At 67.6% G+C, this 57,079-nt stretch carries 50 protein-coding genes and 6 pseudogenes; 25 read left to right on the top strand and 31 right to left on the bottom strand.

The window, feature by feature from the left end:
* Positions 1–114: 114 nt before the first annotated feature.
* From OG972_RS44630 to OG972_RS49735, 3 genes are all read left to right on the top strand, one after another.
* Positions 115–513 carry a transposase gene (locus OG972_RS44630; protein WP_266992280.1) on the top strand — a complete coding sequence of 133 codons (399 nt, stop codon included), beginning with the start codon at positions 115–117 and terminating at the stop codon, positions 511–513.
* Entirely contained in the window at positions 432–1,592 is a 1,161-nt protein-coding gene (locus OG972_RS44635; RefSeq protein WP_266991287.1) for an IS30 family transposase, read from the top strand. Before OG972_RS44630 ends, OG972_RS44635 begins: the two co-directional genes overlap by 82 nt.
* A 123-nt stretch (positions 1,593–1,715) precedes the next feature.
* Entirely contained in the window at positions 1,716–2,198 is a 483-nt protein-coding gene (locus tag OG972_RS49735; RefSeq protein WP_353961663.1) for an IS3 family transposase, read from the top strand.
* Here the strand turns inward: OG972_RS49735 and OG972_RS44645 are convergent.
* Positions 2,131–2,433 carry a group II intron maturase-specific domain-containing protein gene (locus tag OG972_RS44645; protein WP_266992284.1) on the bottom strand — a complete coding sequence of 101 codons (303 nt, stop codon included), beginning with the start codon at positions 2,431–2,433 and terminating at the stop codon, positions 2,131–2,133. The two genes, OG972_RS49735 and OG972_RS44645, sit on opposite strands and share 68 nt — an antisense overlap.
* Positions 2,434–2,662: 229 nt before the next feature.
* A complete protein-coding gene (locus OG972_RS44650; RefSeq protein WP_266992286.1) occupies positions 2,663–3,481 on the bottom strand; it encodes a group II intron maturase-specific domain-containing protein in 819 nt (272 codons plus the stop codon).
* On the opposite strand from OG972_RS44650, the gene OG972_RS44655 reads away from it, so the two are divergent.
* Positions 3,480–4,721 carry an IS4 family transposase gene (locus tag OG972_RS44655; protein WP_266992288.1) on the top strand — a complete coding sequence of 414 codons (1,242 nt, stop codon included), beginning with the start codon at positions 3,480–3,482 and terminating at the stop codon, positions 4,719–4,721. The genes OG972_RS44650 and OG972_RS44655 overlap by 2 nt on opposite strands.
* Before the next feature lie 190 nt (positions 4,722–4,911).
* Here OG972_RS44655 and OG972_RS44660 read toward each other — a convergent pair whose 3' ends face one another.
* Entirely contained in the window at positions 4,912–5,517 is a 606-nt protein-coding gene (locus OG972_RS44660; RefSeq protein WP_266992290.1) for a reverse transcriptase domain-containing protein, read from the bottom strand.
* A 546-nt stretch (positions 5,518–6,063) separates the two neighbouring features.
* Positions 6,064–6,918, bottom strand: coding sequence for a group II intron reverse transcriptase/maturase (gene ltrA, locus OG972_RS44665; protein WP_266992292.1), 855 nt, complete (start codon positions 6,916–6,918; stop codon positions 6,064–6,066).
* 591 nt (positions 6,919–7,509) lie between these two features.
* Here ltrA and OG972_RS44670 point away from each other — a divergent pair.
* Positions 7,510–7,647: pseudogene (locus OG972_RS44670) on the top strand (DDE-type integrase/transposase/recombinase); the annotation flags it as partial.
* 250 nt (positions 7,648–7,897) lie between these two features.
* Here OG972_RS44670 and OG972_RS44675 read toward each other — a convergent pair.
* The 4 genes from OG972_RS44675 to OG972_RS44690 form a co-directional block, all read right to left on the bottom strand.
* Positions 7,898–8,665 (bottom strand): hypothetical protein, encoded by a 768-nt coding sequence (locus OG972_RS44675; protein ID WP_266992294.1) that lies wholly within the window; start codon positions 8,663–8,665, stop codon positions 7,898–7,900.
* Between the two features lie 215 nt (positions 8,666–8,880).
* The gene (locus OG972_RS44680) at positions 8,881–9,264 is read right to left on the bottom strand and encodes a hypothetical protein (RefSeq protein WP_266977659.1); all 384 of its coding nucleotides are present in this window, start codon (positions 9,262–9,264) and stop codon (positions 8,881–8,883) included.
* Between the two features lie 67 nt (positions 9,265–9,331).
* Entirely contained in the window at positions 9,332–9,721 is a 390-nt protein-coding gene (locus OG972_RS44685) for a hypothetical protein (protein WP_266977660.1), read from the bottom strand.
* Positions 9,718–10,095 carry a hypothetical protein gene (locus tag OG972_RS44690; RefSeq protein WP_266992296.1) on the bottom strand — a complete coding sequence of 126 codons (378 nt, stop codon included), beginning with the start codon at positions 10,093–10,095 and terminating at the stop codon, positions 9,718–9,720. Before OG972_RS44690 ends, OG972_RS44685 begins: the two co-directional genes overlap by 4 nt.
* A gap of 288 nt (positions 10,096–10,383) precedes the next feature.
* On the opposite strand from OG972_RS44690, the gene OG972_RS44695 reads away from it, so the two are divergent.
* A complete protein-coding gene (locus OG972_RS44695) occupies positions 10,384–10,833 on the top strand; it encodes a hypothetical protein (protein WP_266992298.1) in 450 nt (149 codons plus the stop codon).
* A gap of 189 nt (positions 10,834–11,022) precedes the next feature.
* On the opposite strand, the gene OG972_RS44700 is transcribed toward OG972_RS44695, so the two are convergent.
* From OG972_RS44700 to OG972_RS44715, 4 genes are all read right to left on the bottom strand, one after another.
* Positions 11,023–11,367 (bottom strand): MazG nucleotide pyrophosphohydrolase domain-containing protein, encoded by a 345-nt coding sequence (locus OG972_RS44700; RefSeq protein ID WP_266992300.1) that lies wholly within the window; start codon positions 11,365–11,367, stop codon positions 11,023–11,025.
* Positions 11,368–11,819: 452 nt separating this feature from the next.
* The gene (locus OG972_RS44705) at positions 11,820–13,727 is read right to left on the bottom strand and encodes an SMI1/KNR4 family protein (protein ID WP_266992302.1); all 1,908 of its coding nucleotides are present in this window, start codon (positions 13,725–13,727) and stop codon (positions 11,820–11,822) included.
* 741 nt (positions 13,728–14,468) lie between these two features.
* The gene (locus tag OG972_RS44710) at positions 14,469–14,963 is read right to left on the bottom strand and encodes a hypothetical protein (protein ID WP_266992304.1); all 495 of its coding nucleotides are present in this window, start codon (positions 14,961–14,963) and stop codon (positions 14,469–14,471) included.
* Between the two features lie 720 nt (positions 14,964–15,683).
* Positions 15,684–16,124 carry a MarR family winged helix-turn-helix transcriptional regulator gene (locus OG972_RS44715; protein ID WP_266992306.1) on the bottom strand — a complete coding sequence of 147 codons (441 nt, stop codon included), beginning with the start codon at positions 16,122–16,124 and terminating at the stop codon, positions 15,684–15,686.
* A gap of 148 nt (positions 16,125–16,272) precedes the next feature.
* On the opposite strand from OG972_RS44715, the gene OG972_RS44720 reads away from it, so the two are divergent.
* The 4 genes from OG972_RS44720 (at position 16,273) to OG972_RS44735 (ending at position 22,806) form a co-directional block, all read left to right on the top strand.
* Complete coding sequence (locus OG972_RS44720) at positions 16,273–17,763, top strand: cellulase family glycosylhydrolase (RefSeq protein ID WP_266992308.1); 1,491 nt, start codon at positions 16,273–16,275, stop codon at positions 17,761–17,763.
* Between the two features lie 167 nt (positions 17,764–17,930).
* The gene (locus OG972_RS44725; RefSeq protein WP_266992310.1) at positions 17,931–19,244 is read left to right on the top strand and encodes a lipopolysaccharide biosynthesis protein; all 1,314 of its coding nucleotides are present in this window, start codon (positions 17,931–17,933) and stop codon (positions 19,242–19,244) included.
* On the top strand, positions 19,241–20,401 hold the full coding sequence (locus OG972_RS44730; protein WP_266992312.1) for a glycosyltransferase family 4 protein: 1,161 nt from the start codon (positions 19,241–19,243) through the stop codon (positions 20,399–20,401). Before OG972_RS44725 ends, OG972_RS44730 begins: the two co-directional genes overlap by 4 nt.
* The gene (locus OG972_RS44735) at positions 20,398–22,806 is read left to right on the top strand and encodes a glycosyltransferase (RefSeq protein ID WP_266992314.1); all 2,409 of its coding nucleotides are present in this window, start codon (positions 20,398–20,400) and stop codon (positions 22,804–22,806) included. The genes OG972_RS44730 and OG972_RS44735 overlap by 4 nt, the downstream gene beginning before the upstream one ends.
* A 52-nt stretch (positions 22,807–22,858) precedes the next feature.
* On the opposite strand, the gene OG972_RS44740 is transcribed toward OG972_RS44735, so the two are convergent.
* Genes OG972_RS44740 through OG972_RS44760 form a run of 5 tightly spaced genes read right to left on the bottom strand, consistent with a single transcriptional unit; the run spans position 22,859 to position 28,991 of the window.
* Positions 22,859–24,004 carry a glycosyltransferase family 4 protein gene (locus OG972_RS44740; protein WP_266992315.1) on the bottom strand — a complete coding sequence of 382 codons (1,146 nt, stop codon included), beginning with the start codon at positions 24,002–24,004 and terminating at the stop codon, positions 22,859–22,861.
* Positions 24,001–26,457, bottom strand: a complete 2,457-nt coding sequence (locus tag OG972_RS44745; protein ID WP_266992317.1) for a DUF2206 domain-containing protein — start codon at positions 26,455–26,457, stop codon at positions 24,001–24,003. Before OG972_RS44745 ends, OG972_RS44740 begins: the two co-directional genes overlap by 4 nt.
* Positions 26,454–27,575: a glycosyltransferase family 4 protein gene (locus OG972_RS44750; RefSeq protein WP_266992319.1), complete on the bottom strand. Its 1,122-nt coding sequence runs from the start codon at positions 27,573–27,575 to the stop codon at positions 26,454–26,456. The genes OG972_RS44745 and OG972_RS44750 overlap by 4 nt, the downstream gene beginning before the upstream one ends.
* Positions 27,572–28,102, bottom strand: a complete 531-nt coding sequence (locus OG972_RS44755) for a hypothetical protein (protein ID WP_266992321.1) — start codon at positions 28,100–28,102, stop codon at positions 27,572–27,574. Before OG972_RS44755 ends, OG972_RS44750 begins: the two co-directional genes overlap by 4 nt.
* Positions 28,103–28,127: 25 nt before the next feature.
* The gene (locus OG972_RS44760) at positions 28,128–28,991 is read right to left on the bottom strand and encodes a glycosyltransferase family 2 protein (RefSeq protein WP_323135988.1); all 864 of its coding nucleotides are present in this window, start codon (positions 28,989–28,991) and stop codon (positions 28,128–28,130) included.
* A gap of 123 nt (positions 28,992–29,114) precedes the next feature.
* Between OG972_RS44760 and OG972_RS49450 the strand changes: the two are divergent.
* Positions 29,115–29,552, top strand: a pseudogene (locus OG972_RS49450) (glycosyl hydrolase family 28-related protein); the annotation flags it as partial.
* A gap of 381 nt (positions 29,553–29,933) precedes the next feature.
* On the opposite strand, the gene OG972_RS44770 reads toward OG972_RS49450, so the two are convergent.
* Positions 29,934–30,428 carry a hypothetical protein gene (locus tag OG972_RS44770; RefSeq protein ID WP_266993068.1) on the bottom strand — a complete coding sequence of 165 codons (495 nt, stop codon included), beginning with the start codon at positions 30,426–30,428 and terminating at the stop codon, positions 29,934–29,936.
* 1,094 nt (positions 30,429–31,522) lie between these two features.
* On the opposite strand from OG972_RS44770, the gene OG972_RS44775 reads away from it, so the two are divergent.
* The 3 genes from OG972_RS44775 to OG972_RS44785 all read left to right on the top strand — a co-directional run bounded on the left by OG972_RS44775 (position 31,523) and on the right by OG972_RS44785 (position 33,510).
* Positions 31,523–31,669, top strand: coding sequence for a hypothetical protein (locus tag OG972_RS44775; RefSeq protein ID WP_266992325.1), 147 nt, complete (start codon positions 31,523–31,525; stop codon positions 31,667–31,669).
* Between the two features lie 515 nt (positions 31,670–32,184).
* Positions 32,185–32,424 (top strand): hypothetical protein, encoded by a 240-nt coding sequence (locus OG972_RS44780; protein WP_266992327.1) that lies wholly within the window; start codon positions 32,185–32,187, stop codon positions 32,422–32,424.
* 294 nt (positions 32,425–32,718) lie between these two features.
* On the top strand, positions 32,719–33,510 hold the full coding sequence (locus OG972_RS44785; protein WP_266992329.1) for a hypothetical protein: 792 nt from the start codon (positions 32,719–32,721) through the stop codon (positions 33,508–33,510).
* Positions 33,511–33,528: 18 nt separating this feature from the next.
* Here the strand turns inward: OG972_RS44785 and OG972_RS44790 are convergent, their stop codons facing one another.
* Entirely contained in the window at positions 33,529–34,935 is a 1,407-nt protein-coding gene (locus OG972_RS44790) for an IS4 family transposase (protein WP_266977849.1), read from the bottom strand.
* A gap of 499 nt (positions 34,936–35,434) precedes the next feature.
* Between OG972_RS44790 and OG972_RS44795 the strand changes: the two genes are divergently transcribed.
* Positions 35,435–35,899 (top strand): hypothetical protein, encoded by a 465-nt coding sequence (locus OG972_RS44795; RefSeq protein ID WP_266992331.1) that lies wholly within the window; start codon positions 35,435–35,437, stop codon positions 35,897–35,899.
* A 133-nt stretch (positions 35,900–36,032) separates the two neighbouring features.
* Here the strand turns inward: OG972_RS44795 and OG972_RS44800 are convergent, their stop codons facing one another.
* A complete protein-coding gene (locus OG972_RS44800; RefSeq protein ID WP_266992333.1) occupies positions 36,033–36,659 on the bottom strand; it encodes a hypothetical protein in 627 nt (208 codons plus the stop codon).
* Positions 36,660–37,174: 515 nt separating this feature from the next.
* Between OG972_RS44800 and OG972_RS44805 the strand changes: the two genes are divergently transcribed.
* On the top strand, positions 37,175–38,386 hold the full coding sequence (locus OG972_RS44805) for an IS4 family transposase (protein WP_266992335.1): 1,212 nt from the start codon (positions 37,175–37,177) through the stop codon (positions 38,384–38,386).
* Positions 38,387–38,569: 183 nt separating this feature from the next.
* Here the strand turns inward: OG972_RS44805 and OG972_RS44810 are convergent, their stop codons facing one another.
* Positions 38,570–39,016 (bottom strand): hypothetical protein, encoded by a 447-nt coding sequence (locus OG972_RS44810; protein ID WP_266992337.1) that lies wholly within the window; start codon positions 39,014–39,016, stop codon positions 38,570–38,572.
* 152 nt (positions 39,017–39,168) lie between these two features.
* Positions 39,169–39,328 (bottom strand): annotated as a pseudogene (locus tag OG972_RS44815) (DUF2252 domain-containing protein); the annotation flags it as partial.
* Positions 39,329–40,158: 830 nt separating this feature from the next.
* Here OG972_RS44815 and OG972_RS44820 point away from each other — a divergent pair.
* Positions 40,159–40,788, top strand: a pseudogene (locus OG972_RS44820) (DNA polymerase III subunit alpha); the annotation flags it as partial.
* Between the two features lie 186 nt (positions 40,789–40,974).
* Here the strand turns inward: OG972_RS44820 and OG972_RS44825 are convergent.
* The 5 genes and pseudogenes from OG972_RS44825 to OG972_RS44845 all read right to left on the bottom strand — a co-directional run.
* Positions 40,975–41,985 carry a recombinase family protein gene (locus tag OG972_RS44825; protein ID WP_266992339.1) on the bottom strand — a complete coding sequence of 337 codons (1,011 nt, stop codon included), beginning with the start codon at positions 41,983–41,985 and terminating at the stop codon, positions 40,975–40,977.
* Positions 41,986–42,245: 260 nt separating this feature from the next.
* Positions 42,246–43,097 carry a hypothetical protein gene (locus OG972_RS44830; protein WP_266992341.1) on the bottom strand — a complete coding sequence of 284 codons (852 nt, stop codon included), beginning with the start codon at positions 43,095–43,097 and terminating at the stop codon, positions 42,246–42,248.
* 154 nt (positions 43,098–43,251) lie between these two features.
* Positions 43,252–44,601: an IS630 family transposase gene (locus OG972_RS44835; RefSeq protein WP_266992343.1), complete on the bottom strand. Its 1,350-nt coding sequence runs from the start codon at positions 44,599–44,601 to the stop codon at positions 43,252–43,254.
* Between the two features lie 302 nt (positions 44,602–44,903).
* The gene (locus OG972_RS44840; protein ID WP_266992345.1) at positions 44,904–45,326 is read right to left on the bottom strand and encodes a hypothetical protein; all 423 of its coding nucleotides are present in this window, start codon (positions 45,324–45,326) and stop codon (positions 44,904–44,906) included.
* 78 nt (positions 45,327–45,404) lie between these two features.
* Positions 45,405–45,707: pseudogene (locus OG972_RS44845) on the bottom strand (ATP-binding protein); the annotation flags it as partial.
* Positions 45,708–45,756: 49 nt separating this feature from the next.
* Here OG972_RS44845 and OG972_RS44850 point away from each other — a divergent pair.
* Positions 45,757–45,921: pseudogene (locus OG972_RS44850) on the top strand (transposase); the annotation flags it as partial.
* A 73-nt stretch (positions 45,922–45,994) separates the two neighbouring features.
* On the opposite strand, the gene OG972_RS44855 reads toward OG972_RS44850, so the two are convergent.
* Positions 45,995–46,291 carry a DUF6225 family protein gene (locus OG972_RS44855; RefSeq protein ID WP_266992055.1) on the bottom strand — a complete coding sequence of 99 codons (297 nt, stop codon included), beginning with the start codon at positions 46,289–46,291 and terminating at the stop codon, positions 45,995–45,997.
* 158 nt (positions 46,292–46,449) lie between these two features.
* Between OG972_RS44855 and OG972_RS44860 the strand changes: the two genes are divergently transcribed.
* From OG972_RS44860 to OG972_RS44890, 7 genes are all read left to right on the top strand, one after another.
* Positions 46,450–47,364 (top strand): IS982 family transposase, encoded by a 915-nt coding sequence (locus tag OG972_RS44860; protein ID WP_266991712.1) that lies wholly within the window; start codon positions 46,450–46,452, stop codon positions 47,362–47,364.
* 88 nt (positions 47,365–47,452) lie between these two features.
* Positions 47,453–49,045: an IS1182 family transposase gene (locus OG972_RS44865; RefSeq protein WP_266982217.1), complete on the top strand. Its 1,593-nt coding sequence runs from the start codon at positions 47,453–47,455 to the stop codon at positions 49,043–49,045.
* 221 nt (positions 49,046–49,266) lie between these two features.
* The gene (locus tag OG972_RS44870; protein WP_266992347.1) at positions 49,267–50,058 is read left to right on the top strand and encodes a hypothetical protein; all 792 of its coding nucleotides are present in this window, start codon (positions 49,267–49,269) and stop codon (positions 50,056–50,058) included.
* 332 nt (positions 50,059–50,390) lie between these two features.
* Complete coding sequence (locus OG972_RS44875; protein WP_266992349.1) at positions 50,391–51,233, top strand: hypothetical protein; 843 nt, start codon at positions 50,391–50,393, stop codon at positions 51,231–51,233.
* On the top strand, positions 51,230–52,318 hold the full coding sequence (locus OG972_RS44880; RefSeq protein WP_266992351.1) for a tyrosine-type recombinase/integrase: 1,089 nt from the start codon (positions 51,230–51,232) through the stop codon (positions 52,316–52,318). The genes OG972_RS44875 and OG972_RS44880 overlap by 4 nt, the downstream gene beginning before the upstream one ends.
* Positions 52,319–52,447: 129 nt before the next feature.
* Positions 52,448–52,756, top strand: coding sequence for a hypothetical protein (locus OG972_RS44885; protein ID WP_266992353.1), 309 nt, complete (start codon positions 52,448–52,450; stop codon positions 52,754–52,756).
* Positions 52,753–53,808, top strand: coding sequence for a zeta toxin family protein (locus OG972_RS44890; protein WP_266992355.1), 1,056 nt, complete (start codon positions 52,753–52,755; stop codon positions 53,806–53,808). The genes OG972_RS44885 and OG972_RS44890 overlap by 4 nt, the downstream gene beginning before the upstream one ends.
* Positions 53,809–54,495: 687 nt before the next feature.
* Here the strand turns inward: OG972_RS44890 and OG972_RS44895 are convergent.
* From OG972_RS44895 to OG972_RS44905, 3 genes are all read right to left on the bottom strand, one after another.
* Entirely contained in the window at positions 54,496–54,708 is a 213-nt protein-coding gene (locus OG972_RS44895; protein ID WP_266992357.1) for a hypothetical protein, read from the bottom strand.
* An 806-nt stretch (positions 54,709–55,514) separates the two neighbouring features.
* Positions 55,515–56,585, bottom strand: coding sequence for a pentapeptide repeat-containing protein (locus OG972_RS44900; RefSeq protein WP_266993008.1), 1,071 nt, complete (start codon positions 56,583–56,585; stop codon positions 55,515–55,517).
* A 304-nt stretch (positions 56,586–56,889) separates the two neighbouring features.
* Positions 56,890–57,060, bottom strand: a complete 171-nt coding sequence (locus OG972_RS44905) for a hypothetical protein (protein WP_266992359.1) — start codon at positions 57,058–57,060, stop codon at positions 56,890–56,892.
* Between the last annotated feature and the right edge of the window lie 19 nt (positions 57,061–57,079).

Here is a 57,079-nt window from a genome sequence, read left to right on the forward strand (position 1 = left end):
CAGCTCACCCCCCTTTCGGTCAGTCCGGTGAAGTTCCCCCGCTGAAGTGGACAGCCTGATACTGGGACGGATCGGTCCCGGAGAAAGCAGTCCAGGTTGAGTGGCAAGAGCAACATGAGCAAGCGGTACACGCCGGAGTTCAAGCGGGACGCGGTGGCACTGGTCCGGTCGTCGGGCCGGAATGTCACCGAGGTCGCCCGGGAACTCGGTGTGAGTCCGGAGGGGCTTCGCGGCTGGGTGAAGCAGGCGAAGACTGACCGCGGCGAGGGGGCACCCGGCGCGCTGACCACGGCGGAGAAGGACGAGCTCCAGCGGTTGCGCAGGGAGAACCGGGAACAGCAGCAGACGATCGAGATCTTGAAAAAAGCAGCGGTGAGGTCAATGGGTCGGTGCAACATCCCAGGTAGAACGGTTACTGGAGGTGTTGCTGGGTGGCGAGGATCGGGCGTCCGGGGTTGTCGGACGAGCAGAAGCGTGAAGTGTGGCGGCGATGGCGGGACGGGCAGTCGCTGAGCGAGATCGGGCGTGCGCTGGGCAAGGTGCCCGGGTCAATCCACGGGGTGGTCGCGGCGAACGGCGGTTTTGTCCCGGCGGCCAGGACCCGATCGGCCGGGGTGCTGTCGCTGGCGGAGCGGGAGGAGATCTCCCGGGGCCTGGCCGCCGCTGACTCCTTCCGGGCGATCGCGGGCCAGCTGGGGCGGGCGCCGTCCACGGTCAGCCGTGAGGTGGGGCGTCACGGCGGGCGTGAGAAGTACCGGGCCGCTCGCGCGGACGAGGGCGCCTGGGGCAATGCCCGGCGCCCGAAGTCCTGTCTGCTGCAACAGAGTCCGGCCTTGCGGGACACGGTCGCGGGCAAGCTGAAGGAGGACTGGTCGCCGCGTCAGATCGCAGGCTGGCTCGCCCGCACCTTCGCGCCCGAGGACGGTATGTACGTGTCTCACGAGACGATCTACAAGAGCCTGTTCATCCAGGCCCGAGGCGTACTCAAGAAGGAGCTTGTCTCCCATCTGCGCCGCCGACGCACGATGCGCCGCTCGAAGAACGCCTCCACCGCAGGTCAGCAGCGCGGCTGCATCCGCGACGCGGTCTCCATCCGCGAGCGTCCGGCCGAGGCCGAGGACCGGGCTGTTCCCGGCCACTGGGAAGGCGACCTGATCACCGGTGCGAAGAACAGCCACATTGCCACACTGGTCGAACGGCACTCCCGCTACGTCATGCTCGTCCGGGTCGCAGGCAAGGACACCACCAGTGTGATCTCCGCGCTGAGTCATCAAGTCCGTTACCTGCCGGACGGGTTGATGACTTCACTGACCTGGGACCGGGGTACTGAGCTGGCCGACCACAAGCGGTTCACGATGGCCACCGACGTCAAGGTCTACTTCGCCGATCCGAAAAGCCCCTGGCAGCGGGGATCGAATGAGAACACCAACGGACTCCTCCGCCAGTACTTTCCCAAGGGAACCGACCTGTCCGGATATACCCAGGCCGACCTGGATGCCGTCGCGCTCAAGCTGAACACCCGCCCCCGGCAGACCCTCGGGTTCGAAACTCCCGCTGATAGGCTCGCGGCAGCTGTTGCATCAACCGGTTGACTCTGCCGCGGCCTTCTTCGCAAAGGAGACGATGAAGTAGGCACGCTGTGCCGTTTCATCGACGCGGAGAAGGCCGCCGAGACCAACCCCGGCGGCTACAGCGTGGCCCTGCTGTGCCGCGTCATGGGGATCAACCGCTCCAGCTACTACGCGTGGCTGGTGGCCCGGCCGGCAGCGGCCGAACGACAGTGCGTCGAGGACGAGTTGACCGAGGAGATCCGTGAGATCCACGCCTCCTCGCGGGGTGCCTACGGTGCCCCGCGCGTGCACGCCGCGCTGCGGCGTAAGGGCCATGCGGTCAACCGAAAGAAAGTCGAGCGGATCATGCGCGAGCGCGACATCCGCGGCGTCACCCGCCGCAGGCACCGCCACCTGACGCAGCAGGACACCAAGGCCGCACCGGCTCCGGACCTGGTCGGCCGCGACTTCACCGCCACCCGGCCCGGCACGAAGCTCGTCGGGTCGGGTAGCCGGAGGGAACTTCCCCCTCCGGCTCCCACAGAACCGTGCGTAACAGTCTCCCGTTACACGGCTCTTGTCACCCTGAGCACCAGAAATGGCGGGCAAACCGCCAGTGGAAGAACATCCCTGGGTATCGCTGTGTGATCCCCTGGAAGCACTCCTTGGCCTTCTTGAAGCCCGCGAGCCGCTTGTACTTTCGGCGGATCCAGCGCACCAGATAGGCGTTGATGCGCCGCAGGAGGGGCTCCAGCGCGGAGCGGTAGAACGCCCCGTAGTACTGAATCCAGCCCCGCACGATCGGGTTGATGAACCGTGCGAGCTGGGCAAAGGTATGGCGAGTGCGCCGATGAATGCGCCAGCTGCGCACCTCGGCACCCATTCTCTTCAAGGCGTCCTTGCTGACTGCAGGCAGGAAGCACGGAAAGGTCACTCCGTGCCTGCTGCGGGCCGCGCGGGCTCGGAACGTGAACCCCAGGAACGTGAACGACGTCTGCGCGTACGCACTCCGCCGGTTCGCGTCCTGTCGGGTGGCCCGGGGGAATCTCACCCCCGGGCTCCCACAGATCCCGGCGTGAACTTCTCAGTTCACCGGGCTCTTACTGTCCTGGTCACCACACGCGCGGTACCGAAGGAACCCATTGCCAATGCACAAGCAGGCGAGGGTATCGCTTGACGATCCCTTGCCAACTTTCCTGGGCTTTCTTCCTTGACCGCAGCCGTTTGTATTTCTGACGAATCCAACGCACCAAGTAGGCATTGATGCGCGTCAGGAGGGGATACAGCGCCGATCTGTAGAAAGCGCCATAGTAGTTAATCCAACCTCGCACGATCGGGTTGATCTCCCGCACGAGGTCCATGAAGGTGTGACCAGTGCGTGAGTGCAGCCTCCAGGACCGCACTTCTGCACTGATTCTGTTCAAGGCATCCTTACTGATCGCAGGCAGGAACGAGGTGAACATCTTCCCCTCCCTGTCCCGCGCTCCACGAGCCCGGAACGTATATCCCAGGAAGGTGAACGATGTGTACTCATGCGAGCCACGCCGCGTCCCGTCCCGGCAATAGACAATCCTGGTCTTCTCCGGATGCAGCGCCAGCCCGACCTCATCCATCCGCTCCATAAGCGCCTTGAGCACAAAACGTGCCTGGCGTTCGCTGAAACAGTGCAACACTGCATCATCCACATAGCGTTCGAACCTGATGGCCGGGAACTTCCTGGCCATCCATGTGTCGAAGGCGTAGTGGAGGAACAGGTTGGCGAGTACGGGTGAAACCGCTGAACCCTGAGGAGCAATGCCACTTAGATAAGCGGTCTGGTAATCGGTCGTCCACATATGCACAGGGACACGCCCGGGGTGTTTGTGGATGGTCAACTGATCCGGTTGCCGCACTTCCTTCCTGCCGGTGAACCGGTTATGTTCCTCGCTCATGGGCGGGGTGCGGGATAACGTGGTGCCGGTTTCTGGTGTGCGCTTGACCGACCGGGTGGGTGTCGGGGTTCTGACACGTCTGGTTCATCGGGACCTGGTCGATGAGGTACTCGCGGAGACGGGCCGTACAGAGAAACGGTCACGTTTGCTGCCGGCGCGTGTCGTCGTCTATTACGTGATGGCTCTGTGTCTGTTCTTCGGCGAGTCGTACGAGGAAGTGATGCGTCTTCTCGTCAACGGCCTACGTTTTCTGGGGACATGGCGGAAGGACTGGACGATTCCCACGACGGGTGCGATTTCCCAGGCGCGCCGGCGTCTGGGTTCGGAGCCGCTGCGGGTGCTGTTCGAGCGGGTGGCATTGCCCTGCGCGCAGCGGGGCACGCAGGGAGCGTGGATGGGTCGGTGGCGTCTGATGGCCATTGACGGGTTCGTCCTGGATATTCCTGACACCCCAGCAAATGATGGGGAGTTCGGCCGGTCCGGGGGCACACGAAATCCCGCGCCTTTCCCCCAGGTGAAGATCGTGGGGCTGGGTGAATGCGGGACTCATGCTGTGGTGGCGGCCCGGCTGGGTCCCTGGCGCGTGGACGAAGGCGTTCTCGCCGGGGAACTCGTCGCCGATTTCGAACCAGGCATGCTGGTTACCGCCGACCGGGGATTTTACGCATATCGTCTGTGGGAAGCGGCCGCGGCAACCGGTGCTGATTTGCTGTGGCGCATGCCCGACGGCCCTCATCTGCCGGTAGTCCGGCCGCTGAAGGACGGATCCTATGAGTCGTTCCTGCTTGACCCGAAGGTCCGTCGGCGGCGCGCAGTCCAGCGTCACCGCGGGTCGGACAACATAGAGGAGCCGTCCGGGATTCCGGTCCGTGTTGTCGAATACGAAGTGACGAACCGCGAAGGTAGAGGAGAGATCTTCTGCCTGATCACCACCGTTATGGACCCGGACGAGGCTGGTGCCGCTGAACTCGCCGCTGCCTATGCCGAACGGTGGGAGTTCGAGTCCAGCCTTGACGAGATCAAGACCCACCAACGCGGCCGCGGCGGTGTATTGCGCTCGAAAACACCGGACATGGTCGAGCAGGAGATCTGGGCACTGCTCCTGACCCATTACGCGGTCCGGCACCTGATGTGTGAGGCAGCCGAACAGGCCGACATCGACCCGGACCGCCTATCGTTCATGCGGTCACTTCGTATCATCCGCCGCCAGATCACAGGCCAGGCGGGTTTTTCCCCCTGACCGCCTCGCGAAGGCCCTTGAAGTCGCCCGCACGGAAATAATAGAAAGGCCCAATCCCCGTCGGAGACACCGCACCAGCCCACGAGCCGTAAAGCGTGTCCACGTCCACGCCTACAGAAAGAAGCAGCCCACCGAAACCATCATCCACCACCCCGACCCACCCCACATCAAAATCCTCGCCGTTTCCTAACTAAGTGGCATTGCCCTGAGGAGTCCCGCGGTCGCGCTGCTGCAAGGTCCCGTCGGGCAGTTGCAGCGGGGCATTGAGCCACCGTCGCACGTACAGCACCACCCACGGGGGGTCAGTGTTCGCCTCTACCGCTTTGACGATCAGGTCCCACGGGACACTGTCGAAGAACTTCCGGATGTCGAGATCGATCACCCAGTCGGCTTTCCAACAACGTCGCCGGCAGACCTCGACTGCATCCAGCGCCGAGCGCCTCGGCCGGTAGCCATAGGAGTCAGGATGAAAGATCGGCTCGACCTTCTGCTCCAATACCTGGGCCACTACCGTTTGCGCAATCCGGTCGCCCACAGTCGGCACCCCGAGAATCCTGGTGCCACCACCATGCGCCTTGGCGATCTCCACCGCCTGCACCGGGGGCGGGAAGTACGAACCGGAGGACATCCTGTTCCAGATCTTGTACAGGTTTCCCTTGAGATCCTTCTCGAACTCCTCGATCGATACCCCGTCGACCCCCGGCGCCCCTTTGTTGGCCTTGACCTTCTTGTACGCCTCCCAGACAGCCCGTTTCGAAATTTCAAACGGCTTGCCTGACGATTTCAACTCGTCCACGCGACTCCTCCCAGGCACTCAGCCCGGTTGATCGAACGAACAACAGCCACGAACAGCCCGGCCCCTTGGCTCCACTCCCATTACAGGAGCTTCATCACTACTACGAACCGGTCCGCCAGCGGACCCCGACTCGGTACTCAGCCCCTTGTGGTTTCTGCCACTTGGGGCGCTCCCTTTCGCCCACCCGAGGGTTGACGGCATCGGGGCACGCCTTCTCCCGTTCCGTACGGAAGCGGCAGATCAGGATCACGTCGTCTACATGCCGGACACCACCTGGCCAATGAGCGGGTTCCCGCCAGACTTGTCCCGGGATAACTGCAACATCCCGGTTTTGATGTCAGCTGTTCGTGTTACGACACGTCAGCAACGATTCGCTTGCGCTCGTCTTCCTGATCCCTACCTGACGTCTCTTACGACGCCTTTTCCTCATCGCTCACCACGACGGTCTTCAATCCAACGCAGCATGAGGCGGTTTGAAGCCTCCCCCCGCAGGGCGACTTCGAAGGGCCTTCCTTCATCTTCCGCACAGCACCGCATCAAGTCGCTCTACCTACATAAAGCTTCCCTTCGCGTTCGGGACACACTGCAGTAGACGATCCGGGTCTTGGCCGGGTGCAGACGCAGCCCGACCTCCTCCATCCGGTTCCCGATCGCCTCCACCAGTTGCCTGGCCTGGCGCTCGCTGACGCAGTGCACGACCGCGTCATCCACATACCGCTCGAACGGGGCAGCGGGGAACTCCCGGGCCATCCACATGTCGAACGCGTAGTGCAGGAACAGGTTTGCCAGCACGGGCGATACCGCTGACCCCTGTGGGGTTCCCCGGTCTCGCTGCCGCAAGGTGCCGTCGGGCAGTTGGAGCGGCGCTCGGAGCCACCGCTCCACATACAACTTCACCCAAACGGCGTCGGTGTGAGCCTCCACCGCCTTGACGATGAGGTTCCAGGGGACGCTGTCGAAGAACTTCTGGATGTCCAGATCGACAACCCAGTCTCTCTTCCACGCCCGCTCTCGGCATTTCTCCACCGCGTCCAGCGCGGACCGTCCAGGCCGATACCCGAAGGAATCGGAGTGGAAGACTGGTTCCACCTCCCGCTCCAGCCGGGCGGCGACGACGGTTTGCGCGATCCTGTCCGCGATCGTGGGAACGCCTAGAATCCTGACCCCTCCACCATGCGATTTCGGAATCTCCACCGCTCGCACCGGAGGTGGAAAGTAGCTGCCCGAGGACATCCGATTCCAGATCCTGTAGAGATTCCCCTTCAGGTTCTTCTCGAATTCATCGATTGTGCAGCCGTCCACTCCCGGCGCGCCCTTGTTCGCCCTAACCTTCTCCCACGCCTCCCATACTTCCCACTTCGAGATTACGAACGACTTCTCCGACACTTTCAGCGCATCCACGCGACTCCTCCCAGGGAACTCCTGGTTGATCGAACGAATACAGCCACGGATGACCCGGCCCCTTCGCTCCACCTCCATTACAGAGGCTTCGGCACTACTACGGGCCGGTCCGCCAGCGAGCCCCGCATCGGTACTCAGTCCCTCACGGTTTCCGCCGTTTCGGGACGCTCCCTGATTCAGCCCACACGGGAAGAACCACAGTGCTCGCCTTCCCACGTTCCACGCGAAAGCAGCAGACCAGGCTCGCGTCGCCTCCATGCCGGGCACCATCTGGCCAGTAGACGGGTGTCCGCCAGACTTGTCCTGGAGCCATATCTACACCCCCAGTTTCGATGCCGTCTGAATATGTTTTCGACACGTCGTCAGCGATTCGCTTGCGCTCGCCTTCCTGATCCCCACCTGACGCCTCACGGACGCCTTTTCCACATCGCTCACCACGACGGTCTTCAGCCAACGCGGCATGTGGTGGTTTGAAGCCTCCCCCCGCAGGGCGGCTCCGAAGGGCCTACCTTCATCTTTCACGCAGCACCACACTCTGAGAGGCACCTATCTCCGCATTTCCACGCCTCTTTCCTGTGTTCGTGGCACACGGACATCACGTATCTGCCGACGATCGAGGGCTGGTGGTATCTGGCCACGGTCATCGACCTGGCGACCCGCGAAGTCATCGGGTACGCGATGGCCGGTCACCACCGTGCCGAGCTGGTCACCGACGCGTTGCGGATGGCCGCCGGCCGTTGAACTGCTCGTGCTCATCCATGCGTTCAACGGTGGAGCGAGCGGGCCACTACGCACAACGGGTTTGATCGCCTCCTGTCCTTTGACAGTGAAGTTAGTCGTCTTGGTGCGCTGGCATGGTGCTCGCCCGGTGGGCGCGCCGCTTGGACGTCCCGTACGAACACACCGAGACCGAGGGGGCATATCCCTTGGGCCGTTGGCTGTCCGACCACTGGCCGGCACGCTGCCGCGCTGACTCCGGTTACCGCCCTTCGGCACGGGCCTTCAGGCGAGCAAGGATGCCATTTGTGCCGGCCATGTCGTCAACGGCGACGCTCTGCTGCACCTCTTCGCGGCGGGTGTGTTCGCAGGCCGGGCACAGCCCGCCCTCCGTGGGGCGGTACCCGGCCGGGCCCACGGTGCCCAGTTCGACATCGGTCTGGCAGGACGGACACTCCCAGGTGGCTTCCCACTGGGCCGGTTCCTCGCGCCGCCGCTGGTCCTCCATGGCACGGGCCGCTTCCTGCTCCTGGCGGCGCCGGTCCTCGCGGGCGCTGTATTCCTCTTCGGTCCCGGTGTTGGTGAGAGCCTCGGTGATCGGCTGCCAGTCGCTGTGGCCGAACCGCCACCAGACGGGTCCGTAGGGGCCATGGGTGCGGAGCTGGTCAAGGTGGGTGGCGATGACCGGGACAGTGCCGGTGAACTCCCACCAGCCGTCTTCCTCCGAGGCGTTGGGTGACCAGCCGTGCGGGTTCTGCCAGCGGGGCTGCCAGCACGTGCGGGACAGGTCGCGGATGGTCTTGATGCGGTTCATCCGCGCCTGCGCGCCAACGTCTTTCGTGAACACCAGGGCGACGGGCGGCAAGCCGCCCCGACTGAAGTCGTCCCACAGCGTCGACCACAACGGGACGTCATGGCCCCGGTCATTCTTCACCTGGCGGAGGAAGAACCGCCGGTACCGGTCGATCTTCGCGGCGACGACCGCGGCCGGTTCGGTGTGGTTGTCGACCTCCACGAACAAAACCGGCACCTGGTCCTCGGGCGCGGTTATCCGGACTCCAGAGCGGACGGCCCGCGCAGAAGCCGCAATCCGCTACATGACGGCTGGTCGTTTCCAGGATGTCCGCCCCGAATCCTGTCGAAGCGTCACGCCGTAATACCTCCTAAAACCGGCGCTCCGGGAAGCTGTCCTATTTCCGTCCCCGTCGTGGTCTGGCCGTGCCCGTGAGGCAGGCACAGGTGTAGTCAGCCCCAGTCGCCGTTGATCCACGCGAGCAGGCGGGCGCGCTTCTTGTAGGAGCAAGGAGCGTAGACAGCGCCGGACGTGACGTACGTTTCGGACCCGCCCCGCAGGTCGTACCCGTAGTCGCTGGGGCCGTATTCGCCGTCGCGGTAGCCGTCCATGTCGTCGGCCCAGTCGAGGAGACCGAAGTCGAGGTTGAGGTTCTCGAGGTACCGGGCGGGGTCGGCCGGTTCTACCGGTGCGGGACGACCGTCCGCCCCGGCGGTGAGCCGGTCTTCGAGGCAGCCGTCGGAGCGCACCGGCTGGCCCAGCCACCACCCGGCCAGGAACACGGCGTACAAAGTGGTGGCGGCGCCGAGGCGGCGCAGGGTTATCCAGGCAGGCATCCGGGGAGTGTCGCACGACACTAGGCCGGCGCCCGCGTCGGCGGACACCCCGGGCCACACCGCCTCTCTACCGCCAGTGGCCCTCGAACCACGCTCGCATGCGGGGGCGTTCGCTCGTGTCGTTGGTGCAGGCGACGGCGTAGGAGACGACCGTCTGGGACAGCCTGTCGTCGGCGCCCCCACGCGGGTTGTAGGGGGTTTTGTAGGCCGGGTCCGGCGTCGGGTCGAGCGGGAGGGGGGACTTCGAGTCGTACCGTGACGGGTACGCCGTCGGCGTCGGAGTGGGTGTGGGGGATGGTTCGGTTTCGTACTCCTCGGCGATCCGGTCGAGGGCGGCCTGGTCGACGTGGCATTCGGGGGTGACGGGCTGACCCAGGTACCAGCCCGCAACGAACACGCCGTAGATCGCGGCGGCGGCGCCGAGGCGGCGCGGGGTGACCCAGCGGGGGGTGTTCACCGGCGGCCCCGTTCCAGAACACAGACGGCGCCCCGTAGCGCCTGGACAGCCGCTTCGGCGTCCTTGGCCCGGCTGTCACGGATGAACCGGCAGGCGGTCGAGAGCGACTCCTCCCGCATGGCGGCCTCATTCCCCATGGTCGCGGAACAGCCGGTGCACACGCCGGGCAACGGGTCCCCGGTCATGGACTGGTTCCCGGTGCCGTGGCGGGGGCCGACCAAGTGCTCGACGACGATGTTGTCCGGGTCCGCGCTGCCGCTCTGGTCGGCGGCGAGGGTGAACCCGGCGCCGAACGCGGCGGCGGTGAAGACCGCCCCGATTCCGAGGGTGGCGCGGAGGCTAACCCGGCGCATGTCGGGCGGTGTTGTGCTCATGCCGAAGGACCCTACCCGCAGGTGTAGACCTATCTGCCGGTATGTGTGCCCCTCGACATGCGGCCGGCGCGGGTGTCGCGGGGAACAGGCCGCGCGAGGCTGAACGGCAGGCGTTCGCGCTGAGCACGATTACGGAGGCGATGGCAGGCGCGGGCCGAGTCGAGGAAGCCGTAGCTCTACTGGATCGGACCGTGGAGCTGACCCGCACCATCACCAACCCTGCGGATCAGGCGTTCGTACTCAGCACGGGCGTCGTAACTTCCGTACTGCCGGTGCGTTGGGCCCCTCATGCGACGGATCATCCGTCTGGCCGCCGGGGCGGCCGCTCTGCTCGTATCCACTCCCCCGCCGGTGCTCGCGGCGCAGCCCGCCGCTGCGGCCCGGATGGTGGAAACCCACCGCTGCACACCGCGGGGCGACTACTGCATCGTGCTGCGGTACGACACCTCCTCCCGACGAGTGCCGCTGATCATCGCCCACAAGGTCTCCGGACGGGTAGGACATACTTACTGGACCTACTGGGCCCGGTGGTCGTACAAGAGACCGGGACACGGCGCGAAGGCCAACAGGTGGAAGCGGTCCTCGTGGACGGGCGACAACGGGCGGGCGCCCGGCGTCGCGGTGGAAACCCTGTGGAGGCACCGCGGCCGGTCCGGCGGACCGAAGATGCCCAAAGAGACCATGATGTGCATTCAGTTCAAGGGATCGAATCACAAAGCCTGCTACCGCCTCGGCTGACTGGTCTGGACTCCGCGTTCCGCCTTGGCGTCAGCAGCAGCCGCGTCGTGCCGGATCGGCCGGAGTATTCAGCCGGGCGGCAGCAGAGCTGGGCTTGTACGTTCGGCGTTGAGTGCTCTGACAGGACTGCACTCGCCCCTGGCCCCGCGGCTCATCACCCAGACGCGGGATCAGGGGCCCGGCTGGGGCTCACCCTGGGCGTAGAGCATGGGTCGTCCCTCGCGCGGTGATCGAATGGTCGAGTCCGTCCATCGTGCGCAGGAACGCGGCGTTCAGATCGACGTTGTACCGGTGCGCGAGGATCAGCACGGACCACAGGCAGTCCGCGAGTTCGTGCTCCAGAGCGGGACGGCCGCCCGGCATGTCACGGGCGCCTTCCTGTGCCATGACGATCTTTGCCAGATCGCCGACGTCCCCGACGAAGCCGAGCATGAACTCCTCGCGCGTCCACACCCGGCCACGTTCCCTCAGGTTCAGCTCGTCGTAGAGATCATGAACCTGCAGGGCGCGGCGCTGAAGTTCGTTGAGGTCCATGTCTCAGCCTTTCCGTAGGCGCCCCACGTAACCTCTGGGCTGCGATCGTGCTGTCACGTAGCAGGCAGGGTCGATGGAGTGCGGGTCGGGAGCCATCCGTGATTGCGCAGGGTCGGGACGCGCACGTGGTCTCCCAGCCCCGCAGATGCCCCCCCCGTGGCCGGACCGGCAGCACCCGCTGAGGGGCGGGGCGTGTGGTGCCGCGGAGGACAAAGACCGGCAGAGCTCCGGTGCTGCTGAGATCCCGGACTCCTGTCCTGCGACGGTGAACTCTTCGTTCTGCAGCTCTACCTTTCGTCTGAGCTTGCGCAGTGCAGTTCGATCTTTCATCTGGCCTGGTGCCGTTGGGCCGAGAAATGTCAGTGGGGTTGGACATCGGTTGTCACTGGGCTGGTCACCGGGGATGTCAGTGGGGCAGTGGCGGCGCGGAAGGGGTACGGGTGCTTTGTCCGTCAGCGTGCGGCATCCCAGTTCATGCTGATCACGGCGTAGGTCTCCCCGTTTCCCGGCGGCCGCGTCCATGAGCGGGTGGTGAACGTGTGCAGCCGTCCGTTCGTGATCGCGTGGCGCGGCAGGTGGACACCGAACTCGCCGGTCACGGCCTCCAGCAGCGACCGTTCCGCCTCGGTGTCCTCCTCCCGGGAGCCGAAGAACCGGTCCGGGTCCAGTGCCGGTGGTATCTGTCCGGTTCGGTGTGTCTCTCCGTCCGCGTACGTGAAGGCGTACTGCTCGGTACCGTCCTGCGCTACGGAAAGGTGGAAGAACGGTTCCCCGCGCCAGGTCCTCAGACCGCTCCACACGACCACTGCGCGGGTGCCCGCGCTGGCGGCCGCGGCCGGGGAGACTAACCGCTGCGGGTCGAAATGCGCAGGGTCGCTGTCGAAGGCGAAGCTCCAACGGGTGCCGGCCTGTCCGACCGCCATGAGGGCTTTGTCGTCGTAGGACGAGAACTCCCTCTGTCCGCGGAGCAATCGGTGGCGCGCTTCGTGGGAAGTCATGGGATCGTCCAGCGCTGCTTCGTTCCCGTCCGCGAGGCGTCCGGGCAGGTCCTCCGGCTCTACACCTTCGACCAGGACGAACCGGTAGGACGTGAGGTTGTCGAGGGCGTCCGGGGCCGCGAGCCACGCCAGGTTGTCCGGGTCGAGGCCAGCCGGCTGGCTCGGTGCCTCACCCGCCTGTCCGCCCCTGGGGGTGGACAGCAGCTCGCGGCCCCGTTCCGGGGTCAGCAGGGGGCCGAGCAGGGGGTCTGCCACCCACCCCAGCGGCGCCAGGTGGTCGGGGCCCAGCGGCTGCCATACCGGCAGAGCGTCCATCAGCGTCCGCCATGCCCCGTCGGTGTCGCCCCACCGCGCCAGCTCCCGTGCCCGTTCGACCGCTTCCCCGAACGGTCCGGCCGCCGTGTACCGATACGTGCCGTTGCGCACCTGCTCCAGCGTCGCGTAGGCCAGCGACACCACGTCGTCACCGGCTCCCCGCAGGTGGAACATCAGCGTGGAGTCGTCCCTGTACGAGTGCGCCGCGTGCTCGGCGACCAGCGCTGGCAGCAGCTCGGGCGCATACCGCGGGTCGGTCACCACGTCCTCGAAGTACACCATGTAGGTCTGTCCGACCAGACGGCGTATCTGGTCACCCAGCCCGACGGCCCGCGGCCTGCCGTACTCCTTCGCCTCGTCCAGCGCGTGCCCAGCCCGTTCCCAGCCGCCGCGCAGCGCCTCCAGTCGGGCCTGCTCCACCAGGGCGTCCAGCTCTCGCGTCGTGTCGTTGGCGAACTCCGACTCCCCGTCGGCCCGGCGTGCCCGCAGGCTGTGGAACTCCCGGAACATGTCCCGCATGAACTCACGAAAGTTTGCGTACCGCGCGGGCGGTGCGGCCCGCCAGCTCGCCCACGTGTAGACGGCCCACTCGCCCTCCTCGTCCGCGTCCTCGGGATCCATGAGCACGCGGGTGGCGTCGGACTCCACTTCGAGCTGCAGCCCGCGCCGCCAGATGTCCGCATCCCGCCGCTCGTCGGGTCCGGCGTCCTCGTCCAAGTACTCCTCGAACATGTCCGCGAGCCCCGACTCGTTGTTGTGCCAGCGCGCGTCCGTGGCCCCAGCCAACAGCCAGACGAACCCGCCGGCGTGCTGCCACCCGTCGCTGACCTTGAGAAACTCCCGGTACGACGGGGGCATCCGTCGGCCGAGGCGCTCCTCCATGGCTGCGATCCGCTCCTCGGACGCGGGCGGGAACCCCAACCACCGAACCCGCCGGGCGGCTTCATCCTCCTCACTTCGCGTCTCATCATCGGGTAGGGAATCCGACCACTCCCCGCTCCATCTGAGCAGGAACGGCCGCCAGTCGAACGCTGTCGTATTCGTCATGCGTCCGCATGCTGCCATCCGCCGCTGACACTGCCCTGTAATGCCTGGCGGCATGGGGCGGCTACCGACACTGCTCATGGCCAACCCGATGACGTTCTCGCGTCCCACGACACCTGGACGGTCGAGCCGAAGGCCACAAGCGGTGCGGCCCCTGGTGAGGAAAACGAAAGGAAGGTCTGCACAACCTCGCCGTACGGCGTGAAGATTCACAGTTCGTCCCGCTGGTCACCCGCGCCCAGCGGCGCGGCCTTCAACTGCACGGGACAACCGACCAGACACCAGCAGACGAGCCGGCTGCGGGCCAACCAGGTGACGAACACCCCGCCCGCTCGCGGGTCACGGCCCGGGCACCCCACCCGGCACGGAGAGTGAGTCAGCGGCGCCCAGGCCGACCCTGAAGGGCGCCAGCGTCCTGAAGCTTCCGGGATGGCGCCGTGTCACCGCCCTCCCGGAAGCCACGGCACCCACGACCGGCAGGCGGGCGACCTTCGCCAGCCGCACCGCCGACCGGCTGTGGTGAGTCCCCGAGAAACCCAACACAGCTCGGGTCTACACCCCGTGTCGGCGTTCGCGTGAAAGTACCCAGCTGGGTACACGGAAACGTCACCAGCAGGCTGGACGCCGGAGCGTCCGGCCCATCCGATGGCCAGCCGCCCCCGGGACAGCGGCTGCTGTCCCGCGGCCTGAAGATGCGGGTAGCCTCAGCGCCTCGCCGGCGCAGATCCGTGGTGGAGCGCACGGTCAGCGTGGGATCAGCGAGCCCTCTTCCGTGACCATCAGGCGTGCCTGATGGCCGGCCGGCGAGCAGTTGCGGCCGTTGGGATAGGTGGGCTGCGGGGTGGTGCTGATCTGTCGGTTGAGCACGGTGGCGCCGCGCTGGTTCTTGAGTACCAGCGTGACGTGTATGGGCTTTCCTGGCAGGTCACTTATGATCGCGAAGCCAGGCCAGATGGAGGGCTCGGGGGTTTGGGGGGTCCTGGCTGCCGGGCTTTCTGCGGCGGTAGCGGATTCCGTGGTCATCACGGGGTTCCCTGGGGTTGCCGGTTCGTCCGGCGAGGTCTTACGCAGCTGCAGCGTGCGCTTGTGGCAGGCGTCGTCCCAGCACACGGTGAGGGCCGCGTCGGCCACCCTGTTCGCCAGTTCCGGGTGAACCTCGACCCGGATCCCGGCGGGCGCGTCTATCAGGGTGCAGAGATGGGTGTCTCCCGCGAAAACCCCGCACCCGGTCAGCAGCATCAGAGCCGCCAGGGGTACTGCTAATCCGACTTTGTGTCGCACGCTGGCTCCCCAGCAACCGTCTGCATTTTGATCAATGGCCACTCATGCTCGCACGGCAACTGCACCGTACCGCTCGGCTCGGACGGTCGCGTTCCATCCCCAGCCTGTTGCAGAGCCAGGGCCGCGTGAGCGTGGCCCTTTGGCGTGGCCGGAGCGAAGTGGAAGCCATAGCCCCGCGTGGCCGGGACGTGAGCCCGGCTCGGCCGCAGCCCGCGCGTCACCCGCCGAGGCTGGGTACGTAACCGTGTACCTGCCTGGGCACGTTCAAGTTCCACTCATCACGCCCATCCGGAGATGACCGGCGGGGAGGGCCTGGCGGTGGCATCGGCTTCGAGGGGACAACACCGCCAGGCACCAACCACCATCGCAGACCACACCCACTTTCTAGGATCGCGCTGAATCCTTGACTGCCTTTGTCGAGCTGCTGCGAAGTCACTTCTCGACGGGTTCCGCGGAGTCTGCTCTGCGTCGACCACGGCGTCGACGAGTAAGGGAGGCGGTCCCCACCGAGGACCGGCGGGCGTGCGGGTGTCCTGTCCCAGGAAAACGGGTGGGCACCATACTCAGGCAGAGTCGCGGAGTGCTCCTGGGGCAATGACATGCGCACCTCCACGTGCGGTCGGAGCCGCACGTCATCGGCCCCGCACGCTCGGCATGGGGGCTGGTTCGAATCAAGGGTCAGAGGCGTTGGGCCAGGCGTTCCAGCAGCGGAGCCGCAGCCGCCAGAGTGGCGACCTCGTCGTCGGTGAACGACTCGCCGAGCGCGACGGCCATGCGATCGGAGATCGCGTCGCGGCCGGAGTGGAGGACATCGCTGCCCGCGCCGCTCACCGTCAGCAGCGCCCGCCGCCGGTCGTTGGGATCCGAGGACCGTGTCACCAGCCCCTGCTTCTCCAGTGATGCGACGGTGGAGCCCATCGCCTGCGGGGTGATCTGCTGCAGGCGGGCGAGATCGGCGACGCTGCTCGGACCGCTGCGATCGATCTGCGCCAGCACGGACAGCTCCGGGGTCGTCAGCTGCCCGTCCGCCATGGCCTCGCGGGTGCGTCGCTTGAGCATCCCCAGCGCCACCCGGATCGCGGTGGCGGTGGACCGGTTCAGAGCATCGCGAGCGTTCATGATTAGAAGGTTAGACTTCGAAATTCCACATTGCAAGTCCAGCCTTCCTAATGCGGCGTACGGCGAGCCCGACGCATGACTCACTGACCAGCATGTCCCGGCAACACACGAGGAACCCGCCACTGTCACACCATTCACTGATCGCACCTTGAGCCAACCTGCGCAGCTGTCCGAACGCAAGCTCCGGGACAATCGTTTCCGCACCGCGCCCGCGCGGATGGTCCCCGCTGCCGAGGCGGCCCGGGCCAACGCCGCGGCCGAGCGGGCCGCGCAGGCCGCCGAACAGGCCGCGGCCCTCGTCGAGGCACTCGCCGCCCGCGCCACCCTGCCCGCCGCCGACCCCTGGAATGGGGATGTCTTGTCGTCCGTTAGGGTGCACCGCATGTCGACAGAATTCGAACAAGGTGAAGGGCCTGGCAAAATCGGGCATTTCACCTCTCGTCGCAGGGTGCTGAGGGCGCTGTGGGCCGCCCCAGCCCTCGTCGCGATGGGCAGCGGATGCTCGGCGGGTACCAACACCGCCTCGCCCGAGGCCACGGACTCGTCCGAGTCGCCGTACGAACTGCCCTCGGCGGTCGCGCGGGCCGAGGCGACGCGTACGAAGCCCCTGGACTTCGGGCTCGCCTACAGCGACACCCTGCCGTGGATGACCGACGCGGATCTCGCCCAGGCGCTCGACGACGCCGTCGACCTGGGTGTCACCTGGATCCGCGCCGACCTGGCCTGGACGAACATCCAGCCCGACGGTGAGGCGCAGTACCTGTGGGAGCGTTTCGACCGGGTGGCCCGCGCCGCGCAGCAGCGGGACCTGAAGGTGCTCGCCACCGTCGGCTACACCCCTCAATGGGCCCGCGACCTCGCGTGCGCGTACAAGAACCAGACCTGTCCGCCCGCGAGCAACGCCCGCTTCGCCCAGTTCGTCACCGAGGCGGTGACGCGCTACGCGGCGATGGGCGTGCACACCTGGCAGATCTGGAACGAGCCCAACATCAGCAGCTTCTGGCCGGGTGGCGCCGACCCCGAGCGCTACACGGAGATGGTGAAGGAGACCTCCAAGGCCATCCGCGCCGCCGACCCCGACTCCTTCGTCCTGCTGGGCGGACTCGCCAATGCCGCCACCAGCAACGGGAAACGCCAGTCCGCCGCCGATTTCCTGGACAACGTGCTGGAGCTCGGCGCCGGCGACCATGTGGACGGGATCAGCTTCCACGCGTTCTCTCATGGCGTGCTTCTCAGCACGAAGACCGGTGACAGCCCCTACGAGCAGGTCACCGGCGTCCGCCGGAGCCTGACCGCGGTCCTCGCCCGGCACGAGCGGACCGATCTGGAGATCTGGCTGACGGAGACGGGCGCCCCCACCCATGGCAGGGGCGCGATCGCCGACAGTGAGCAGTCCGGCGTCGAGACCAGCCACGTCACCCCCGCCTACCAGGCGCGGATCGCCACCGACATGGTCAAGGCGGCGGACGAACTCACTGCGGTCACCAAGGTGTTCTGGTACGCCCACCGCGACATCAAAACTCCCGAGGCGAACGCGGAAACCTGGGCCTACTACGGGCTCATCGACTACACCGGCGCGCGTAAGCCGGCGTTCAACGCCTATCGTGACGCCATCGCGGCACATCGGGCCGCGGACTGACGGCCGATGATCCGGGCGGGGGGAAACCACCCGGGCGGGCGTTCACACCATCGCCGCCGCCGGTACCACCCGGCGGCTTCGGCGCTACCACCACGTGGGGGGAAACGTGAGCTTCGTGCTCCGCCATCGGCGGGACAGCCGTGCCGAGACATAGCCGTCCCAGAAAAGTGCACACGGTCTACCGCAACTCGCTCTTCGTGCTGGCCACCACGGCCACCACAGCCGCGCTCGGCTTCCTGTTCTGGGTCGTCGTAGCGCGCTTCTACACCCCGGCCCAGGTCGGCATCGCCACCTCGCTCATCTCCGCGATCAGCCTGATCTCGTATCTGAGCCAGTTCGGCCTCAACAGCACCCTCATACGCTTCCCCGCCGCCTCGCACGCCCGCAACGCCCAGCTGACGCTGGCGCTGTGCGCGGTCGCCGCGGCCGGCGGGCTGCTGGCGCTCGGCTATCTGGCGGGCCTGCCCTGGTACGGCGAGAAACTGCTCTTCGTCCGCGAGAACCCGTTCGCCGTCACGACGTTCGCCGTGCTGTGCTCCTTCGCCGCGCTGAACCAACTGGCGAAGTCGGTGTTCACCGGGGCGCGCGCCCCCGAGCTCAACGTCCTGTCGGACGGGCTGACCCAGGGGGTGGCCAAACTCGCTCTGCCGGCCTTCCTCACCGGACTCGGCATGTACGGGATCGTCGGATCGACCGGGGCCGGATTCGCCGCGGCCGTGCTGTGCGCGCTGTTCCTCATGCGGCGCCGTCTCGGTTTCCGCTTCGACCTGCGCGTCGGCGGCACTCGGCTGCGCGAGCAGTTCACCTACTCCCTGGCCAGCTACCTCTCCGGGTTGCTGAACCTGCTGCCGCAGCTGATCCTGCCGCTGATCGTGCTGCACCACCTGGGTGCCGAGGCGACCGGTTACTTCTACGTGGCCTTCCAGATCGCGGCCCTGCTCAACGCGATCGCCTTCTCCGTCGGCGAGGCGCTGTTCGCCGAAGGGTCGCACGATCCGACCCAGCTGCCCATGCTGCTGCGCCGCACCGCCGTGATCATCGCCGCCGCCCAGACCCCGGCCGCCGCCGTGATCGCGGGAGGCAGCGGGCTCATCCTGTGGGTGTTCGGGCCGGGTTACTCGGACGCGGCCGGGCCACTGCTGGTCGCCTTCGCCGTCGGCTCGCTGGCGGTCGCGCTCTCCGCCTGGGCGAACTTCGCCCTGAAGATCACCCGTCAGCTCCGCCAGCTCATCGTCAACAACGCAGTGTTCGCCCTGGTGACTGTCTCGCTGGCGCTGCTGTGGGCGCCCCGTGGCCTGGTCTGGATCGGCTGGGCCTGGGGCCTGGGCAACCTCGCCTCCGGTCTGGTCGCTCTGACTGCTCTGCGGCGCGGCCGGAAGACGCCGGGCAGCACTCCACCGCCCGCGCCCGTGCTCGTGCCCGAGCATCCGCAGACTCCCGCTGACCGGCCGTACGGCCCCGGCACCCGGACACCGTCATGAAACTGCTGCACGTCATCAACATCGGCCACGAGGCGGGCGGCGCGGAACGCAGCGTGCGCCTCATCCAACAGGGCATGACCGCCCGCGGCCACCAGATGCGCACCGTCGCCACCACACTCGACTCCGAGGGGCATGAACTCTTCGCGGACGACCTCGTCCCCGCCATCCAGGGCAGCGCACCCCAGCGCTTCCTCGGCTACTTCTGGCACCGGGACGCCCACCGCCGTCTGACCCGGATCATGGACGAGTTCCAGCCGGACGTCGTCCATCTGCACACCATCGGCGAGTTCAGTCCCGCGGCCCTCGCGGCGACGGACCGCTGCCCGCAGATCCTCACCCTGCACGGACCCGAGGACTGGACGCTGGAACTGCTGCGCTGGAACCTGCACTCCGCCACCCGCGGTGAGCGTCTCTCCCTGCCGGACCAGGCCCGCTACCTCTACCTGCGGTTCCTCCAGCGCCCGGCCTACCTCCCGCGGCTGCGCAGGCTCGACCGGGTCCTCGCGCCCAGCGCCTACTTCGCCGAGGTCGTCCGGCGGGACGTGGGCCGGGTCCCCGTCCACGTCCTGCCCAACGGAGTGCCCCGTACGGCACCGCCCCAGCCGGTGAAGGAGACCGGCAGTCTGCTGTACGTGGGGCGGCTGGAACGGGTGAAGGGCGTGCACATTCTCCTGGACGCCTTCCGGCTTCTGCTCGACGAGCACCCTGGGGCCACCCTCGACATCGTGGGCGACGGCGCCGACCGGACCGCGCTGGAGACCTCCGCGGCCGACCTCACGGCCGCCGGACGGGTGCGCTTCCGGGGTTGGGTCTCGCCCGACGCCGTGAGCGAGGCGCTCGCCGCCTCCTCGGTGGTGGTCGTCCCGTCGGTGTGGCCCGAGAACTTCCCCACCGTCGCCCTGGAGGCACTGCAGATCGGCCGGGCGCTGGTGGCGTCCCGGGTGGGCGGGCTGCCGGAGCTCGTCGGCGAGGACAACGGGATGCTCGTCCCCGCGGGCGACGTCCCGGCACTGGCCGAGGCCCTGCGCCCGCTCGTGGGCGACCTGGAACGGCTGCGCCGCCTCGGTGACGGCTCCGCCGCCCGCGCCGCCCGCTACGACGTCGAGCGCTTCCTCGACGCGTTGGAGAACCATTACAGAAAGGCCATCAGCCGGTGAACGTCGTCATCGTCAACGCTTTCGAGCGCGGCAACCGCGGCGACGCGGCGCTGCTCAGCGTCGCCATCGACCAGGTGCGGGCCGCCTACCCCGGCGCCCGGGTCCGGATCGCCGGCTTCGAGGAGCCCGAGGAGCACGCGGAGTTCGACGGCGCCGAGAACCTGGGCTCCATCCGGCGCTACGTCGGCAAGGAGGACACCGCCCGTATCGCCCGCATCACCGGCAAGCTGCTCGCCACCCTGCTCGGTCTGCTCGCTGTGTTGCCGGGCAGCGCCCCGCTCATCAAGGCGCTCGCCCGTCTGATGCCGACGGAGATCAACCGCGAGGTCCGTGCCCTCGCCGAGGCCGACCTGGTGCTGTCGCTGGGCGGCGGTTACCTCCGCGGCACCAAGGACTTCCCCTCCGACCTGAGCGTGGCGTTCCTGCTGCTGCCGCTGTGGCTGGCGGCGCGGTTCGGCACCCCGGTCGTCCTGGGCCCGCAGTCCTACGGCCCGTTCCCCACCCGCCTCCAGCGTATGTTGATGCGCCGGGTCCTGCGCCACGCCCGGCTGATCTCCGTGCGCGAGGACATCAGTGTGCGCAGGCTGTCGGAGATCGGGGTGCCCGGGCGGAACACGGAGCGCGGAATCGACAGCGCCTTCGCCTTCCGGGGACAGTCCCACAGGCCCTGGCGCGAGGAACTCGGCATCCCCGCCAGTTCCCGGCTGGTCCTGGTCACCGCCCGACAGCACCTCCCCGAGGCCCAGCAGACGGCGTACGAGTCCGCGATGGCCGCGACCATCAGCCATCTGCTGGTCGGCGCCGACTGCGATGTGGTGCTCGTCCCCCAGGTGACCTGTGCCTTCCAGGCGGACGACGACCGCATCGTCAACCGCCGCATCGCGGCCCAGGTGGACAGTGCGCGGCTGCACCTCGTCGACGACGCTTCCCTTTCCCACCATGACGTCTTCGCCCTGTACGGACAGGCCGACCTGATCCTCGGCACCCGCTTCCACTCGGTGATCTTCGGGCTGCTCTCCGAGGTGCCGTGCGCGGCCATCGAGTACGACCACAAGACCCGCGGCATCATGGAGGACCTCGGCCTGGGCGAGTGGGTGCTCAGGATGGACGAGGTGCGCGCCGACAACCTGATCCCGATGGTGGACCTCCTCATCGAGGAGTCGGCCGGCTACCGCGCCCACCTGTGCTCCGTCCTGCCGCAGTACCGGGCCCGCGCCGAGGAGTTCACCGAGCGCCTGCGCTCCGTCGTGCCCGCGCCTCAAGGGGCCCGGACACCGGGTGAGCGCACCGTGGCCGTGGTCTCCTCGTACTACCCGCCGAAGATCGGCGGGGTGGAGAACTACGCGGCACGGATCGCCGAGGCCGTCGCCGCCGCGCCGGGGATGCGGGCGGTCGTGCTGACGACCAACACCGAGGGCCGACGCACCCGGGTGAGCGTCGAGAACGGCGTGACGGTGGTGCGGCTGGGCACGTGGCTGAAGCTGTCGAACAGCCCGATCAGCCCGCTCTGGCCGCTCCAGGTCCGCCGCCGGCTGCGCAGGGAGCGCGTCGACGTGGTCAACGCGCACGCCCCGGTGCCCGGCCTCGCGGACATCTCGGTGTTCGCGGCGAAGCGCCGGCCCACCGTGCTGACGTACCACGCGGGCACCATGCACAAGCAGGACGCCGAAGGAGGCCTGGCGAACCGGATCATCGCCGTCTACGAGCGTTCCGTCCTGCCCCGGCTGATGGCCCGGGCCACCGTTCCCGTCGCCGTGGCCCCCGGGTCGATGGCGTACGGCCGTCCCCGCGCGCAGGAGATTCCGCCCGGCGTCGACACCGAGCGCTGGATCCCTGGCCCGCCGCCCTCCGAGCGGCCGCCGGTCGTCGTCTATGTGGGCCGGATGGACAGCACGTCCCGCTGGAAGGGTGTCGACCAGCTGATCCGCGCCTTCGCGCTGCTGACCGACCTGCCCGAGGCGCAGCTGAAGCTGATCGGCGGCGGCGACGATGTGGAGAACCTGCTGAAGCTCGCCGCCGAACTGGGCGTCGCCGACCGCGTGATCGCGGCGGGTGAGCTGCGCGGCGAGGAACTCGTGGATGCCGTGCGCCACGCCCGGGCCGGGGTGCTGTCCTCGGTGAGCGACGCCGAGTGCTTCGGAACCGCTCTTGCCGAGGCACAGGCGTGCGGTACCCCGGCGGTCGGGACGGCCGTCGGCGGGCTGCCCTTCACGGTGGCCGACGGCGAGACCGGTCTCGTCGTACCGCCGCGCGACCCCGAGGCGCTCGCGGCGGCGCTGCGCACCCTGCTCACCGACGGCGAACTGGCCGACCGCATGGGGCGGGCCGGACGCCGTCGGGTGGTCGAGAAGTACGACTGGCAGCTGCTGACAGAGCGGTACAACGAGCTGTTCCGCTCGCTGTGACAACTTGGGGGGCGGGACCTGAGTCCCGCCCCCCAAGTTGCCGTAGAACCCCTTAGCTGCAGGCCTCTTCGTAGGCCGCGACGAGCGCCTCCGCGTGGGCGTCCCAGGAGAAGGCGGTCCGCGCGTACCGCACCGAGTACTTGGCCATCTCGGTGCGCAGCGAGGCGTCCGCGGCCAGCCGCGACAGCTCCGCGGCGACCGCCTGGGGATTCCGCTCGGCGAACACGAACCGGTCCGTGTCGAGTCCGTACGGGGCATAGCCGGGGTCGGGCGTGGTCACCACCGGCAGACCCGCCGCCATCGCCTCCTGCACCGACAGGGGGAAACCCTCTGCCACCGAGGGCAGCACGAACATGTCACAGGCCCGGTAGAGGCGGGCCAGCCGGTCGGGCGGCAGCGCACCGACGTAGTGCACGCCCTGTCCGCCGTCCAGTGCCGAGGCATCGCCACCGCCGGCGAGGACGAGGTCGAAGCCGGTGCCACGCTCCCGCGCCGCGAGTGCGATGTCGTACCCCTTCTTCGGGACGAGCCGTCCCGCGAACAGGGCCAGCGGCCGGTCGAGCGGGAGCCCGAACTCGGCCCGGATCTCGCGTTGTTCGATGACGTCCTGGCACGGCCGGTACAGCGTGGTGTCCACCCCGTTGGGCAGATGCCGCATCCGCTCCGCGGCCCCGCCGTGGCCGCGGACGAAGTTGGCGACGCGGGCGTTGAGGGTGAACACGGTGCGCGCGCCCCGCCAGATCCGTGCCCCCGCCAGCCGGTACACGGCCCGCTGCACCGTTGTGACCAGCGTCGAGGGATGGTCGACCAGTTCCACGTGCTGGGTGACGAGCCAAGGGCGGCGCGCGCGCCGGGCCGCGCCGGCCGCCGCCCAGGAGGTCAGATAGAAGGTGTCGTGGATGTGCACGACGTCCGCCCACCGTGCCCAGCGCCGCACCTGCCGCGGCAGCCCGGGCCCGAACAACGGGAAGGGCACCCCGAAACGGGACTCCAGCCCGTTCCAGGCCCGCACACGCACGACCCGGACCCCGTCGTCCTCGACCGTCTCGGCCGTCCGCTCGCCCGAGGTCACCACCGTGACCTCCAGTCCGAGAGCGGCCAGGCGGCGCGCCTCGGCCTGGACGACCCGCTCGATCCCGCCCATGTGCGGCGGGTAGAAGTGGCAGACGAGCAACACCCGCCGCACGGAACCGGTCACCTCAGCACCACCGAACCACCGTTGTTGTACACCAGGTCCTTCTTCTTCTCCACGAGCTCCCGCGGGAACTCGTACGTGATCCGGTCACCCCGATAGAAGATCGACACCCGTCCGGTCTTGGCGGGCGTTGTGCCCAGCAGCAGGTACGCGTCCTTGTCCAGCCACACCGGGGTGCTCACGCCGGCAGCGTCGGATGCCATGTACGGCTTCAGCCGGGTGTACGAGAAGCTGTCCATCTGGATGGGCGTCGCGTCCTCGCGCGCCCGCTTCCAGGCGTCGAGCCACAGCGCGGCCTTTACCTCCTGCGACTGGGTGTAGTAGATGTCGTAGTAGTCACCGCTGTTGGACAGCTGGATCTGCGCCGGGTAGCCGCCGAGCACCTTCGGCATGACTCCCACGAGATTCAGCAGCAGGCAGAACGTCAGCACCGCGCCGAGCACTTCCTTGCGGTGCCCCGCCCAGCGCAGCACCCACAGGGTTCCGGCGGCCAGGAACGGGGCGAAGAAGAACAGCCCCTGCTGGAACGCCCGCAGCACGCCGTAGTCCACGGACAGCTGCGGTACGACGGTGAACAGCGCGACAGTGCTCAGGGCGGCCAGGGCCATGGTCGTCTGGTCCCGGACGGCACGGAATGCCGAGCGGCGGGCCCTGAGCACCACCCATACGCCGAGCACGGTCATCAGCTGGAAGAAGTAGGCGACCGCGGCACGCACGGCGCCGTTGAGCGACTGGACCGGTACTCCGATCAGGTCCAGGATCCGGCCGAGCGGCGTGAGCGGCATGTCCGCGGTGGACACGGCCGTCCAGTCGATGGTGTCGAGCTCCTTCTGCGTCAGCAGCAGATGCGCGCGTTCCTTCGCGGAGTCGGCCTCCGACTCCTTCACGTACTGCTCCAGGCGCTGCTGCGGCGACAGTTGGTCCCCGCCGAGCAGGCTGTAGCCGGTGTCGGAGGAACCGGCCTGGTCCTTGGGCGACACCAGGTCCGAGATCGTCTGGGCCACCGTCACGTGCAACTGGCCGCCGGTGTGGGTGACCGGACCAGCCCAGACCACCGCCGCCACTGCCGGAATGAGCACCATCCACCACTGGATGAAGGTCAGCATCCGGTCCTCGCGCCGTTTGCGGCGCAACCGCTCCCGGCTCCGGCGGGACACCAGCCGCCACACCTTGTCGTAACCGAGCGCGAGCGTCAGCGTCGCGATCACCACGTACGCGGTCGAGTAGTGCGAGAGGACCACGCCGACCAGCAGCACCACGAACAGCACCCGCCGGGCCGTCCGCGGGCCCCGGCTGTCGGTGAGCACCACGATCGCGCTGCCCAGCAGGACGAAGGCGATGGCCTGCCGGCCGAGGAACACCATGTCCGTCAGGAAGGTTGGGAAGGCGACGAAGAAGACTGCCGCGAGCAGCGCCACGGAACGCGGGGCCACGTTCCGCACGGAGCGGAACAGCATGACCGGGGTGAGAGCGAACAGCGCCGGGATGATCGCCTTGAAGATGTAGATGTCGTTGATGCCGGTCAGCTGACGGATGCTCACCGGAAGCAGGGTGATGCTCAGACAGGCGTTGTAGGCGTGCCGGTAGGTGGACACGTCCCAGTACTCGCCGCCCAGCGCCATCCGGTAGAAGAGGTACTCGGTCTGGACGTCGTGCCCGGTGATGAACCAGCCGCGCAGCGAGGCCAGGAGCAGCAGAGCGAGCGCCGCCGCGTACAGTCCCGTCTCCAGAGCGGTCAGGTGGTACTTGCGTCGCCTGACGGACAGCAGCAACAGCAGCAGGCCGCCCAGCACACTCGCGACGATGCTCACCGCCCCGCCGTATCCGTTGTTCAGGCGGATCGTTCCGGCTACCGCGCACAGCACGGTGACGGCCCCCGCGGCGGTCGCCATGCCAAGCCCGGGGGTGGCGCGGGCGAGAGCCCACAGCCGCACCGGCCCGGTGTCGGCGGACGGCGCGTATCGCCGGCGGAACCACCACAGGACGCCGATGCCTAGCGCGGTGGCCGAGGTCAGGCACCCGCGGGTCAGCGGCCGGTCCACGCCCACCCAGGGCAGCACCGTGTTGACCACGAGTGCCAGCAGCATGTCCCCGATGATGACCAGGCCGACCGAGACCAGCGTGCGGCCGCTGCCCGTCGGCACGATCCGCCCGGCGAGCGGACGCCACAGCTGCAGCGGGGCGCCGAAGAGCAGATACAGCCCGGCCGCGAGACGTACTAGAGGTGGCGTGACGGGCACGAGCACCGCGAGGGTGCACAACGCCGAGGCGATCAGCACCGCGCTGTCGGGCACCGCGAACCGCTTCTTCCGCCGGCGGCGGGCGGTCCGCGTGCCGGTCCGCGTGTTGGTCCGCGTGTTGGTCCCCGTGCCGGTTCCCGCGTCGGTCTCCGTCCGTTGCCCTCGGCCGTGCGCCACGGTGGTCAACGCAAGAGTTTCGTCCGTCTCGAGTGTCATGACAACGCCTCGGTGTAGACCTGCTCGACGCGCTCGGCCACCCGGGACCACGACAGTCCCGCCGCGGCGTGAGCGCTGCGCTCGGCCAGACTCCGCCACAGCTCCGCGTCAGCGGCCAGTTGGTCGATCCGCTGCGCCAGCGCGGCCGGGTCGGGCGCCGCGAGCAGTCCGGTGCCGTCGACCAGTTCACGGTTGCCGGGCACATCGGTGGCGATGACGGGAAGACCCGAGGCCATCGCCTCCAGCAGCACGAGCGGCATCCCCTCCTTGTCGGACGGCAGGACGAACGCGTCGCTGTCCGCGTACGCCTTCACCAGGTCGTCCGCGTACAGCGCCCCCGCGAACTCGACATTCCGCAGCCCGAGCCGGGCCGCCTGCGCTGTGAGCTGCTCGCGCAGTTCGCCGTCGCCGACGATCCGCAGCCGTACGTCCTCCTGGACCTGGGCTATCGTGTCCAGCAGCCGGGCCACGTTCTTCTGGATCTGCAGGCGCCCGACGAAGAGCAGGCGCAGGGGCCGGGCCGGCGCGGTCCGGGGCGGCAGGTAGTACGCGTCCGACACGCCGTTCGGCACGATGTGCAGCCGCTGCCGGGACACCCCGTACCGCTCGACCAGGAAGTCCGCCATCTCCTCGGTGAGCGCGACCACCGCGGCGGCCCGGCGCAGCACTCGGCCCAGGAAGTGCTGCTTGTACCAGGGCAGCAGCCGCCCCAGCGGGCCGCTGGCGTCCACGTCGAGATGGAAGTGGGCGACATACGGAACCTGCCGCAGCGCGGCGACCGCGGAGACGAGTTCGGGGACGAGGGCGTGTGCGATGTGCAGATGTACGACGTCCCCGGGCCGTGCCTTGGCGAGTTGAACGGGCAGCAGCGCGGAGATGGCGGTGTTGGCCACCTCGACCGCCGGAAGCCGGTGCACGTGTACGCCGTCCTCGACGCTGTGCCGCGGCAGGCCTGACGTCCGCAGCCCCGTGGTCACCACATGTACTTCGTGCCGGTGTGCCAGCTCCTGGGACAGATGCGCCACCACACGCTCGAGCCCGCCGAGGGCCGGCGGGTAGTAGGGGGTGACCTGAATGACTCTGCGCCCCATGAGGCCCGCCTCTTTCTCCGCGCTCATCCGGCGGTCTCCAGATGTCCGACTACGTACTCGGACCGGCCCGCCACCGAGACGCGCAGCGCGTCGGCGTCCTCGCCCTTCGGCAGGGCCACGTCCACGTTCACGACTTTCGCCTGCCCGTCGACGGCACGCACGGTGGCCCACCCGGTGCCCAGGAGCTCACCGTCCCGGTCCGCTTCGGCCTTCAGCACGAAGGTGTCCGACGCGGGCCGGGGCGCGCCCTCGGCCCGCTCCTTCGCCGACGGCCCCGCGGACCGTACGCCGCCGTGCGGAGTGAAGGCGACCTTGGCCTCGACCTGGTCGCCCACATAGGACGGCAACTCGATGAAGTACAGCTCCAGATAAGGGCGGTCCTGGCGGGTGAAGGACTTCGCCAGTTCCTCGCGGACCGCCGGGGTGGACCAGGCGGCGACCACCGCGGCGATCACCGCGATGGCCACCAGGGCACGCCGGATCACCGGGCCGCGCCCGCCGGCCGTCCCGTCGGCCCTTCCGCGCTGCCCGTCGCGCGCTGTCTCAGTCCGCATCGTGCCCTTTCAGAAGCCCTGCTCGTCACACGCCATGGTGCCCGGTCCTCACCTTCTCCTGCGCCGCGTGGTCCGCGGTGGCGGACGCCGCACCCCGCTGCACCGGCATCAGCGGTGCCGGGACGGGCCGGGTGGAACGGTCGCGCCACTGGGACCGGGTGTCGGTGCGCAGCGCGTTGTCCTTGAGCCTGTGGCGGAACAGCTGGGCCAGATTGGACACGCCGTCTGAGACGGCGTTGAGCTTCACCTCACCGCCGCGGGGCCGGTACTCGATGGGTACCTCCAGGCAGCGGAAGCCTTCCCGGACGGCGGCGTTCTTGATCTCCTGGGAGAAGCCCATGCCGTCGGAAGTGACCTTGAGGGTCTCCCAGATGTAGCGACGGAACACCCACATCCCGCTCTGGGAGTCGCGCATCTCGCTCTTGAAGAGCTTGCGGCTGATCAGACTGAGGGCGTGATTGGCCACGGTGTGCGAGGGCTTCATGGCCTCGCGGTTCTCCCGGCCGAGTCTGTTGGTGTTGAGAAACTCGACCCGCTTCTCGTCGACGATGCGCAGCAGTCTGGGCAGGTCGTCGAAGGGATATGTGCAGTCGGCGTCGCCGGTGGCGATCACCTCGCCGCGCGCGGCGGCGATTCCGGCCTTGTAGGCGTTGCCGTAGCCGCGCAACGGCTGGTGGACCACCCGCGCCCCGTAAGAGGCGGCGATCTCGGCGGTCCCGTCCGTGGAGCCGTTGTCAGTAATGATCACCTCGACTCCCCAGCCTTCCTCGGTGAGTTCGTCGAGCGGGATTGTCGCGAAGACGTGAGGCAGGTTTTCGGCTTCGTTCAACGCAGGTATGACGATGGACAAAGTGGACACAGTGGGCTCCCCCCTACTGGTTATGCACACAAGCGCTCGGGAATCAAGACCGGCGCCCGTGTTCCCACAGCCCCCACCGAACCCCCCCGATAGCGGCTCTTACTTTAAGCTCACAAAACTTTTAATTACGCTTTCGCCGCAGAATCGTGACCTGTGAAGTCTCGTCCCGCGAGGCAGTTCGGGTGTACGAAACCTCTCCGTGCTCAGGCGTTAACTTTCCTCTCGCCTGCTCATGGTCAGCATCAGGGGTTCACGTGGTCGCGGACGGCGAGGAGGCGAGGAGGCGAGGAGGACCGTGACCACTACAAGACGCTCCGTGCTTCGATCCGCAGCCGGGGTCGGAGGCGTAGCCCTGGCCGCCACAGCCACAGCCGCGGGCACGGGCACGCCGCGGCGCCCACGACCGGAGTTTCGTGGCTGAACGTCCGCGATTACGGGGCCGTCGGCGACGGCGGCACCGATGACTTCGGTGCCATCCAGACCGCGATCAATGCCGCCAGTGATGCGGGCGGAGGCACGGTCTACCTGCCTCTGGGGAATTACGCCTGCTCCAACTCGCTGACGCGCCGGTCGAATGTCACGCTCTCCGGGGACGCCGGCATCACTCTCCACCACACGGCCGACAGCACCATCGTCTACGGGTCCGCCGTCGCCTTCACCGACTTCGCCATCGAAGGCATCACCTTCCTTGGCCCCGTCGACGAGTCTCCCGCCATGCCGAAGCGAGGACGTAGCGGCCTTCGGCGCTGGCCCGCAGACCGCCGTCTTCCTCTCCGGCGACCTCGACACCACGGGCAGCGGTCAGGCGCGGCTCGCGAACTTCGCCATGCGCGACTGCACCGTACGGAACATGACCGCGCTGCCCATCCGAACCGGTGGGGTCCGGGGCAGGGTCTCGGTGACCGGCTGCGAGTTCACCAACAACCAGGACGCCGGGTTCCTCTTCTGCGAGGAAGTGATCTTCCAGGGCAATCACGTCCGCCAGTCCGCAGACAACGCGTCAAGATCAGCTGTGTCGGCAACACGTTCGAGAACTGCGCCTTCAACGGCATCTGGGTCGCCGGATTCCTCACCGACAAAGGCCCGGCCAACTTCACGGTCACGGGCAACGTCGTCCGCGATGTCGGCCACAACGGCATCCCCGTCGACTACGCCTCCAAGTACGGCGCGATCACGGGCAACGAGATCCAGCACCTTGAGGGTGGAGCCGGTGCCCTGATCGTGGTGCCCGGCAGCGCTCCACCGCCCCTGGAGGGCGGTGATGCCCACCAGGTCCCGGGGAGAGGCCGGGTCGTGGTACGCGTCGATGGCGCGCCACTCAGCCGCCGGACGGCTGTCCCAGTTGCCCTGGGCCTTCGCCTTGCGCTGGGAGGCCTCCCGCTCCTGGTCCTCATCGAAGATCGTCTTCAAGTAGAACTGCTGGCGGGGGTTCAGCTCGTTCCAGATCGCGGCGTAGTCGACAGCCATGGAACTTCCTCTCTGTCGTCTGGCTTCAGGCTCGGCCCCGGGAAACAACGGAACAGCGGTTGGTGAGAAATGATGGATGCCCCACCTTGGTTCGGTTGAACTGGCTCTGTCCACGAGTTGCGGGTCGTCGTGGGAAGTCTTCGCGCTCCAGGACCAGCAGAAGATCAGCCGGGCCCGCGTGCTGCGCTTCGCGTCCGTGTACCGGGCGTTCGACACACTTGAAGACTTCGAGGCCGCCCACCGCTGCCCGGAATCGCTGAATTCGCCGAAGAAATCCTCGGACGGACCTTGTGAGGCTCGTTGTCAGTGGCGGCCCGTAGAGTGGGCGCCGCCGACAGGCTCCGCTTCGTGAACGACGAAGGGAGACCCATTGCAAGGCCCATGCTTTGGACGGCTGGCCTTGCCTGGATCTCCCTCTCGTTTCACGTCGTGGGCTGCCCATCCACTGCGAGGAGAACGGAACCCTGTGACGCCCTCTGACGGTACCCCAAGCCTCGGACACCGACACCGCCGCATCGCCTGGCTGCCCTGGACCATCGTGCTCGCGGCCCTCGGAACCGCAACCACCCTGACTCTGACCGGTCAGGCGCCGGCCGCCGTCCCAATCTTCGCGGCGCTCGCAGCACCAGCAGCGAGCTACCTCTTTGCTCGCAAGAGCAGTCCAGCCTGCAGCACGAACTTGCGCAGCTAAGGGGCGATGCATGTAGCGGCAACCCATTCAAGGGCTGCCGCTCACGCGCGGGAAGTTTTTTTGTGTCCTCGGCGTCACATCGGCCCCTCTCCACCCCATAACTAGGGCGCGGGGAAGCCCTTGCGCTCCAGGGCCATCAGCAACTTGCGTCGCTAGCCCGGTGCCGCTGTCTATTGAATGCGGCCCCCGCATCTGATGGTCTGGCACCAGACAACGCCCCGCCCATCAGCGGGGCGTTTGCGTTTCCTCACCACACCGGACCTCTGGTTCCGTGCGCTCAAAACCGAAACGACCAACGACGTGCCGTCGTAGGGGCCATGCCGCATCAGGCGGGGGTTGCGGAGCTAACCCCCGCCGCCCCCACCGTCCGGGTAGGACCACTTTTTCTAACCAGGAGACCTCTATGCCCACCGACCGCAGCAACATCGCTCTCGCCCTCATGGGCGCCGCGTTCCTGACCTACGTCGCCATCTCCAGCCCGGCCCTGATTCCCGCGATCGGGGTGGGGCTCAGCGCCTTCCTGGCGGCGCTGGCGTTCCTCAAGATGTGACGGCCGACAACCCCCAGCAGAACCAGGACCAGGACAACGACGCCGTCAAAGTGGGTACCTCCCTGGAGCGGCATCCTATTCATCCCCTAATGTGGCTTTCTTCTCCAAGGCTTGTTGGGGAAGGGACTTGATGGACTCCATGGAGCGCACCGTCGTCCGCTGTGCCGAAGGGCACGTTTTCGCTACCACTTCGTTCCCGCTGCAGCAGCTCGGAGCCGGTCGGATCGGTCCCGGGAGGCTTATCCGCTGTCCGCGTTGTACCCGGTTGCGGCATGCCGTTCCTGTGGTGTTCGAGCAGCGGTAGAGGCGTCGGCAGACGGTTGCGCCAGAACGCGCGGGGCGGTCCGGTTGGGGCGGGCCCGCGCGTTCTGCGTACTCTCAATGGGCGGACCCCAGTACGACTTTGGGGAGTCCTCGTGCTGCACCGATGCTTTGCGGGCCAGGTGCTGAGGACTCCCCGGGTGGTCGTGGTTGGTCCTGTGTCCTTGCCGAACACTGAACTCACGGGAGCACGAATGACTACCGCGACCAATCACGACGGTACAGCAGGTGCAGAACCGCAGCAGAGCAGGCTGTCGGCGGCCGTCAAAGCCGTCGGCGCGCTAACGGCGATGCTGTCCGCTGGCGGAGCCTTGGTGCTCGCCGTCACTGGCCACACGGAGGCCATTCCTGCTGTGGCGGCGCTCGGGGCGGCTGGCTTTGTAGGAGGAGCCGCCCCCATCACGATCAACATCATTAAGAGCACCAGGCACTGAAGGATCCGCCGCCGGGTACGCGTGCGGATCGATCGCGGATCGATCATGCCCTCGCGGCCGGTCCCTGGTAGGGGTTCCGGTAGCGGCGGCCGTGCTCAGGGCGAACCGCGTTTCACGAGTCGTTGCAAACGCCCGGACGGTTTGAAACCACCCACGAAACAGCGGCCGTGGCACGTTCCGCTCGTATTCCGGTCCCACCCCATCAACACCCGCGCGACCCAATCATCACGTGACGATTGGGTCGCGCGCCGGTACGGTGACAGCATCAATCATCACGTGACGATTGGAGGCCTCATGGCGACGTGCCCGGTCTGCCACCAGGACCTGCCCGCCCAGCGTGGCCCCCGTGCCCGCCGGTACTGCTCCCGCGCCTGCCAGGCCAAGGCATACCGGGCCCGGCAACAACAGCACTCCGGGCATCGGACCGCCGCGGCCGACGAACCCGAGCTGCTGCGGGAGTACGACAGCACGCCCTCACTCCAGCTTGCCGACCAACTGGCGCTCGCTGCCCGCAGGCTCGCCGGCGCCCTGACCGCCGGGCAGCCTGCCGACGACTTCGACATGGGCGTGGTGGCCCGCATCCCGGTCGTACTGGCCGCCCGCGCCCGACAGGCCGCCCCTGCCGCCCAGGCGGTGCACGGTCGCCCGGACAGCACTCCCGCCCCGAGCGTGACCGTCGTCAACCTGGACGAGCAGCCGGTCAGCACCAGTACGACCGCAGACGCCCCCTCACCCGCTCAACCCTCACGTGACGAACCGAAGAAGGCGAAGCCCGCGCGCGCCCCGGCCCGACCACCGAAACTCTCCGAGAAAGCCGCCATGGCCGTCGTCGACGCGGCCCAGCTCAAACAGGACAAGGGAAGCGGACGCTGGGTCCTCCGCAGCAGTGACACCGTCCTCGGCTACGTGGAGCCGTCCTACGGCGGCACCTCCCGCTCCGGGCACAACGGATGGGTCGGCATGCTCTCAGACTCCCTCAGCCCCGGCCAACGCTGCCCCACCCGCGAAGCCGCAGCCGTCGACCTCGCCGGGAGCTGGGTCCGCGTCGTCACCGCCACGCCCCGACGCACCCTCACCGGCGACTAGGACCTCAACACCGTTGCGTTAGCGCCGTGAGCGGCTATTGAGGCCGTGGTCGAAGAACGCGACGGTGGTGCGGACGGTGTAGTTCTGGCTGGTCGTGGGGTGTTGTCCGGCGTTCGGTCCGTACTTGCTGGTGGGGTTCTTGCGGGTGCGGGCCTTCACTCGTTGCCGTCGGTGGGCGGGCAGGAGGGCGTCCAGGGCCGCGTGGCCGATCGTGCCGACCAGGTCGACGAGGGTGTTGGGGAAGATTCCATGGCCGGCGGTGACGGTGTCGGTTGCGGCGGCCAGCAGGACGGTGAAACTGATCCGTTCCATGGGTACTTCCGGCCGACCGGTCAGGGCGTCGTCGCCGGCGCGGATCAGAGCCTGGTAGGCGGTGAGCAGGGCGTAGACCTCCTGGTCGAGACCATCGATGCTGCGGGAGCGCAGGACGCGGCCGTCGAGCATCGTGGCCTTGATCGAAAAATACGTAGTTTCCGCCTGCCACCTGCGGTGATAGAGATCAACGAGCTCGGCGGCCGGATAGCGGACGGGGTCCAGCAGGTTGGTGATCAGCCGCCACTGCTCGGTGCGGACGGTGCCATCGGTCAAGGTGACGGTGAGGGTTGCCTCGATCACGCGTACCGGCAGCAGTACCCGCAGGACGCCGTAGCCGATGCGGGCGATGTAGGAGCCGTCGCCCAGGTGCTCGGCGGGGGTGGGGACACGGCGGGCCCCGGAGCGCACCAGGAACCGCGCCCCGCTCTGATGGACGGCATCAAGGAACTCGTTGCCGTCGAAGGCCGCGTCGGCCAGCAGGAGCATCGTCTTGTCCAGGGCGGCCAGAAGCCGCTTGGCATAGGGGAGTTCACCCTCGGACTCCGGTCCGAAGGCGGCGGCTATGAGCGCGCGGGTGCCGCACTCGACCAGGGTCAGCAGCCGTAGGAGCGGATAGCCGAACTCCAGACCCTCCCCGGCCCGTTTGGGGTAGCGCCAGGTGAGCGTCTCGTCGTCGGGGGTGTGCAGCAGGGTCCCGTCGACGGCCACCGTGCGCAGGCCCCGGTAGAAGGACCCGTCCTGACCGGGGCGGGCGACGGGCCCGGCCAGTGTCTCGAACAGGCGCCGCAGAGGTGCGGCCCCCACCCTGCGCCTGGCCCGCGTCAGCGAGGAGACCGCGGGACGCACCAGGGCCAGCGGGGTCAGGGCGGCGGTCAGTTTGGACCACACCGTGCGGTACGAGCGGTGCTCGAACAGTGCGAGAGCGAGCACGAAGTACACCACCACCCGCGAAGGCAGCAGTCGCAGGCGCTTCTCGCGCCGGCCGGTCTCCTCCAGCACCGCGTCCACCAGCGCAAAGTCCACGACCTGGGTCAACTCCCCCAGATGACCCGGCGCGAACACACCCCGGGCTGTCTCGATCGTGGACGTGATGACAGACTTCTCCTGCAACGGGATCCCTGACCTTGATCGACTTTCTTCGCCGATCGTTGATCTATCAGGTGGTCCCGTTGCGCTGTTCAGCAGGGCTTGACGTACAGCTCAGAGGTCAAACGCAACGGTGTTGACTAGGACCTGTCCGGCCGATCTTGAAACTCCAGAAGAGCGGACGCCGACCCCGCCGCCACAGCAGCCCGGTAGCTCTCATCCACCAGGCGAACGAACTTCGCGAGTAGACCGGGGGTAGCGCCGAGGTAAGTCCAAAAGCCGCCAGTACTTGATCTTGGCGGGTGTGGTGCTCGGTCCGGCATCCACTGCCGCGGCCTCATCGCCTGAGCCCGGCCTGCTCCGCTGTACGATGCGCGGGCAGGCAAGTCGCGTACGCCTCCCGCCGTCACCCGCGCCCACGCCGCCAGATGATTGATCGGCCAAGGTCCTCCGGGGCCCGCTTCCCTTCCGGCATGTCCTTTGTCCGGCGGGAGCGTGGGAGACCGTCAGGAACGAGCAGCAGATGCCGAAGAGGCAGTCCACCGCGGCGCAGAAGGCGCGCCTGCGTCAGTCCCTTACGGGCGAGAGCTACACGGAAGCGCTGCGGGTTGTGCAAGCCGCCTCATCGGGGCGGGAGCACGAGGAGCCCGAGGAGTACGCCATGCCCGTCTGTTGCCTGGCGGAAGAGGTTGTGGCCTCGGACGTGCGCGCGCGGTTCGACCAGGGCGGGGTGTCGGGGCTGCTGGCAATCCTGGAGGAGCTGCGCAAATCGATGTGGTTGCGTAGTCCGCACCACGACATCTTCAGCGGTCACGGGGTGCTGTTGGCCGTGAATCAGGTGTGCGATCCGTTGCTGCATCGGGTGTGGCTGGCAGGCGTCGTGTCGGAGCCACTGGCGTCCCAGGTGGAGCGGCGGCAGATCGCGCAGGCCGTGGACCGCTTGTGGAAGGCGCTCCACAGAGGGGAAGACGAAGAGCTCCGCGACTGACACCTGCTCACCGCTCGGCGTCGACAGCGGAAGCGCATTCCACCGCTGTCGACGCGTTCTCCGGCTCCGCCGGTGCTCAACCCGCACCGGATTTACGGTATGGCTGACCGACGTCCGGCGCGTTCCGAGTCAGTCATGACGGCTGCCCGGCGAGCGCAGCCAGGCGCTCCACCTCGTCCCGACCGTTGTTACAGCACCGCCCACACACGAGGCGGAGCCAGTTCGGCTTCTCGGGCAGCGGGATGACGAACGGCGCCCGATCCTCGTCGACGCGCTGGCGCAGGTCGTAGTCGCACTCCGCGCACATCAGCCTCGCCCGCCGGGCCTGCTTGACCGTCCAGGCCGGCCAGTCCGCCGCCAGGGCCAATCCCCTGACCGCCACGCCCTCGGCCCGCGGGTGAAAGACGGGGAAGCCGAAGCCCGGAAGGTCGTCCGGGATCTGCTCGATCGACTCCTTCAGTGAAGGCATCCACCGCACCAGGTGCATCAGGTCCTTCCCGGCGATCCGGACTTCCTCCCCGTACCGCATCTGCTGGCTGCGCGAGTTGGCCAGCGGGTAGCGGGCGGCTTTCACGATCACGTACGGCACCTCCAACACGTCCAGGTCCCTGCCGATCTCCGCGGCGGTGGCCTTGAACTCGCCACAGTCGGCCTCCCGCCACAGCCCGAGCCCCTCGCCGTTGAGCACGCCGGAAACCCTGACCGTGGGCACGATCCGCCGCTGCGCGGCCCGCGCCTCCGGAGACACTGCTGCTGTCATCGGCCTACCTCGTCTCGTTGCGGTGCCCCGGGAGGGCGCCATCCGTGCTGGTCGGCTCGTCAGCACTCAGCATCGCTGCGACGCTACCAACCCGCCCGCATCAACTCACACCCGTGTAACGCCTGGGCGCCCCGCTCCGTCTATGTAGTGACGCGCCCCCCGGCGCACCACCGCAGCAGGCCTCATCACCCGGGCTGCGGGCGCCGGCGGGCGCCGACTACTTCCGGGGCCCAGCCGAGATATGCGTCAAAGGGGCAACGGGGTGATCTTGGAAGTCGAACCGTCACAGTAAATACCGGATTTACTGCGACGGAGCCCCGGCCGTGATCACCGCGACCTGCGGCGGGCCGTTCCGGCCGCCGGGGCGAGGTGTACGCATTTACTGCGGCGCCACCGTGCTGACCATGCGCTAAGCCGATTCAAGATCCACTCATTGCCCCGTTGACGCGTATCTCGGCTGAACCCCCTTAGCCTCAATACCGTTCAGTTAAGTGCTTCTGGGTTATTGTTGGGGGATGCCGCGTTCTGGTTGGGTGAAGCCGTCTTCTGATGTCCGGTTGTCGGATTTGGTGTCTGTGGGGTTGCTGACGCGGGTGTTTCCCGCAGATGTGGTTGACGCGGTGATCGAGGAGGCGGGGCGTACTGAGCGGCGTCACCGGTCCTTGCCCGCGCGGGTGATGGCGTACTTCTCGATGGGGATGGCGCTGTATTCGGATGGCTCCTACGAGGATGTGTTCGCGCAGCTCACGGATGGGCTGTCGTGGGCGTCGGGGTGGTCGGAGTCGTTCACGCCGCCCTCGAAGTCGGCGATCTTCCAGGCCAGGGCTCGCCTGGGGTTCGAGCCGGTGCGGGATCTCTTCGCGCGGGTCGCGCGTCCGCTGGCGGGGCCGGACACGCCGGGGTCGTGGCTGGCCGGGCGTCGTCTGGTGGCGATCGACGGGACGTGCCTGGACGTGGCAGACACGGCAGCCAACGCAGAATTCTTCGGGCGGCCCGCTTCCGGCCGGGGGGAGCAGTCCGCGTTTCCGCAGGCCCGCCTGGTGGCATTGGCGGAATGCGGCACCCATGCCGTCTTCGACGCTGTCACCGGCCCGTGCAGCGTGTCGGAGATCGAGTTGTCCCGGCAGCTCGTCGGTCGGCTGGAGCTGGGCCAACTGGTCCTGGCCGACCGGGGCTTCTACGGGTTCCGTCTGTGGCAGCAGGCCGCCGCCACGGGCGCGGATCTTCTCTGGCGAGTGAAAACGAACCTGCGGCCCCGGCATCTGGAAACACTGGCCGATGGGTCCTGGCTGGCCCGGATCGTCCCGACGTCGGGCACGAACCGGGCCACGACGCAGCCGCTCACAGTCAGAGTGATCGACTACACGGTCGATGACGGCCGGGACAACCCCGAGGAATACCGGCTGCTGACCACGATCCTCGACCCGGCCGACGTCGGCGCCGAGGACCTCGCAGCCGTCTATGCCCAACGATGGGAGATCGAGACAACCTTCGACGAACTGAAGACCCATCAACGCGGGCCCCGCGCGGTACTGCGCTCGAAAGCCCCCGACCTTGTCCAGCAAGAAATCTGGGGACACCTGTGCTGCCACTACGCCATCCGCACCCTGATGGCCGACACCGCCGCGCACACCGGCCAGGATCCCGACAGAGTCTCCTTCGTCAAGGCCCTCCGCATCGCCCGCCGTTCAGTCGCGCAGGGCGCATTTTCCCCCTCCGGGCACTGACACGGCCGACGCGGCATGGTGTCACGCCATCCGATGGCTCACCCAACACCTCAACCCACCCCGCCGAAAACGCTCACACCCGCGAGTCGTCAAACGCAAGGTCCTGAAATGGGCCGCGAAACGCTCCCACCACGCACACTGGCCCCAGCCCAAACACAGCCCCCACATCACCATCCGAGTCCACTAACTGAACGGTATTGAGGCTAAGCCTCTCCCGGCTGCCGAGGCTCGGCGAACGGCAGCGCGGAGTTCTTCGTCGGGCTCGTTCCGCCTGAGTACGGCTTTGAGACAAACTTGCGCTGCCGCCCGCACATCGGGATCCGGGTCGGAGAGCGCGGCGGCGATGATCGGCGCGTGCGCCACGGCGTCGGGGCCGAAGATGCCGAGGCCCTCGATCCCTGCGCGCCGCAACATCGCATCCTGTGCCGCAGTAGCCGCGACAAGTAGTTCCAGGGCCTCAACAGGTGCCTCCGCGCACAGCAGCGCCAGGCCAAACAGCGCCTGCTCGAACTCTGCGGTGTCCTGGCGGGTGGCCGCGGCGAGCCGCTTGAGCGCCTCGCTCACCGCCGGCGGACAGACCGCACGAAGGCTGACCTCGTCGACCCGGGTTGGGGCGGTGTCGTCGTCCATCCGGCCATCCTGCCAGCAACCGAAACCCGATTCCCAAAGCTGGGGAGCGGCCGGCCTGGCCGCAGCGAGCGACCTGCTGGGCCTTCAGGCTGCGGACAACGCGGCTCCGCGAGCCAGCCAGATGATCATTTGTCAGACACGGCCTAGCCCAACAAGGCGGCGTTGTTGCCCTCCAGGAGGATGTTGTACGGCCACTTCGATGCCGCGGCGGCCGACGACGTCCTTGACCCGGTACGAGTCGGGCCACCCAAGCTGGCTCGCGACAGCGTTCTCCAAACAGCTGTCGAACGTGGCGAGCACCTTGTAGCGCGTGAGCTCGGAGATTTGGTCGTTGGCGCAAGACGACTTGGCCATCAAGGGCGCCAGGGGCGCCAAGCTCCTGATGCCGAAGTTCGAGATCGATCCCAACCCCGACGGCGATCTAGACAACCGCGTCGCCATGTCATTGACCGTACTAAGCGGGCATTTCGTACGGGCGTCTCCGTCCCCTCAACGCGCGACGGTACCCGGGAGTGCCCCTCGGTTGTCCGCCCTGGTCCGTAGAGTAATGCGGGCACGAAAGAACGAAGAGAGACCCACTGCAAGGCCGTTGCTTTGGCGGGCTGGCCTTCACCGCGGATCTCTCTCACGTTTCGCGTCCTGCTGATCCCCGCCCCCTGTGACAGAACGGAGAGTCGTGACGCTCTACGAAGTTATCTCACTGGTCTGACGCCAGCGCCCTTACGGCTCTGATCCGCAGGGTCTGGTTTCCATTCGATGCGCTCGGCCCGTGGTTCCGTGCGCCCAAAATCTGGAGTAGTCAGTGCCCAGTGACAAGCATGGTGGCATTCTATCTGCGCTGGTCGCAGCCTTCGCCTGCTACATCGGTTACGTCCATCCGAGCGCGGTGCCGGCACTCGGCCTCGCGGCCGCGGTGTGGGTGGGGATGTACATGTACCTGAAGCAATAACCCCATCCACGAACCTGGTGGCGGACGTCATCAACCGCATGAAGTTCCCATCTTCCTCGGCCTTAACGCAGAAGGGCCCGTCTTCCCGACGGGCCCTTCGTCGCGTCCCCCTACGTCTTCACCTACTTCGGGAACGAGAAGGACAAGCTCGCGATCCGAAGCAGATGCAGGCCGAAATCAAGATCGACATGCTCGGCTGCGGCTCGGTCAGTTCGACGAGGCGGTCCAGGCGGCCTCCGACTACAAGGACATCTTCGGCGAGGGCAAGTACTTCCTGGAGCTGATGGACCACGGCATCGAGATCGAGCGCCGGGTCCGTGACGGACTCCTCGAAATCGGCAAGAAGCTCAACATCCCGCCGCTCGTGACGAACGACTCGCACTACACGTACGCCAGCGAGGCCACCGCACACGACGCGCTGCTCTGTATCCAGACCGGCAAGAACCTCTCCGACCCCGACCGTTTCCGGTTCGACGGCACGGGCTACTACCTCAAGACGACGGACGAGATGTACGCCGTCGACTCCTCCGACGCCTGGCAGCAGGGGTGCGCCAACACCCTGCTGGTCGCCGAGCAGATCGACACCAGCGGGATGTTCGAGAAGCGCGACCTGATGCCGAAGTTCGAGATCCCGGACGGCTTCACCGAGGTCACCTGGTTCCAGGAGGAGGTCCGGGTCGGCATGAACCGGCGCTTCCCGGGCGGCGTCCCCGAGGACCGGCAGAAGCAGGCCGAGTACGAGATGGACGTCATCATCCAGATGGGGTTCCCGGGGTACTTCCTCGTCGTCGCCGACTTCATCATGTGGGCCAAGAACAGCGGCTGGCATCTCAGGACCGGTGGGGCCCGCGCGGCCCGATCATCACGTGACGATTGGGTCGCGCGCCGGTACGGTGACAGCATCAATCATCACGTGACGATTGGAGGCCCCATGGCGACGTGCCCGGTCTGCCACCGACCGTGGGGACCAGCGGTACAGCCGTTGGCGCTAAGGACTTGATCACGGCTATCAGCTGCTGGTCTCGGCGTTCGGGTTGGATTGGGCCTGGAGTCGTTCGCGCAGGTCGATCTCCTCGGTGGTGAGCGGTTCCCCGGGCCGGCGGATGCGGACGGGCTTGGGCCGCAGCCGCAGGCCGTCGTCCACTGCGGTGGCTTCGGCTTCGGCGAGCGCCCGGTAGAGCGAGGCGACCGAGGGCGACTTACCCGCGTTCTTCCCGACCTTGATGGTGAGCTTCTTCGCGATCTCGGGGACAGGGACTCCCTTGTCCTTCAGCGCGACGGCGAAGATCAGCATGTCGTCGTCGATGACCTTCGGGCGTCCGCCGTGGTTGCCCTTGGACGCGGCGATGACCTGGCCTTCGAGGGTCTTCTCCCGGATGTAGTTTCGCTCGATCTGTCCGGCTACGGCGAGCACGGCGAAGAACATTGCGCCCATGCCGTTGGGGTCGTAGATCCCGGTCAGAGGGCCGGTGAGGAGTTCGAGCTGGATGCCGCCGGCCTGGAGCTCGGCGGACAGCGTCATCAGCTCGGCCGCGTTCCTGGCCAGACGCTTGAGCTCGTGCACCGTGAGGATGACGGGTGTCTCGGGGGCGGCCTCCTTGAACTGGTGGGCCAGCCCGAGCGCCTTCTCCAGTTCCGGCCGGACCTTGACGCGGGTGCTGATCTGCTCCTTAAAGACCTTGTGGCACTCGGCGCGGTGGAGGGCTTCGAGCTGGCTCGCCAGCTCCTGCCGGGCGGTCGACGTCCGGGCGTACCCGATGCGGACCGGTCGCTCGGTGCGGGGTACGGGCACAACGGCAAGCGCCGGGCCCTGCTTCCACGCGCGGCCGGGGAGCCGGTCGGCGGGGACGGGGATCTCCAGTTCCTCGCGGAGCGCGGGGACGAGGACGAAGCGCGGGGTGTGGTACTTCGCGGCGGTCTTCCCGCCTCGGGTGCGGCAGGCGCTGCCAGCGGGCGCGTCACAGTTCGGGCAGTTGTGGCGTTCTACCGCCAATGCGGCCTGATCGGGCGTGAGATCCATGACGGCAGCCTCTCAGAAGTGCCTCGCACAACACGCCGGTTTCGAGAGGACTTCTGCGAACGGCGACCTGCGGAAATGTGATCATTCCGGGGCCTGTCGCAGAACTCTCACAGATGAACGTTTCTGCGACGTGCGAATCGGAATCACCGCTACCGCTATCCGCTGCCCCGCTGGTCCCCAACGCCGAGGACAGCCGGATGATGGAACGCCGTCATCCGGCTGCCGGTGTGTTCAAGAAGCGCATGCATCCTGGCTTCGGATCAGGGAGTACGGATGACGACGCCGGACGAGAACCACTGCACGAGGGTGGCGGCGAGGTGGATACCGGCCCGCGCGGCCTCCAAAGTCTCTGGCACGGTCGGGGTCTGCTTGCCATGCCGTGAGGTCTGCCCGTCCCATAGAACGCGCATCATGGCTTCCGCCGGGGCGATCGCATCGTTCGAGGACTGCGTGGAGAGCGCGGTCGTGAACTTGGCCCGGGCGTTGCCCTTGAACTCCCCGAGCATCGTGCCGAGTGTGGCCCTGGCGTGGTTCGGCTGGACGACCGAGTGCGCCGCGCATTCGACTGCCTTGATCGCCTCGCTGTAGGCCCGCACCGGATCGGGATGCAGTCCGTACGCAGCCCGCCAAGCGGAGGCCAGGTGCTCGGCCGCCGACCCGGCGCTGGGTTCGGCTTCTGCGTCGGCGACGGCCTGGCTCACGGCGTCGCGCACCGCCGGGGTGATGCGTTCCTCCAGGCCGTCCCCACCCTGGTTGACCCGGTACGCCGATCCGCCGGCGTCGAGCAGGTCTTCCAGGGTCTCCCAGTCCTCGTTGCCGAACCAGTTGTCCTCTTCGTCCGAGAAGCCGAGGACAGTGTCGATGACATCGAGCAGAGCCCAGCCGTCTTGGGAGATAAGCGCGGCGAGTGGGGTTGCCTGCTTGGGCGGGACTATCCGCAAGTGCAGACCGATGAGGACGGCGTTGCTGTCGATTTCACTGGTGAAGCACCTGCGGACCCACTGGCGAAGCGGCGCACGAAGGTGTGCGGGGACGCCGAGGTGCGGCGTTTCCTCAATGGCCTCGGCGATTCCGAGTCGGACGGAGAAGCGGGGCCGGGGCGTGATGGTCATGACGGGGAGCGTACCGGCCATGAAACCGCTTCGGAAAATATGCCATATCCGAGGTATTCGGGCGCGAGATGCGGAGCGCGTATCTCGGTCGCACCCCTTCTCAGCCCTGAGGCCGCTTGGGTTGAGCTAGTGTGATGCGCCAGAAAAGCCAGTCTTAAGTCTGCTGCTGATTTTTGGTGCTGGGTGGGCTGATTTTGGTGAGGTAGTCGGCGAGGGACTTGAGGATCTCGTCGGCGGTCTTGGTCCAGGTGAACGGCTTCGGGTTCTCGTTCCAGGTGTCGATCCAGGCGGTGATGTCCTTCTCCAGGGCTTTCACGGAAGTGTGGACGCCGCGGCGGATGAGTTTGTCGGTCAGCAGGCCGAACCACCGCTCGACTTGGTTCATCCAGGAAGAGCCGGTCGGGGTGAAGTGGACGTGAAAGCGGGGGTGTTTACGCAGCCACGTCTTGATCTCGGCGGTGTTGTGGGTGGCGTAATTGTCACAGACCAGGTGGACGTCGAGTCCGGTGGGCACGGCCTTGTCGATCTGGATCAGGAACTTCTTGAACTCGATGGCGCGGTGGCGGCGATGCAGTTCCGATATGACGGTGCCGTCGGCGATGTTGAACGCGGCGAACAGGCTGGTGATGCCGTGGCGCAGGTAGTCGTGGGTGCGGCGCTCGGGCATGCCCGGCATCATCGGCAGCACTGGCTGGGACCGGTCCAGCGCCTGGATTTGGCTCTTCTCATCGACACACAGCACCACCGCCTTCTCGGGCGGGTTGTGGTAGAGGCCGACGACGTCGACGACCTTATCGACGAACTGCGGGTCGGTGGACAGCTTGAAAGCATCCTGCAGGTGCGGCTTGAGGTCGAACTTCTTCCAGATCCGCCCGATGGTGGACTTCGACAATCCGGTGCGCTTCGCCATCGAGGCGCGCGACCAGTGGGTGTCCTCGCCCGGAGTGGACTCCAGCGTCGCGACGATCACGTCCTCGACCCGGTCAAGCAGGATCGAGGGCGGCCGGCCCGGGCGCGGCTCGTCCGCGAGCCCGTCCAGACGACCCGCGATGAACCGCGACCGCCAGCGGTTGACCGTCGCCTGCGCGATGCCGAGTTCGGTGGCGACCTGCTTGTTCGTCCCGCCCTCCGCGCAGCGCAGCACGATCTTCGCGCGCAGCGCCAGGAACTGCGCGGTCTTCGCCCGCCGCGCCCAGCGCGTCAACTGTGCATGCTCGGCCTCGGTGAGGACCAGGTCCGGCTTGCGCCGGCCCGGCCGTGGCTCGTCGGCCAGGCCCGCCAGCCGGTGAGCCGCGAACCGGGAGCGCCACTTGCGCACCGTCGCGACGTTCACGCCCAAGTCGGCCGCCACCTGGGCACTTGACGCACCATCCGCACACGACAGGACGATCCGCGCGCGCTCGGCCGGACGAGATCCCGCCCCACCACCCGCCCAACGCGACAACTCGGCGCGCTCCTCCTCGGACAGCACGACCTCGACAGCACGTGGACCCCGATGCGACATGAAAACAGCCTACAGACTTACAGCCGTAATTTCTGGCGCATCACACTAGAGGTACGGAGTTCCGGCCGGGAAGTCCGGTCGAGCGGTCCAGCTCGGCGGCGCGGAGGAAGTCGGCGTTGCCCTGGACGAGAGGGAGCGCCCAGCCAGTGTGCTAGCCGACCATGAACCGATGTCCCCCGAGGCCGTTGTACGCCCAACTGGCTACGTAGGTGAGACGTAGGAACGAATGTCGGTGAGTGCTGGCAGCGGTTCTGGCCTGAGAGGCTCGGGAATGTCGGCCAGAAGTAGAAACGGCTGGGCGGTCAGACATCGATTCGACGCATCCACCATGGCAGACCTGTGGCTGCGAAGGGATTGTTGAGTGTGCGCCGGAGGTTGCTGTCGTCTGCGGGGCCGATGGCTGCGGCAAGTTCACGTCGTGCCTTGGTCCTCAGCGCATGGAGCGTGATCTCCAGCAGGGTGCGGACGTGGTAGATGCCGTTGCGGAGGTCGATGTCATCGCATTCGTAGAACCGATCCGCGTTCTCGCGTGGCCGTCGGGCAACGTCACTCCACCGGCGAAACGCGTGTGCGACCTCGCCCGCGGGAAGACCGTGGCAGCGCTCGAATACGGCGATCTGCCTGTTGGCCGAGGCGGACAGCCCGTGGATCACGGGTGTCCGCCGGTGGTGCGTGTGGCGCGGCAGCAGCTGCGCTCTGATCTCGCCCGGTGACCGGCGAGGCATGAACACTTCCAGGGGAAGACGTCGGGTCGCCCGACCCTAGATCTCGCTGGCGGCAGAGATCAAGTCTTCGGGATGGGCTCAGCTGGTCGGCTGCTGCTCGGCGCGGGCGCGGGTGGTGGCGAGGCGGTATGAGTCGGTGCCGGTCTCGATGATGTTGCCGCCGAAGGTGAGGCGGTCGACGATGGCCGCGCAAAGGCGGGGGTCGGTGAACGTCTTTGTCCAGCCAGAGAAGGATTCGTTCGAGGCGATCGCCACACTGTTCTTTTCCTCCCGCTCGGTCAAAACCTGGAAGAGGAGTTCGGCGCCGCGGCGGTCGAGTTCCATGTAGCCGAGCTCGTCGATGCAGAGGAGATCGACGCGGCCGTAACGGGCGATGGTCTTGGTCAGCTTGGAGCACGCGGTCAAAGCCGTCCGCGACTTCGCGCGGGCCTACGGGGCGAAGTACCCCAAGGTCGTCAAGCGGATCACGGACGACGAGGACGAGCTGCTGGCGTTCTTCGACTTCCCCGCCGAGCACTGGATCCACCTGCGGACCACGAACCCCATCGAGTCGACGTTCGCGACCGTACGCCTGCGGACCAAGGTCACCAAGGGCGCGGGACGAGCGTCTACGCGAGGTGGTCGCCCGGGCAAACGTCGCCTGAGCTGCCATTGTGTGCGGGGCGAGGTCACTCCTCGGCACTCGGCTCGACCGGGCGGACGTACCACTCCGAGGAGAAGTCCGCTTGCAGCACGACTTCGTCCTGCCTGAGGTACTCCGCGTCATGAAGTACAACTCCGCTTACCACAAAGTGGCTGCCACCCGAGTCGACCGAGTCGCGCATCTCACCTGACCTGGGACGCAGCGGCACGTCGATCCGCACCGGAGTCTCGGCCGGCAATCCGTTGAGAGCTTCGCGTAGTTCCCCCACTGTCAGCTCCACGGTCTCATGCCGGTAGCGCTCTACCCCCACGTCATCAGCCATGCCGCACAGGATAGAAGCAAGCGTCTTTGATCAACCACGTTGATCACCTTGCGCCCAGCCGCCGCGTAAACAGGGCGAACGTTGCCTGATGCGGCACTAGATGATCGATTCCAAGGGATCGCCTGCGCGCATAGAAGGAGGGAGTCCAACGTCAGTGTGTGAAGACAGAGTTGGACTCCCTCGCGACCGCACTCTATGTGAAGACCGACGACCTGTTGAAGGATTCGCCGCAGTTTGCCCCGTGGCGGCCGGCCGTGGGCATTGCGCCGCAGCTCAGCGATGCCGAGCTGGTGACTTTGGCGATGATGCAGGCCATGCTCGGCTTCACCTCCGAGGCCCGGTGGCTGCGGCACGCCCGCGCCCACCTGCGGCACCTGTTCCCCTACCTGCCCCAGCAGCCCGGCTACAACAAGCGGCTGCGCAAGGCCGCCGAGCTCATCCGGTACGTCACCCGCGCGCTGGCGGTCGACACCACGTTGTGGACCGACGATGTGTGGGTGGTGGACTCCACGCCCGTCGAGTGCGGACGCTCCCGCGAGACCGTCAAACGCTCCGACCTGGCCGGATGGGCCCAGTACGGCTACTGCGCCAGCCACAGCCGGTTCTTTTGGGGACTACGGCTGCACCTGGTGTGCACCCTGCGCGGCCTGCCCGTCGCCTTCGCCCTGACCGGCGCCAAGGCCGACGAACGCGAGACCCTGCTGGACCTGCTCACCGTCGAGCCGCAGCTCATCGACGAGCGTCCCGGCCAGACACTGATCGGCGACAAGAACTACTTCGGCCGCGAGTTCGAGCAGCAGCTGGCCGAGCTGGACATCCGGCTGCTGCGGCCAGCCCGCAAGGGCGAAGGCGAGCGGGCCGGATCGCAGCTGTTCAAGCCGCTGCGGCAAGTCATCGAGTCGATCAACGAGACCTTCAAGGGGCAACTCGACCTCGAACGCCACCGCGGTCGCACACCCGCAGGCGTGGCGGTCCGCGTCCTGCAGCGCATACTCGCGCTCACGGCCGCCATCTGGCACAACGACCACACAGGCCAGCCGGTCATGCGCGCACTGACCGCATACGACCACTAAAGCCCTTGGAATCGATCATCTAGAAGACTGCTGAAAATCTTTTGCGTTCTGGCCCCGGACCGGCAGGTCCGGGGCCAGTCTTGTGAGCATGCAGGGGGAATGGGCCGGGGAGATGGTCGGGCCGGATGTGTGGGAGACCTGCCGGGAGTTGATCCCGGCAGGGAGTGTGTTCGCTTTCCTGGCCGAGCATCGTGAGGTGCTGTTCCCGCCGGAGTTCTTCGCGGACATGTATCCGTCGGCCAACGGACGGCCGTCGTTGCCGCCGCAGGTGCTGGCCGCGACGGTGGTACTGCAGAGCCTGCAGGGGCTGTCGGACTTCGAGACAGTCCAGGAACTGCGATGTGACCTGCGCTGGAAGGCCGCCTGCGGGCTGGGCCTGTACGACACCGCCTTCGATCCCTCGCTGCTGACCTATTTCCGGCGCCGGCTCGCCCGCTCGGCCGACCCGACGCGGATTTTCACCAAGGTCAAAGAGGTGGTGACTGCCACCGGTGTCCTCAGAGGAAAGCAGCGCCGGGCGCTGGACTCCACCGTCCTGGACGATGCGGTGGCCACTCAGGACACCGTCACCCAGATCGTGGCCGCGATCCGCCGCGTGATCCGTGAGGTCCCCGGCGCCGGCGAGGTCGCCGGCCGGTGGTGTACTGCTCACGACTACACCGACCCCGGCAAACCCAGGATCGCCTGGAATGACGAAGCCGCCCGCGAGGCGCTGGTCGACGCCCTGGTGACCGACGCGCTCAACATGCTCGGCCGTCTGCCCGAGCGTGAGCTGGGCGAGCGGGCCGCGAACGCGGTGGGCCTTCTCGCTCTCGTCGCAGGCCAGGACGTGGAGCCGGCCGAGGACTCCGACGGCCGCGACGGACGCTGGCGTATCGCCAGGCGCACCGTGCCCGACCGGACGGTGTCCACCGTCGACCCCGATGCCCGGCACATCCACAAGAACCGAACCCGCCACCAGGAGGGCTTCAAAGGACACGTGTCCTTCGAGCCAGAGGCCGGACTGTTCACTGCCGTCGCGTTAACCAGCGGCTACGGGCCGGACAACCACGAGGCCGCCGTCGCGCTGGACCTGCTGGCCGACAAAGACCACAGCGAGGGCGAGACGCTGACCGTGCTCGGCGATTCCGCCTACGGCACCGGCGACCTGCGTGAACAACTGACCGCCCAGGGCCACGTCCTGGTGGTCAAGCCGCCGCCGTTGCGGCAGGCCGTCCCAGGAGGCTTCACCATCGACGACTTCCACGTCGACACCGACGCCGCCACCGTGACCTGCCCGGCCGGACAGACCGCGAACCTGGGCTGCACCAAGGCCGACGGGGGCCGCACCGCCCAGTTCAAACGGCTGTGCACCGGCTGCCCACTGCGGGAACGCTGCACAACCTCCAAGACCGGACGGGTTATCAACGTCCACCCTCAGCACGAACTGCTGACCGCAGCCCGCGTCCAGGCCGCCACCGACACCGCCTGGCAGGACGAATACCGCCGATGGCGGCCCCCGGTCGAACGCGCCATCGCCTGGCTCGTCGCCCACGGCAACCGCAGAGTCCGCTACCGAGGCGTCATCGCCAACAACATCGCACTCCACCACCGCGCCGCCGCCCTCAACCTCCGCCGACTGATCAACCTCGGACTCACCCGCACCAACACCACCTGGCACCTCGCCCCGGCCACCCCATGACGAAGAAGGGGCCGCCCGGCCTACGGCCGAACAGCCCCTCAACAAGATTTTCAGCAGTCTTCTAGTAACCCCGCGAGGCAGCCATCGTGCGGCCGTGGCACGTTCCGCTCGTATTCCGGTCCCACCCCATCAACACCCGCGCGACCCAATCATCACGTGACGATTGGGTCGCGCGCCGGTACGGTGACAGCATCAATCATCACGTGACGATTGGAGGCCTCATGGCGACGTGCCCGGTCTGCCACCAGGACCTGCCCGCCCAGCGTGGCCCCCGTGCCCGCCGGTACTGCTCCCGCGCCTGCCAGGCCAAGGCATACCGGGCCCGGCAACAACAGCACTCCGGGCATCGGACCGCCGCGGCCGACGAACCCGAGCTGCTGCGGGAGTACGACAGCACGCCCTCACTCCAGCTTGCCGACCAACTGGCGCTCGCTGCCCGCAGGCTCGCCGGCGCCCTGACCGCCGGGCAGCCTGCCGACGACTTCGACATGGGCGTGGTGGCCCGCATCCCGGTCGTACTGGCCGCCCGCGCCCGACAGGCCGCCCCTGCCGCCCAGGCGGTGCACGGTCGCCCGGACAGCACTCCCGCCCCGAGCGTGACCGTCGTCAACCTGGACGAGCAGCCGGTCAGCACCAGTACGACCGCAGACGCCCCCTCACCCGCTCAACCCTCACGTGACGAACCGAAGAAGGCGAAGCCCGCGCGCGCCCCGGCCCGACCACCGAAACTCTCCGAGAAAGCCGCCATGGCCGTCGTCGACGCGGCCCAGCTCAAACAGGACAAGGGAAGCGGACGCTGGGTCCTCCGCAGCAGTGACACCGTCCTCGGCTACGTGGAGCCGTCCTACGGCGGCACCTCCCGCTCCGGGCACAACGGATGGGTCGGCATGCTCTCAGACTCCCTCAGCCCCGGCCACCGCTGCCCCACCCGCGAAGCCGCAGCCGTCGACCTCGCCGGGAGCTGGGTCCGCGTCGTCACCGCCACGCCCCGACGCTCCCTCACCGGCGACTAGGCCCTGGCCTCTGCCTCTTCTCGGGCGCCCCAGCTGTGTCAGGTTTTCCCTGACACTCCGGCCCCGGATTCATTCGTCCGGACGATCCGAAGCAACCCACAGGATAATTACGGTTATCCTGTGGGTTGCCTGAGCGGTTGTCAGGATATCCAGAATCCGGGGGATTTGGAACGACACGCCCCGGATGTCCTTGCCGCGGTCCGCGGCCCGCCCCTTCCTGAAGGAGACCCGGGTGCCCGAGTCCGACGCACGCCTTTCCGACACCGTCCCGGCCGCCCGCCTCGCTGGGCCCGCCCCGGCCCGACGTCGACTTCACCCCGGTCCGCAACGGGATGGACTACCTCCGCAGCGCCGTCCAGCACCTCGCCGGGCCGGAGGGGACCGAGCCGGATGACCGCGCGCTCAAGTACGCCGTGCTGCACCTGCAGGCCGCGACCGAGGTCCTGCTCAAGGCCCGCCTCACGCACGAACACTGGAGCCTGGTCTTCACAGAGCCCGGAGCCGCCAGCTGGCAGAAGTTCACCGCCGGCGACTTCGATAGCTGCTCGCTCACCACGACCCTCGACCGGCTGGAGAAGATCGCCCGGATCAGCCTCACGCAGAGGGAGCGCACGGCGATCAGCAGCCTTGCCAAGACCCGCAACGCCCTGACCCACTACGGGCACTCGGCCTCGGCCTACCAGGTGGAGGCGCAAGCCGCGCGCGTGCTGGGCCTGCTGCTCACCTTCGTCAGCGAGCACCTGCGCCCGCCCCAGGCCACGGAGGCCGCCTACGTCGACTGGGTCATGGAGGAGGTGCGCGGCCGTCTCGGCGCCATCAACGCCCTGGTGGCGGACCGTATGAAACAGATCTCCGGCCAGCTGACGGAGCACGCCGACTACACGGTGATCTGCCCCGGCTGCCGCCAATTGGCCCTGGTGGTGGGCGAGTGGCCGGAATGGCCGATCTGCCTGTTCTGCCTGCAGAAGTTCGCCGCTTCCCAGGAGGCAGCCCTGCGGTGGGGCTGGGAGGTCCTGGGCGACCCGGAGCATGTCGACTGGTACGTGGACGACTGCGACTGCACGGAGGGAGCCGGGTCCTTGCTGTGGCCGGTCAATACAGTCGCCTCCCCGGTCGAGGACGTGGCCCTGTGCTTCAACTGCCGGGCCGTGTACGTCGAGGTGAAGGACCGGTGACCGCCCCCGTCCTGCGGCCTGGGGCCGGGGCTCCGGCGACAGGCCACCGAGACCCCCGCGCGCTGTGGCCCGAGCACGCCCGCCGGCTCTACGACCACCTGGTGGCGCTGTACGGCGAGGACGACGTGCTGCCCACCCTCGCCGCAGCCTGGATCGCCCACCAGCGCAGCGTCAACACGCAGAAGACCTACGGCCGCGGCTTCCGCATCTTCGAGGAGTTCGCCCGGGAGCACGGCGTCCACCCGATGGCCGTGACCTTCCCGCTCGCCGACACCTTCCGCCTCCACCTGGAGACCGCGCCCACCTGGCAGCGGGTCAAGGGCGGGGCACGCGGCGAGATGGCCCGCACCGGCATGCCGTACTCGGACGCCTCCCGCGCGAACGCCCTGTCGTCGGCCAGCTCGTTCTTCGCGTACCTGGACGTCGTCAGCGACGACGGGGTGAAGAACCCCTTCGACGCAGTGCAGCGCCCGTACATCGACCCCGACTACTCACCCACCCCCGGCTACACCGAGGCCGAGTTCGCACGACTGCTGGCCGTCGCCCGGGACCACCATCGCGTCGCCGCGTACCGCACACGCGCCTACGCCCTGCTGCTCGTGCTCTACACCTGCTGTCTGCGCATCGACTCCCTGCTCAACGCCCGCGTCGAAGACCTCGGTTACGACAAGGGACACCGCGTTCTGCACCTGGAGAAGGTCAAGGGCGGTGGCCGCAAGAAGAAGCCGATCCCGCCCGTGGCGTGGGACGCGCTCCAGGACTACCTCGACGGCCGGACCGAAGGCTGGCTGTTCCAGACAGCCGGTGGCGGTCAGCTCGACGAACCGGCCGTCTGGCGCCTGCTCCAGTCCCTCGCCAAGCGTGCAGGCCTCCCGCTGCGCGGCCCGCACGGCACCAAGGTTGACGCCATCACGCACGCCCTGGCGAAGAAGGATGCCCGCCCGGACAAGGTGCAGCGCTGGGCCGACCACAACGACTCCCGCACCACCCAGCGCTACAACCGACGGAAGGAGCTGCTGGACGACAGTCCCGGCTACAGCCTCGCCGCCGACGTCGCCGGCGCCCTGGCGCACAGCGTCGACTGAGTCGGCCGGAGTCTCCAGGCGGGCGGTTCTGCGCTCGTCCTTCCGCCCGTCCCGGCGTAACGGAAAATCAACTCCGCCCGTCGGCCACCGCGAACAAGAATGATCAACGCCGTCTGGAAGGAAAGTCGCATGTCCGGATCAAATGGAATCTCCATCACCCACCAGCTGGAACCGCACGAGTGGTCCAACGAGGAGACCGCCGCCTACGAGGCCGCAATCGAGGCCGTCAACGGGACCGTCGGCGCCTACAGCGCCCTCATCGCCGCCGAAGAGGCCAAACCGGAGCCGGACCCGGCCGTCATCGAGGACGCACGCGCAGCGCAGACCCGGCTCGCCCGCGAGCGCGAGGCCCTGCGCTCCAGTGACCGTGAGCAGATCGCGGCCGCGCGTCAGCACTACGCCCAGCTCGCACGCCAGATCCGGGAAGGCATCGCGTGATCGACCCGAATGAGGTGGAGCGCTACCGCTTACCAGAGGCGGAGAATCAGCGGATCTTCAGTGAGCAGATCGTCCCCGACCTCCTGCAAGGACGCACACCGCATGAGACGCCCACCGTGGTGTTCCTCATCGGACAGCCCGGCGCCGGCAAGAGCCGCGTCACCGAGCTGGTCGCCAACATCCTCAACCAGCACGGCGGCTTCGTCGACGTCGACAGCGACCTCTACAAGCCCTACCACCCGGCCTACGATGCCCTGATGGCCCAGGACGACACCCTCATGGCCGCCTACACCCGCGCCGACGGCCGCGCGTGGATGGCCCAGGCCGAGGAGTACGTCCGCGCTCACGGTCTCCACGCGATCATCCAAGAGACCTCGCAGAACGCGCAGGCCGTCGAAGACAAGATGCGCGACTACCGGCAGGCCGGAGCCCGCATCGAGGGGCTTTTCATGGGCGTGCCCCAGGCGATGAGCAACCAGGGCATCATCAATCGCTACTTCGAGCAGCTCGCCGACCGCGGCCAGGGACGGCTCACCGTCCAGACCAACGCCGACGAGTCCTACCGGGGCATCCTCGAACTCGCCGACCGCGTCGACAGCCGAGCCCTGGTGGACCTGGCCAGCATCTACCGCCGCGGCGAGAGCAAGCCCCGCTACAGCAACACCGTGAACGCTTCCGGAAGCTGGACGAGCCCACCGGCCCTGCGTCAGGCGCTGGAAGAGGAGCGCAGCCGCCCCTGGACCGAGGCCGAGAGCACGGGCTTCGTCACCACACAGCTCCGTCTCCGGGAAGCCGCGCGCGGGCTCACCTCCGAATGGCCCGATCGTCTCGCCAGGATCGAGCGCGAAGCGGCTCCCCTGCTCCAGCCGGTCGACGCCCGGCGCCTCGCGCCGACCCGGCCGTCGACATCGGCCGCGCGCTCGCGCAGCACCACCGTCTCCAAGAAGCCGGGCCAGTCCGGCCCCGCGGCGGGCCCGGGAACCGCCGGGGGCCGATCCAGCCCGCAGTACCGGCCCGAGGGGCCGGAAGCAGGCCGCGGGCGAACCCTGTAGCTCGCCTGTCTCGTCGCGGCTGTGGGGCTCCATGGACCCTCTGCCGCCGCGACAGACGGCCCGCTCCCGGCGCCTCTCGGGGCACTTCTGGTTCCAGCGCGTCCGTGCCAACCTGACGGTCGGTGACTTGACCGGCTAGCAGACGGGGGAAGCGTGGGAGACGTTGCGGTGCAGGTGGACAGTGTCTTCGACGGCCGGCTGAAGTGGCGCTCTCGCTACCTCATCCGCAGGGCCCGCCGGCGAGGCCGGACCGGCCTGCTGATCCAGGTGGACCTGCGCGACCCTCCCCGCAGCATGTCACCCAAGTGGTGCCTGGTGTCCGTCACGGAAGGCGAGCGCCAGTTCTGCAGCGTGGATCGGAGCACCATCAGAACGGTTCGCTTCGTCCCTCTTCTTCCAGGCCGGCACTCACTACGGCTCGAGGTTCTTCGAACCAGCAGGCGACGTTCCACACGAGCCGAGCGGACGGTTGTGCTCGGCCAGGGAGACATTCTGCTGGCGACCTGCGACCCGGTTCAGCCGAACGTCTTCTACCGGCGCAGTCCCGAGGCGGACACATGGAGTCTGCAGATCCTTAAGTAGCACCACATCGGCCGCATATGTCTCACACCTGCCGCTACCTGCTTCGACGGCCCACTGCCCTGACGGGTAGTGGGCCGTCCCGCGTTCGCGGACTCGACAGTGCCGTCATTTCTCGTCGACATTCACGAGCTGGCAGATCGACAACTGACTCCGGAACCGGGCGAGAATCGCTGTTCCTTGAGATGAACGAAGCCACTTGGAGGTGTCTGCGCGGATCGTTCCGGCGCTGATGCCGGCCAGCTCGGCGATTTCGCGGGCGGTGTAGAGCCGGCGGGGCTCGAAGGCCGTGGTCTCGCGTGCGAAGTGTTCGGCGATCACGGCATCAATGACGGTGGGCCCCTGCGTGTGGAGCAGCGAGTGCGGACGTCATCAAGACCCACACTCGCATGACTGTTCGATACCAAGTGTGGGGGTCCCTCTCGTGTCCGGTGTCACCGGTAGGATCGTCATCGCTGAACGGATTCCTCCCTGAACTACACGCTGAGTGCGTCGAGTTCGCGAGCTCCGGCGTGCTTGGCGCCGGTCTGGAGGATGATGGGAGGCGATGTGATGAGTTCAGATCTGGAGAAGCCCCGTAGGGCCTGGACCGGTGCCGAAAAGGCGCAGGTATGGCTTGGCGCCGCGGGCATTCTGGTGGCGATCATCATCGCGCTGGTGGGGTAGTTCGCTCAGCACCTGGGGCGCCCACACACGAGACGGTCGGGATCGGCAGCTGCACGTGCAGCGAGCCCGGTCTCCTGTTACGCGACCGGGCTCGTGAACTGCGGCGGAGGGCTTGGCTCTGGCAGGAGCTGGGTCCTTCGCTGTTTTGCTGCGCCAGGCAAAGTTGCTTCGCCTTGCGCTTTCAGCCTACTGGAAATTCGTGTGCTTCCACGCCCCGAAAGGGGTTGTTTTTGGTTCCAGAACGTGTGGTTTTGTACGTGGGAGCTGACACCACTTGTCGCTCAGAGCGGGGAACGCCCGGTTCTCCCGGAGGGCAATGTTGCTGAGTTCTGGCAACACCCGGGGCCTTGCGGTGGGAGCCTGGGGGTGCTCTGCGGGATGAGGGTGCCACGAGCTGACCACGGACCCTACAGAGGAGGAGTTAGTCGGCCAGGTCTTCCCCCGTGCAGCGGGCCCCTCGGTCACGGCATGGACCGCAGGGGCGGGTGCTGCGTCGTTATCCCTGAGGGCTGGAGCAGTGGCGGAGGTTCGGGGCCGGGATCCTCGGTAACAACGACGCCGGCGGCCGCGTGGTCGAAACCGGCTGGCCAGCGAGTGTGCTCGCTGGCCAGCGCGCCGGTCAGACGTGCCTGGAGAAGGTCGGCCGTGCTCAGGTCGGAGCCACGCAAGTCGGCCAGGCGCAGGTCAGCGCTGCGGAAGACAGTGCCGCCTGCGTCGGCCTTGCGCAGGTTCGCCTCGCGCAGGTCGGCCTCGGTGAAGTCCGCGTCACGCAAGTCGGTTTCGACCAGCCGGGCGCCCCGCAGGTCAGCCAGAACGCAGCGGGCCCGGCGCAGGATCGCGGTCTTGAGGTCGGCGTGACGCAGGTTGACCGAGACGAGAGACGCCTGCGTCAGGTTGGCGTGGTACAGGCCCGCCGCCTCCATACAGGACCGGTCGAGGTTGACCTCATGCAGCCACAGCCCGTCGCAGTCGGCCCGGCGCAGGTCCGTGACGCTGAGGTTGACCCAGGATTGCTCCCGGGGTTGCAGCAACAACACGCCGAGCCCAGTCAGCGCCACCTGGGCGTCGGCGGCACGGACCTCCAGCGGCACAACGTCGTTGATAGGCACGTCCGCCGCTGGAGCTGACGGTCCGGCGGGCGGCCACGGCAGGTGTGTCCGCAGGTAAGCGGCCTGAATGGAGATGACGGCCTCACGGTCGCGGGCGGAGTGCTCCGCGATCCGCCACAGCGCGTGGAGCCCGCCGATGCGCGTTTCCAGCTTGTCACTGCCGAGCTGATCGACGGCCGTGCTGAACCGGTCGGTGACATAGCCTTCCTGGGTGGCGCGCAAGCCGTCCTGGCTGACGCGCAGTTGCCGCCATGTGGCGTACGCGCCGAACAGCACGACCATGCCGCCCACGGCCTGCAGAAGTGTCGTACGGACGTCGTTCACCGCTTTGAGCCGGTCCTGCGCAGCGACGCTCGCCCCGGCGAGATCGTGGTCGACCACCACACCCGGCAGGACGACAAGCACCGTGCCGAGAAGGGCCAGCCCCGCTGTCCCGGCCAGCAGGGCCGCGATCGCACGATGCCTGACCAGCCGGTCACGCCACGGCCTGCGACCGCGGCCCGGCTCCCCCATCTCCATGAGCATGGGAGCCTAGGCGCCGCTCAAAAAACGATCAAGTGCACGACTTCGAGCCGCGGCGCTCAACTGCCACTGGCCCGACGGGCAATCACAGGGCGACGCAGGGCGTTGCCAGTTCTCATCGACATTTGGGAGCCCTGTGATCGCTAAGTGCTGCCCGAAACCGTCGATAAACGTTGCCCACTCTCGCCTACAGAACCAAACGTGGTTACGGCGTGGCGCGTCGGTAGCCGCAGCGTCCTGTCAGGGCGGCGGTGATGGTGTTGCTGCCGTACCAGCGGTTCGCGGGGCCGTTGGTGTCGTCGGGGGCAGGCCAGCGGCCCTTGGAGACGTCGGCGCGGATCGTGGCGGCGCTGATGTGAGTGCAGAAATCCGCCAAGAATCTCCGGGGCCTAGAC

The sequence above is a fragment of the Streptomyces sp. NBC_01669 genome (assembly GCF_026339735.1).
Taxonomy (GTDB): domain Bacteria; phylum Actinomycetota; class Actinomycetes; order Streptomycetales; family Streptomycetaceae; genus Streptomyces; species Streptomyces yanii.

Bases quoted from the DNA above. Each gene is read 5' to 3' on its own strand.
- OG972_RS44870 (WP_266992347.1), top strand. From the start codon at position 49,267: ATGGCGACGTGCCCGGTCTGCCACCAGGACCTGCCCGCCCAGCGTGGC.
- OG972_RS44885 (WP_266992353.1), top strand. From the start codon at position 52,448: ATGTCCGGATCAAATGGAATCTCCATCACCCACCAGCTGGAACCGCAC.
- OG972_RS44805 (WP_266992335.1), top strand. From the start codon at position 37,175: ATGCCGCGTTCTGGTTGGGTGAAGCCGTCTTCTGATGTCCGGTTGTCG.
- OG972_RS44750 (WP_266992319.1), bottom strand. From the start codon at position 27,575: ATGAGCGCGGAGAAAGAGGCGGGCCTCATGGGGCGCAGAGTCATTCAG.
- OG972_RS44730 (WP_266992312.1), top strand. From the start codon at position 19,241: ATGAAACTGCTGCACGTCATCAACATCGGCCACGAGGCGGGCGGCGCG.
- OG972_RS44840 (WP_266992345.1), bottom strand. From the start codon at position 45,326: ATGCCTCGCCGGTCACCGGGCGAGATCAGAGCGCAGCTGCTGCCGCGC.
- OG972_RS44785 (WP_266992329.1), top strand. From the start codon at position 32,719: ATGGCGACGTGCCCGGTCTGCCACCAGGACCTGCCCGCCCAGCGTGGC.
- OG972_RS44810 (WP_266992337.1), bottom strand. From the start codon at position 39,016: ATGGACGACGACACCGCCCCAACCCGGGTCGACGAGGTCAGCCTTCGT.
- OG972_RS44830 (WP_266992341.1), bottom strand. From the start codon at position 43,097: ATGACCATCACGCCCCGGCCCCGCTTCTCCGTCCGACTCGGAATCGCC.
- OG972_RS44780 (WP_266992327.1), top strand. From the start codon at position 32,185: ATGACTACCGCGACCAATCACGACGGTACAGCAGGTGCAGAACCGCAG.
- OG972_RS44690 (WP_266992296.1), bottom strand. From the start codon at position 10,095: ATGAGCACAACACCGCCCGACATGCGCCGGGTTAGCCTCCGCGCCACC.
- OG972_RS44710 (WP_266992304.1), bottom strand. From the start codon at position 14,963: ATGCTGCTGACCGGGTGCGGGGTTTTCGCGGGAGACACCCATCTCTGC.
- OG972_RS44700 (WP_266992300.1), bottom strand. From the start codon at position 11,367: ATGGACCTCAACGAACTTCAGCGCCGCGCCCTGCAGGTTCATGATCTC.
- OG972_RS44835 (WP_266992343.1), bottom strand. From the start codon at position 44,601: ATGTCGCATCGGGGTCCACGTGCTGTCGAGGTCGTGCTGTCCGAGGAG.
- OG972_RS44775 (WP_266992325.1), top strand. From the start codon at position 31,523: ATGCCCACCGACCGCAGCAACATCGCTCTCGCCCTCATGGGCGCCGCG.
- OG972_RS44655 (WP_266992288.1), top strand. From the start codon at position 3,480: ATGGGCGGGGTGCGGGATAACGTGGTGCCGGTTTCTGGTGTGCGCTTG.
- OG972_RS44630 (WP_266992280.1), top strand. From the start codon at position 115: ATGAGCAAGCGGTACACGCCGGAGTTCAAGCGGGACGCGGTGGCACTG.
- OG972_RS44680 (WP_266977659.1), bottom strand. From the start codon at position 9,264: ATGCCTGCCTGGATAACCCTGCGCCGCCTCGGCGCCGCCACCACTTTG.
- OG972_RS44865 (WP_266982217.1), top strand. From the start codon at position 47,453: ATGCAGGGGGAATGGGCCGGGGAGATGGTCGGGCCGGATGTGTGGGAG.
- OG972_RS44800 (WP_266992333.1), bottom strand. From the start codon at position 36,659: ATGACAGCAGCAGTGTCTCCGGAGGCGCGGGCCGCGCAGCGGCGGATC.
- OG972_RS44770 (WP_266993068.1), bottom strand. From the start codon at position 30,428: ATGGCTGTCGACTACGCCGCGATCTGGAACGAGCTGAACCCCCGCCAG.
- OG972_RS44695 (WP_266992298.1), top strand. From the start codon at position 10,384: ATGCGACGGATCATCCGTCTGGCCGCCGGGGCGGCCGCTCTGCTCGTA.
- OG972_RS44650 (WP_266992286.1), bottom strand. From the start codon at position 3,481: ATGAGCGAGGAACATAACCGGTTCACCGGCAGGAAGGAAGTGCGGCAA.
- OG972_RS44745 (WP_266992317.1), bottom strand. From the start codon at position 26,457: ATGACACTCGAGACGGACGAAACTCTTGCGTTGACCACCGTGGCGCAC.
- OG972_RS49735 (WP_353961663.1), top strand. From the start codon at position 1,716: ATGGGGATCAACCGCTCCAGCTACTACGCGTGGCTGGTGGCCCGGCCG.
- OG972_RS44705 (WP_266992302.1), bottom strand. From the start codon at position 13,727: ATGACGAATACGACAGCGTTCGACTGGCGGCCGTTCCTGCTCAGATGG.
- OG972_RS44795 (WP_266992331.1), top strand. From the start codon at position 35,435: ATGCCGAAGAGGCAGTCCACCGCGGCGCAGAAGGCGCGCCTGCGTCAG.
- OG972_RS44755 (WP_266992321.1), bottom strand. From the start codon at position 28,102: ATGCGGACTGAGACAGCGCGCGACGGGCAGCGCGGAAGGGCCGACGGG.
- OG972_RS44715 (WP_266992306.1), bottom strand. From the start codon at position 16,124: ATGAACGCTCGCGATGCTCTGAACCGGTCCACCGCCACCGCGATCCGG.
- OG972_RS44825 (WP_266992339.1), bottom strand. From the start codon at position 41,985: ATGGATCTCACGCCCGATCAGGCCGCATTGGCGGTAGAACGCCACAAC.
- OG972_RS44645 (WP_266992284.1), bottom strand. From the start codon at position 2,433: ATGGGTGCCGAGGTGCGCAGCTGGCGCATTCATCGGCGCACTCGCCAT.
- OG972_RS44875 (WP_266992349.1), top strand. From the start codon at position 50,391: ATGGACTACCTCCGCAGCGCCGTCCAGCACCTCGCCGGGCCGGAGGGG.
- OG972_RS44855 (WP_266992055.1), bottom strand. From the start codon at position 46,291: ATGGCTGATGACGTGGGGGTAGAGCGCTACCGGCATGAGACCGTGGAG.